The 57,671-nt window shown below is 65.1% G+C and carries 51 protein-coding genes and 1 tRNA gene (2 of these 52 only partly in view); 30 read left to right on the top strand and 22 right to left on the bottom strand.

Going from position 1 to position 57,671, the window contains the following annotated elements; genetic code table 11:
* Positions 1-634: the 5' end (the start) of a molybdopterin oxidoreductase family protein gene (locus C7401_RS01940; protein WP_112169790.1), read on the bottom strand. 2,222 nt of this gene lie to the left of the window's left edge; the window shows 634 of its 2,856 coding nt (coding positions 1-634); the start codon lies at positions 632-634; its stop codon lies beyond the left edge, outside the window.
* Between the two features lie 462 nt (positions 635-1,096).
* Here C7401_RS01940 and C7401_RS01945 point away from each other — a divergent pair, with 462 nt between their 5' ends.
* Positions 1,097-2,269, top strand: a complete 1,173-nt coding sequence (locus C7401_RS01945) for a porin (RefSeq protein ID WP_112169649.1) — start codon at positions 1,097-1,099, stop codon at positions 2,267-2,269.
* Positions 2,270-2,549: 280 nt separating this feature from the next.
* Complete coding sequence (locus tag C7401_RS01950) at positions 2,550-2,957, top strand: DUF3597 domain-containing protein (protein WP_112169650.1); 408 nt, start codon at positions 2,550-2,552, stop codon at positions 2,955-2,957.
* A 117-nt stretch (positions 2,958-3,074) separates the two neighbouring features.
* Here the strand turns inward: C7401_RS01950 and C7401_RS01955 are convergent, their stop codons facing one another.
* The gene (locus C7401_RS01955) at positions 3,075-3,935 is read right to left on the bottom strand and encodes a hypothetical protein (protein ID WP_258396798.1); all 861 of its coding nucleotides are present in this window, start codon (positions 3,933-3,935) and stop codon (positions 3,075-3,077) included.
* A 395-nt stretch (positions 3,936-4,330) separates the two neighbouring features.
* Here C7401_RS01955 and C7401_RS01960 point away from each other — a divergent pair, with 395 nt between their 5' ends.
* Positions 4,331-6,007 (top strand): purple acid phosphatase family protein, encoded by a 1,677-nt coding sequence (locus C7401_RS01960; protein ID WP_112169651.1) that lies wholly within the window; start codon positions 4,331-4,333, stop codon positions 6,005-6,007.
* 107 nt (positions 6,008-6,114) lie between these two features.
* Here the strand turns inward: C7401_RS01960 and shc are convergent, their stop codons facing one another.
* Positions 6,115-8,151 (bottom strand): squalene--hopene cyclase, encoded by a 2,037-nt coding sequence (gene shc, locus C7401_RS01965; protein WP_258396799.1) that lies wholly within the window; start codon positions 8,149-8,151, stop codon positions 6,115-6,117.
* Between the two features lie 64 nt (positions 8,152-8,215).
* On the opposite strand from shc, the gene C7401_RS01970 reads away from it, so the two are divergent.
* The 13 genes from C7401_RS01970 (at position 8,216) to C7401_RS02030 (ending at position 23,741) form a co-directional block, all read left to right on the top strand.
* A complete protein-coding gene (locus C7401_RS01970) occupies positions 8,216-9,001 on the top strand; it encodes a TetR/AcrR family transcriptional regulator (RefSeq protein WP_112169792.1) in 786 nt (261 codons plus the stop codon).
* 103 nt (positions 9,002-9,104) lie between these two features.
* Positions 9,105-10,064: a 4-hydroxyproline epimerase gene (locus C7401_RS01975; protein ID WP_112169793.1), complete on the top strand. Its 960-nt coding sequence runs from the start codon at positions 9,105-9,107 to the stop codon at positions 10,062-10,064.
* On the top strand, positions 10,061-11,221 hold the full coding sequence (locus C7401_RS01980; RefSeq protein ID WP_309251980.1) for an NAD(P)/FAD-dependent oxidoreductase: 1,161 nt from the start codon (positions 10,061-10,063) through the stop codon (positions 11,219-11,221). The genes C7401_RS01975 and C7401_RS01980 overlap by 4 nt, the downstream gene beginning before the upstream one ends.
* Complete coding sequence (locus C7401_RS01985; RefSeq protein ID WP_112169653.1) at positions 11,214-11,486, top strand: 2Fe-2S iron-sulfur cluster-binding protein; 273 nt, start codon at positions 11,214-11,216, stop codon at positions 11,484-11,486. The genes C7401_RS01980 and C7401_RS01985 overlap by 8 nt, the downstream gene beginning before the upstream one ends.
* A complete protein-coding gene (locus tag C7401_RS01990) occupies positions 11,483-12,751 on the top strand; it encodes an FAD-dependent oxidoreductase (RefSeq protein ID WP_112169654.1) in 1,269 nt (422 codons plus the stop codon). Before C7401_RS01985 ends, C7401_RS01990 begins: the two co-directional genes overlap by 4 nt.
* A gap of 88 nt (positions 12,752-12,839) precedes the next feature.
* The gene (locus tag C7401_RS01995) at positions 12,840-13,622 is read left to right on the top strand and encodes an AraC family transcriptional regulator (protein ID WP_224042789.1); all 783 of its coding nucleotides are present in this window, start codon (positions 12,840-12,842) and stop codon (positions 13,620-13,622) included.
* A gap of 169 nt (positions 13,623-13,791) precedes the next feature.
* Positions 13,792-14,706: a dihydrodipicolinate synthase family protein gene (locus tag C7401_RS02000; RefSeq protein WP_112169655.1), complete on the top strand. Its 915-nt coding sequence runs from the start codon at positions 13,792-13,794 to the stop codon at positions 14,704-14,706.
* Positions 14,707-14,791: 85 nt separating this feature from the next.
* Entirely contained in the window at positions 14,792-15,814 is a 1,023-nt protein-coding gene (locus C7401_RS02005; RefSeq protein ID WP_112169656.1) for an Ldh family oxidoreductase, read from the top strand.
* 200 nt (positions 15,815-16,014) lie between these two features.
* Positions 16,015-17,451, top strand: a complete 1,437-nt coding sequence (locus tag C7401_RS02010; protein WP_258396800.1) for a TolC family protein — start codon at positions 16,015-16,017, stop codon at positions 17,449-17,451.
* Positions 17,452-17,456: 5 nt separating this feature from the next.
* Positions 17,457-18,539, top strand: coding sequence for an efflux RND transporter periplasmic adaptor subunit (locus tag C7401_RS02015; protein ID WP_112169657.1), 1,083 nt, complete (start codon positions 17,457-17,459; stop codon positions 18,537-18,539).
* Positions 18,536-21,613: an efflux RND transporter permease subunit gene (locus tag C7401_RS02020; protein WP_112169658.1), complete on the top strand. Its 3,078-nt coding sequence runs from the start codon at positions 18,536-18,538 to the stop codon at positions 21,611-21,613. Before C7401_RS02015 ends, C7401_RS02020 begins: the two co-directional genes overlap by 4 nt.
* 62 nt (positions 21,614-21,675) lie before the next feature.
* The gene (locus C7401_RS02025) at positions 21,676-22,338 is read left to right on the top strand and encodes a response regulator (protein WP_112169659.1); all 663 of its coding nucleotides are present in this window, start codon (positions 21,676-21,678) and stop codon (positions 22,336-22,338) included.
* Positions 22,335-23,741: an ATP-binding protein gene (locus C7401_RS02030; RefSeq protein ID WP_112169660.1), complete on the top strand. Its 1,407-nt coding sequence runs from the start codon at positions 22,335-22,337 to the stop codon at positions 23,739-23,741. The genes C7401_RS02025 and C7401_RS02030 overlap by 4 nt, the downstream gene beginning before the upstream one ends.
* 33 nt (positions 23,742-23,774) lie before the next feature.
* Here C7401_RS02030 and ampC read toward each other — a convergent pair whose 3' ends face one another.
* The 6 genes from ampC to C7401_RS02060 all read right to left on the bottom strand — a co-directional run bounded on the left by ampC (position 23,775) and on the right by C7401_RS02060 (position 30,649).
* A complete protein-coding gene (ampC, locus tag C7401_RS02035) occupies positions 23,775-24,947 on the bottom strand; it encodes a class C beta-lactamase (protein WP_220092797.1) in 1,173 nt (390 codons plus the stop codon).
* A 78-nt stretch (positions 24,948-25,025) separates the two neighbouring features.
* Positions 25,026-26,024 (bottom strand): TraB/GumN family protein, encoded by a 999-nt coding sequence (locus C7401_RS02040; RefSeq protein WP_181565472.1) that lies wholly within the window; start codon positions 26,022-26,024, stop codon positions 25,026-25,028.
* A gap of 115 nt (positions 26,025-26,139) precedes the next feature.
* Positions 26,140-27,705, bottom strand: coding sequence for a purine-cytosine permease family protein (locus C7401_RS02045; protein ID WP_112169662.1), 1,566 nt, complete (start codon positions 27,703-27,705; stop codon positions 26,140-26,142).
* A 140-nt stretch (positions 27,706-27,845) separates the two neighbouring features.
* A complete protein-coding gene (locus tag C7401_RS02050) occupies positions 27,846-28,775 on the bottom strand; it encodes a LysR family transcriptional regulator (protein WP_112169663.1) in 930 nt (309 codons plus the stop codon).
* A gap of 5 nt (positions 28,776-28,780) precedes the next feature.
* On the bottom strand, positions 28,781-30,238 hold the full coding sequence (locus C7401_RS02055) for an NAD(P)/FAD-dependent oxidoreductase (RefSeq protein WP_258396801.1): 1,458 nt from the start codon (positions 30,236-30,238) through the stop codon (positions 28,781-28,783).
* 66 nt (positions 30,239-30,304) lie between these two features.
* Positions 30,305-30,649 (bottom strand): cupin domain-containing protein, encoded by a 345-nt coding sequence (locus tag C7401_RS02060; protein ID WP_112169665.1) that lies wholly within the window; start codon positions 30,647-30,649, stop codon positions 30,305-30,307.
* Between the two features lie 198 nt (positions 30,650-30,847).
* Here C7401_RS02060 and C7401_RS02065 point away from each other — a divergent pair, with 198 nt between their 5' ends.
* The 6 genes from C7401_RS02065 (at position 30,848) to C7401_RS02090 (ending at position 36,193) form a co-directional block, all read left to right on the top strand.
* Positions 30,848-31,678 carry a helix-turn-helix transcriptional regulator gene (locus C7401_RS02065; RefSeq protein WP_112169666.1) on the top strand — a complete coding sequence of 277 codons (831 nt, stop codon included), beginning with the start codon at positions 30,848-30,850 and terminating at the stop codon, positions 31,676-31,678.
* A gap of 129 nt (positions 31,679-31,807) precedes the next feature.
* Positions 31,808-32,758: an agmatinase gene (speB, locus tag C7401_RS02070; RefSeq protein ID WP_112169667.1), complete on the top strand. Its 951-nt coding sequence runs from the start codon at positions 31,808-31,810 to the stop codon at positions 32,756-32,758.
* Positions 32,759-32,776: 18 nt separating this feature from the next.
* Complete coding sequence (locus C7401_RS02075) at positions 32,777-34,258, top strand: aldehyde dehydrogenase family protein (RefSeq protein WP_112169668.1); 1,482 nt, start codon at positions 32,777-32,779, stop codon at positions 34,256-34,258.
* Between the two features lie 101 nt (positions 34,259-34,359).
* On the top strand, positions 34,360-34,749 hold the full coding sequence (locus C7401_RS02080; RefSeq protein WP_112169669.1) for a DUF2946 domain-containing protein: 390 nt from the start codon (positions 34,360-34,362) through the stop codon (positions 34,747-34,749).
* A gap of 108 nt (positions 34,750-34,857) precedes the next feature.
* Positions 34,858-35,802 (top strand): hypothetical protein, encoded by a 945-nt coding sequence (locus tag C7401_RS02085; protein WP_258396802.1) that lies wholly within the window; start codon positions 34,858-34,860, stop codon positions 35,800-35,802.
* A 28-nt stretch (positions 35,803-35,830) separates the two neighbouring features.
* Complete coding sequence (locus tag C7401_RS02090) at positions 35,831-36,193, top strand: copper resistance protein CopC (protein ID WP_112169670.1); 363 nt, start codon at positions 35,831-35,833, stop codon at positions 36,191-36,193.
* Positions 36,194-36,197: 4 nt separating this feature from the next.
* Here C7401_RS02090 and C7401_RS02095 read toward each other — a convergent pair whose 3' ends face one another.
* Together C7401_RS02095 and C7401_RS02100 are read right to left on the bottom strand one after the other, a co-directional pair.
* Positions 36,198-36,437 (bottom strand): hypothetical protein, encoded by a 240-nt coding sequence (locus tag C7401_RS02095; RefSeq protein WP_112169671.1) that lies wholly within the window; start codon positions 36,435-36,437, stop codon positions 36,198-36,200.
* Between the two features lie 163 nt (positions 36,438-36,600).
* On the bottom strand, positions 36,601-36,825 hold the full coding sequence (locus tag C7401_RS02100; RefSeq protein WP_112169672.1) for a hypothetical protein: 225 nt from the start codon (positions 36,823-36,825) through the stop codon (positions 36,601-36,603).
* A gap of 189 nt (positions 36,826-37,014) precedes the next feature.
* On the opposite strand from C7401_RS02100, the gene C7401_RS45450 reads away from it, so the two are divergent.
* Both C7401_RS45450 and C7401_RS02115 read left to right on the top strand, forming a co-directional pair.
* The gene (locus tag C7401_RS45450; RefSeq protein ID WP_112169799.1) at positions 37,015-37,281 is read left to right on the top strand and encodes a hypothetical protein; all 267 of its coding nucleotides are present in this window, start codon (positions 37,015-37,017) and stop codon (positions 37,279-37,281) included.
* A 1,008-nt stretch (positions 37,282-38,289) separates the two neighbouring features.
* Positions 38,290-39,201 (top strand): proline dehydrogenase family protein, encoded by a 912-nt coding sequence (locus C7401_RS02115; protein ID WP_112169674.1) that lies wholly within the window; start codon positions 38,290-38,292, stop codon positions 39,199-39,201.
* A gap of 397 nt (positions 39,202-39,598) precedes the next feature.
* Here C7401_RS02115 and C7401_RS44810 read toward each other — a convergent pair whose 3' ends face one another.
* Entirely contained in the window at positions 39,599-39,760 is a 162-nt protein-coding gene (locus C7401_RS44810; RefSeq protein ID WP_181565473.1) for a hypothetical protein, read from the bottom strand.
* An 875-nt stretch (positions 39,761-40,635) separates the two neighbouring features.
* Here C7401_RS44810 and C7401_RS44235 point away from each other — a divergent pair.
* From C7401_RS44235 to C7401_RS02135, 5 genes are all read left to right on the top strand, one after another.
* The gene (locus tag C7401_RS44235) at positions 40,636-40,824 is read left to right on the top strand and encodes a hypothetical protein (protein WP_133254413.1); all 189 of its coding nucleotides are present in this window, start codon (positions 40,636-40,638) and stop codon (positions 40,822-40,824) included.
* 174 nt (positions 40,825-40,998) lie between these two features.
* On the top strand, positions 40,999-41,247 hold the full coding sequence (locus tag C7401_RS44815; protein WP_220092803.1) for a hypothetical protein: 249 nt from the start codon (positions 40,999-41,001) through the stop codon (positions 41,245-41,247).
* 153 nt (positions 41,248-41,400) lie between these two features.
* On the top strand, positions 41,401-41,928 hold the full coding sequence (locus tag C7401_RS02125; protein WP_146757872.1) for a hypothetical protein: 528 nt from the start codon (positions 41,401-41,403) through the stop codon (positions 41,926-41,928).
* Between the two features lie 372 nt (positions 41,929-42,300).
* A complete protein-coding gene (locus tag C7401_RS02130; RefSeq protein ID WP_112169676.1) occupies positions 42,301-43,098 on the top strand; it encodes a DUF2092 domain-containing protein in 798 nt (265 codons plus the stop codon).
* A gap of 20 nt (positions 43,099-43,118) precedes the next feature.
* Positions 43,119-43,628 carry a hypothetical protein gene (locus tag C7401_RS02135; protein ID WP_112169677.1) on the top strand — a complete coding sequence of 170 codons (510 nt, stop codon included), beginning with the start codon at positions 43,119-43,121 and terminating at the stop codon, positions 43,626-43,628.
* A gap of 335 nt (positions 43,629-43,963) precedes the next feature.
* On the opposite strand, the gene C7401_RS02140 is transcribed toward C7401_RS02135, so the two are convergent.
* From C7401_RS02140 to C7401_RS02170, 7 genes are all read right to left on the bottom strand, one after another.
* A tRNA-Ile gene (locus C7401_RS02140) sits at positions 43,964-44,051 on the bottom strand.
* A 157-nt stretch (positions 44,052-44,208) separates the two neighbouring features.
* On the bottom strand, positions 44,209-46,623 hold the full coding sequence (gene rpoD / locus C7401_RS02145) for an RNA polymerase sigma factor RpoD (RefSeq protein ID WP_112169678.1): 2,415 nt from the start codon (positions 46,621-46,623) through the stop codon (positions 44,209-44,211).
* Between the two features lie 140 nt (positions 46,624-46,763).
* Positions 46,764-48,641 (bottom strand): DNA primase, encoded by a 1,878-nt coding sequence (dnaG, locus tag C7401_RS02150; RefSeq protein WP_112169679.1) that lies wholly within the window; start codon positions 48,639-48,641, stop codon positions 46,764-46,766.
* A 100-nt stretch (positions 48,642-48,741) separates the two neighbouring features.
* Entirely contained in the window at positions 48,742-49,188 is a 447-nt protein-coding gene (locus tag C7401_RS02155; protein ID WP_112169680.1) for a GatB/YqeY domain-containing protein, read from the bottom strand.
* A 269-nt stretch (positions 49,189-49,457) separates the two neighbouring features.
* Positions 49,458-49,670, bottom strand: coding sequence for a 30S ribosomal protein S21 (rpsU, locus tag C7401_RS02160; RefSeq protein ID WP_013434742.1), 213 nt, complete (start codon positions 49,668-49,670; stop codon positions 49,458-49,460).
* A 144-nt stretch (positions 49,671-49,814) separates the two neighbouring features.
* The gene (locus C7401_RS02165; protein WP_112169681.1) at positions 49,815-50,816 is read right to left on the bottom strand and encodes a universal stress protein; all 1,002 of its coding nucleotides are present in this window, start codon (positions 50,814-50,816) and stop codon (positions 49,815-49,817) included.
* A 111-nt stretch (positions 50,817-50,927) separates the two neighbouring features.
* Positions 50,928-52,148 (bottom strand): BaiN/RdsA family NAD(P)/FAD-dependent oxidoreductase, encoded by a 1,221-nt coding sequence (locus C7401_RS02170; RefSeq protein ID WP_112169800.1) that lies wholly within the window; start codon positions 52,146-52,148, stop codon positions 50,928-50,930.
* A gap of 171 nt (positions 52,149-52,319) precedes the next feature.
* Here C7401_RS02170 and tsaD point away from each other — a divergent pair, with 171 nt between their 5' ends.
* A complete protein-coding gene (gene tsaD, locus C7401_RS02175) occupies positions 52,320-53,354 on the top strand; it encodes a tRNA (adenosine(37)-N6)-threonylcarbamoyltransferase complex transferase subunit TsaD (protein WP_112169682.1) in 1,035 nt (344 codons plus the stop codon).
* Positions 53,355-53,367: 13 nt separating this feature from the next.
* Here the strand turns inward: tsaD and C7401_RS02180 are convergent, their stop codons facing one another.
* The 3 genes from C7401_RS02180 to dxs form a co-directional block, all read right to left on the bottom strand.
* Complete coding sequence (locus tag C7401_RS02180; RefSeq protein ID WP_112169683.1) at positions 53,368-54,483, bottom strand: porin; 1,116 nt, start codon at positions 54,481-54,483, stop codon at positions 53,368-53,370.
* Positions 54,484-54,798: 315 nt separating this feature from the next.
* Positions 54,799-55,608: a GTP cyclohydrolase FolE2 gene (folE2, locus tag C7401_RS02185; protein ID WP_112169801.1), complete on the bottom strand. Its 810-nt coding sequence runs from the start codon at positions 55,606-55,608 to the stop codon at positions 54,799-54,801.
* 183 nt (positions 55,609-55,791) lie between these two features.
* Positions 55,792-57,671, bottom strand: the 3' portion of a protein-coding gene (gene dxs / locus C7401_RS02190; RefSeq protein ID WP_112169684.1) for a 1-deoxy-D-xylulose-5-phosphate synthase. The gene runs 28 nt beyond the window's last position; the window shows 1,880 of its 1,908 coding nt (coding positions 29-1,908); its start codon lies off the right edge, out of view; its stop codon occupies positions 55,792-55,794.

Raw genomic sequence — 57,671 nt, forward strand, 5'->3', positions numbered from 1 at the left:
GCGCGCCGTCCGTGCCGGGGCGAATGGGCACCCACTCGTCGGCAATGGCCGCGTAACCGGTGCGCACGGGATTGATCGCGATGAAACGGCCGCCCGCGCGCTTGAACTTCGAAATCGCAATCTTCAGCGGATTCGAATGGTGGTCCTCCGCCGTGCCGATCATGAAAAACAGCTTCGCGCGGTCGAGGTCCGGGCCGCCGAACTCCCAGAACGAACCGCCGATCGTGTAGATCATGCCCGCCGCCATGTTCGCTGAACAGAAGCCGCCGTGCGCCGCGTAGTTCGGGGTGCCGAACTGCTTCGCGAAGAGGCCCGTGAGCGCCTGCATCTGGTCGCGGCCCGTGAACAGCGCGAATTTTTTGGGGTCGGTTGCGCGCAGGTGCGCGAGGCGCTTTTCCAGCGTGTCGAGCGCCACCTCCCACGAAACCGGCTCGAATTGCGCCTCGCCGCGCAGCGCGCCCTCTTTGCGCATGAGCGGTTGCGTGAGCCGCGCCGGCGAATACTGCTTCATGATCCCCGACGAGCCCTTTGCGCAGATCACCCCCTGATTGAGCGGGTGCTCCGGGTTGCCGTCGATATAGCGAACCTCGCCGTCGCGCAGGTGCACGCGAATACCGCAGCGGCACGCGCACATGTAGCAGGTCGTGGTCTTGATATCCAGCTTTTCGTCTTGCGTTCGGGTGCCGTGGTCCACGAGGGGCCTCCATTTCCGTCAGGTGCAGGCGCGGGCGCGTCCGGCGCACGCAGTCCATGCGGAAGAAATGGTATGCCCGCGTGCTTGTCTGCTCAACCTTGCATTTCGGATATCAGTCATCACGGTTTCCGATACTTTCCATCAGCTTGCGGTGCATCATGGCAAACCGCAGTTGGATGATTTGTCAACCACATGAGCGAGCATGGCACGCTGCGTTCATGAAGCGATTGCATCAGAAAGCTAAACGAAGTTTCATTTTTCGGGCCATTTTCGACACGTCCGCGTCATCGCCCTTGCCTAAATTCTCGGTTCCGCCACACAGCCTGAATCATCTTGAATCGGATTCCTGATCATGACCTTCGTCCGTGCCTGCGGTGATTCATCCTTTTCTACGGGACCGAAATGAAAAAAGCGTTGTTGAACATCCTTGCTCTCGCCGCCGCGGCAGTCTCCGCGGGCGCTCACGCGCAAAGCAGCGTCACGCTCTACGGCACGATCGACGCCGGCCTCGACTACGTGAGCAACCAGAAGTCGTCCACCGGCCATGGCCCAACGTGGGGCATGCAGTCCGGCAACGTGAGCACGAGCCGCTGGGGCCTGCGCGGCGCAGAAGATCTGGGCGGCGGCCTGAAGGCGGTGTTCGACCTCGAGAACGGCTTCTCGGTGGTCAACGGCAAGGGCTCGAACGGCGGCTATATTTTCGGCCGGCAAGCGTGGGTGGGTCTCTCCAGCGACCAGTACGGCACGCTCACGCTCGGCCGCCAGTACGACGCGCTGGTGGACATGATCGCACCGATGTCGGCCACGGGCTCGGGCTTCGGCGGCAACATCGCGATGCACCCGTTCGACAACGACAACCTGAATAACGACGTGCGCATGAACAACGCCGTCAAGTTCCGCAGCGCGATTTACGCGGGCTTCCAGGTGGAAGGCGCCTATGCGTTCAGCAACCAGGGCGGCGGCTTCTCGAACAACAACGCCTACACGATGGGCGCTTCGTGGAACGGCGGCCCGATCAATCTGGCCGTGGCGTACTTCCAGGGCAACGAGCCCGGCTCGACCACGAACGGCGCACTGAGCGCGGGCAGCGGCACCGACAACGACCCGATGTTCGTGGCCGCGCGCACGCGCACGCTCGGCGCGGGCGGCAGCTACACGATCGGACCGGCGAAGGTCGGCCTCGTGTTCACGCGCACGATGGTCGCCTCGCCCACGCAGATCGCCCAGGGCGGCTCGCTCAACGCCTTCAACGCCGACTACCTGACGTTCAATAACTTCGAAGTGAACGGCCGCTACTCGCTCACGCCGCAACTGAGCCTGGGCGGCGCGTACACCTACACGGACGGCTCGGTCAGCCGCTCGGAAGGCAACGCCTCGCCGCACTGGAACCAGTTCATGCTTCAGGCCGACTATGCGCTCAGCCGCCGCACCGATCTCTACCTGGAGGGCGTGTATCAGCGTGTTTCCGGCGCGCAGGGCATTCCGGTGCTCGGCAACGCGTCGATCTACAACCTCGCGGCATCGTCGAGCAATACGCAGGCGGTCGTCGCGGCGGGCATGCGCCTGAAGTTCTGAAACCGTGTTTGTGCTTTGCCGGCGTTAGCGCTGGTTTAGCGCGCCAGGAGCCGCGAGTCGATCGAGTCGCGGCTCCTGCTATTTTGGCGTTCTTTTTTCGGGTCCGACTGCATCAGCAATCCGCCGATATTCATTCGCCTGGCACCCGAGTCCCGCATTCTTGACCATTCCTGTACATTGCGGCACGCGAACTGCGTCATACTTGTCGCCCTGTTGCCGCGCGGTTCATCGTGGCGCCAGGTTTGCCAACAGGCCAACTTCTGTGACAAAGGATAGAGAAATGAGTATCTTTGGTGACATCGTCAACAAGCTGTTCCACAAAGCCAAGCCGGATGCCGCGCCGCCCGCCGTCGAACCGACGCCGGACCCCGCGGTCGCCCAGGCCGCCTCGCCCGACTCCGCTGCCGCACCGGCACCGGCGCCGCTGGCCGATGTGGACGTAGCCGCCGTGATGGACCAGTTGGTCTCGGAAAGCGGTCAGACGTTGAACTGGCGCACGTCCATTGTCGACACGATGAAGGCGCTGGGCGTCGACAGCAGCCTCGAGCACCGCAAGCAACTCGCGCAGGAACTCAAGTTCTCCGGCGACATGAACGACTCGGCTTCGATGAACGTCTGGCTGCACGGCCAGGTGATGACGGCGCTGGCCGCTAACGGCGGCAAGCTGCCCGCCGATCTGGCCGGCTAATCAGGCCGTCCCGACAGGGGTCCGCTTCACCCCGCCACATTCAACACGCATGAATGGGTGGCGCGGTCCCCGCCGCGCTGGCGCACGGGCCCGCAAACGCCCGGCGCAGCCAGGCGTTTATTCGTAACGCTGCTGCGCAGCGGACCATTTGAACGTGCGCCGCCATTTCCCGCCCCCTTTCGCCCGAAGCTGAAGATCGTGATAGCCGCCGGTCACGGTGGGAAGAACGGTGAGCGCGTTCGCCGCGTCCGATACGTCGTGGCTACGTGTGCCGTCTTTGTGCCAATCGCCCGCGAGCATCTTGTCGAACGCCATCGGCTGCGCGAAGACGACGCGCAGCGTCTTGCCGTCGATCGCGAAGAGATACAGCGCTTCGAAATCGGCGCCGCCGCCCGCGTAACCCTCGCTCCATCCTGCACGCACGCCAAACGCGTAGTCGCCCGTACGAAGCTGGTACGCCGCGAGATCGAAGCGGGACCAGGTGGACGGCATGGCTTCCTGTGCGCTCGCCGCGTCACCTGAGTCGAGCGCGACCGGCAGATCGATGTTCGTGTTGCTCCAGTCGGTTGGCGTGGCGACAGGCGATTCAGTTCGCGCCACGAGTCGCGGTGCGCCCGCGCCGGAGCTTTCAAACACGCCGAACCATACCCGCCGCGTGTCGTTGTCGTTGCCGCCGAGATCCTCGCACGAGCCCGGTGAAGACTTCAGCGCGGTTGCGGCAAGTTCCGGACTGTTCGCGAGACAAATCACGGCGACGTAGCTGTTCGGCCGCGCGGGCCAGGGCTTCGCGCCCGCGAGCACGACGCTGCGCACGTCCTGCCCCGGCGCCAGTTGCTCAACGAGCAATGCGGGGGTGAAGCCCGCGGGCAGCTTTGTGCCGAAGCCGTCGGGTTGCGGGGCGCCGCCCATCGACTGGTCGAACATTTTGCGGGCGTCCGTGGTGTGCATGGCGCCGCGCACGCCGGAAAGGGAATGCACCGTTGTGTCCGCGCAGGCGGTGGCGCCATATACCGCGAAAGTGAAAGCTGCGAGGGCGAAAGAGTGACGAAGCGGCGCGCGATGTGTCATGGCAATAGCATGAATTGAATTGCGCACCATTATCGCGGAGCGGATTGCAGTTTCATCCTGTTTTTACCCGGCCGCGCGCCTCGGCCATCACCGTTGCGACCCGTTCGGCATAACGCGTCGGCAGACGGTCCGCCTCGGCGCAAAACAGGACGCAATGAAGGGGGCGATAAAAGATGTCATCGCGAGGTCATGCAGGCGCGCCATCGTTGCGCCTACACTCACCCTGCGATGCTTGCGCCCGCGCGCATCAGTCATGCTCGGCCGCCGGAGCAGGCTTCGCCCTTCCGCTCGCGAGGCGAGACAAGATGACGAAAAAAGACATCCCCGAGAATACCGCCACCGAGGCCGCCGGCGTATCGCGCCGTGGCTTCCTCAAGCTCGCGGGCGCTTCCGGCTTCGCGAGCGCGGCCGGTGCTTTCGCGGGCGGCGCGAAAGCCGACGCCGCCACGCCCGACGGCACACCCGAGCAAGTCCACCTCACGTGGGGCGACGACCCCACGCACGAAGTCGTCGTTTCGTGGGCCTCGCTCGCCGCCTCCACGAATCCGCGCGTGATCTACAGCGCCGATCGCGGCCGCCGCGAGACGGTGCACGCCGTTCAGCGCACCTATACGGACGGTCTCACGGGCGTCGTCGTGTTTGCTTATCACGCGCGTTTGCGCGGCCTGGCGCCGGCCACGACCTACCGCTACGAAGTCACGGCCGACAACGACAGCCGTGCAGGCAGCCCCTTCAGTTCGAGTTTCGCCACTGCACCGCGCGGACGTGCACCGTTTCGCTTCACGAGCTACGGCGACCTCGCCACGCCGAACACCGGCTGGGTGCTCTCCTCGCCGCAAAGCCGTTTCGCCGTGGAAGCGGTGGAGCGCTTCCAGCCGCTCTTTCATCTGCTCAATGGCGACCTCTGCTACGCGAACCTGAATCCCGCGCACCAGACCGAGGTGTGGCGCGACTTCGCGAACAACAATCAGACCTCGTCGGCGAACCGGCCGTGGATGCCCTGCCCCGGCAATCACGAGATCGAGTTCTACAACGGCGCACAGGGCCTCGATTCTTATCTCACCCGCTACACGCTGCCCGATAACGGCACGCGCTTCGCGGGCCGCTGGTACAGCTTTCGCGTGAGCAACGTGCTGTTCGTCTCGCTCGACGCCGACGACGTGGTCTATCAGGACGCCGCCGCCTTCGTGGCCGGCCCCGCGCCGCTCACGCCCGCCGCGAGCACGGGCAACGCGCCCATCGCGCCGGGCACGTCGTTCTATGTGCGCGGCTACAGCAACGGCGAGCAGACGCACTGGCTCGAACGCACGCTCAAGCAGGCGAAGCACGACGACGACATCGACTGGATCGTGGTGCAGATGCACCAGGACGCGCTCAGTTCGTCGAAAACGGGGAATGGCTCGGACAAGGGCATACGCGAAGCATGGCTGCCGCTTTTCGACCGCTATGGCGTGGACCTCGTGGTGTGCGGCCACGATCACGACTACGAGCGCAGCTACCCGGTGCGCGGCTGCAACCATCACGCGGGCGTCGATGCGAAAACGGGCGTGAGCGTCGACACGCTCCAGCCGCGTCCCGTTACGCACGCCCAGGGCGCGGGCAACACGTTTGACACGAGCCACGGCACGATCCACCTGATCCTCGGCGGCGGCGGCACGAGCGCACCGCTCGACGTGTATGGCGTGGATGTGGGCAACGGCAATCCGCAGGCACAGGTGTTCACGAAGCCCAACCACCCGGTGCCGGGCACGACCGCAGGCGCCTTCGTGCGTCCCACGGCCGACGCGCTCGAAGACGCCATCTGGTCGGCGCAGCGCGATACGGGCACGGGCTACGGCATCGCGGTGTTCGACGTCGACCCCGGCACGCATGGCGGCAAGACGACGATCACGATGAACTACTATCACGCACCGGGCGCGGATCAAACGCCCACCGGCAACTACGAGTTGTTCGAAACGATCACGCTCGCGAAGTCGCGTTGAAGTTGCGGCGAAGCTGCGTTGAAGTTGCGTTGCAGTTGCGTCCAGTTTCGACGCGGCGTAGAAGCAAAAACGCGGGGCGCTTGCGCCCCGCGTTGCTATCCAACTGATCAAACTGCCGCGAGCGCTTCTTCCGGCTCACGCACCGGCAGCGCATTCCCCGCCAGCCGCCGATAACGCGAGAGCGCCCACAACGGGAAATACGCCGTATACCCGTGGTACTTGAGGTAGTAAATGCGTGGGAACCCCGGCGCGTTGTGCGAGCGATGCCACCAGAACCCATCGCCCCCCTGCACGCCGAGCAGATAGCTCACGCCGCGCCGAACCGATTCGGATTCCCAATCACCGAAGGCCATTTGCGCGAGCAGCGCCCACGCCGTGAAGTTCGACGCACTTTCGCCGCCGTTCGTACCCGCGAGCCGCGCATCGATATAGCTGTCGTTGGTCTCGCCCCAGCCGCCGTCCGCGTTTTGTTGCGTACGCAACCAGGCGAGCGCACGCGCGATATACGGTTGCCGCGGGTCTTCGCCCGCGAGCGCGAGGCCCGCCAGCACGCTCCACGTGCCGTAGATGTAGTTGGTGCCCCAACGGCCCCACCAACTGCCGTCGGGTTGCTGCGTGGCCTTCACGTACTCGATGGCGCGCGCGAGCGCCGGCTTGTCCTCGGCGCGGCCCGTCACGCCGAAGCACAGCAGCACGCGGCCCGAAACATCTTCGGTAGGCGGGTCGAGCAACGCGCCGTGGTCGGCGAACGGGATAGCGTTCAGATAGAGGCGATCGCAGTCGGCGTCGAAGGCCGCGAAGCCGCCGTTGCGCGATTGCAGGCCGCGCATCCAGTCGAGCGCAAGCGCCACGCGCCGCGCGTACGGGTCCACGCCGGTTTCGCGCGCCTGTGCGAGGCCGCGTCGATGGAGCATGGCCACGACCACGGCCGTATCGTCGATGTCGGGGTAGTACGGGTTCTCGTACTGGAAAGCCCAGCCGCCTGCCGGCGTGCCGGGCCGCGCGTTCTCGATCCAGTCGCCGCGCACGTCATCCACCTGGCGCTCCGCCAGCCACTCGTAAGCCCGCGTGATGCGTTGCTGCAACTCCCCATCGGAAATCGTCGCCGCGGCGGGTTCGGCAGGCGTGACGGTGCGGGCCTGCTCCAGCGCCATCGTGCTCCACGCGGTGTCCCATACCGGCGAAAGACAAGGCTGGCAGTAGACGCTGCCGTCGGGCCGCTCGATGAGCAGCTTTTCCAGCGCGTCTTCGCAATCGCGGCGCAGCGGGTGATCTTCAGGATACCCGAGCACCTGCATCATCTGGTAGCTGTAGACGATGGGCGGAAAGATGCCGCCCATGCCGTCCTCGCCGTTCATACGCTCGGCGCACCAGGCCTCGGCATGCTTGATGGCGCGCCGGCGCAGCCCGTTCGGCAGCAGCGGCTCGATACGGCGCAGCACGCGGTCGGCCGCGAGAAAGAACCGGCGGATGCCCTTGCCGCGCGGGAAATATTCGCTCTCCTCGTCGGGCGGCGTGACGAACAGTTCGGCGATCGAGACGTTGTGCGGGTTCGCCGCGCGCGCCTTCAGCGAGCACAGCGCGAGCAGCGGCACCATGGTCGTGCGCGCCCAGTAGGCGACCTTGTACATCGAGATCGGCACCCATTTGGGGAACAGCACGAACTCGATCGGCATGAACGGCGTGGCGCGCCACGGCACCTGGCCGAAGGTGGCGAGCAGGATGCGCGTGAACACGTTCGACTTCGCCGCGCCGCCGAGCTTCAGGATGGTTTCGCGCGCGCGCACCATGTGCGGCGCGTTGGCGGCGTCGCCCGCCGCCTTCAGCGCGAAGTACGCCTTCACGCTGCACGAGACATCGGGCGCGCCATCCACGTAAAGATCCCACGCGCCGTGCGTTTGCAAACGCTGAATGTCGCGCAGGTAGCGCGCCATCTTTTCCTGGCGGACCCCGTCGACCTTGCCCATGAAATGCATCATGAGGATGTATTCGGCGGTGATCGTGGCGTCCGATTCGAGTTCGAAGCACCAGCTTCCGTCGTCGTCCTGCATCCGGACGAGCGCTTCGCGGCCGCGAACGATGGAAGCGTCGAGCGCCGCCATGGACGCCGCCGAGGCGGAAAATGGCGAGTTGGAATTTTTCATCGGCGAATCATACCATCCGTACGGAATGTTTAGCCGCCACGCCCGCAATGGTATGATCGGCTCCATGAAAGACTCCTCCGTCAAGGCGCCGGCGCGCGCGACACGGCGCGGCGCGAAGGCGGCTGACGCGCCGCCCGCTGCGGCCACCCTCACCGCCGCGACTCCCGATTCGCCCAAGCTCTCCAAAGCCCCGAAGCCCTCGAAGGCAGTCAAATCCGCTTCCCCGCGCGACGACGCCACGCCGCCCACGCCGCCCACGAGCACGCCGGCCGCCGGCACGCGCCGCAAGAAGGCCCCGATCCAGGTGCGCGCCCAGCTCTTGCAGGCCGCCTCCGATATCGCCACCGACCAGGGCGTGCCGTCCGTCACGCTAGACGCCGTGGCCGAACGCGCGGGCGTGACCAAGGGCGCGCTGCAATATCACTTCGCCAACAAGCAGGGCTTGCTCGACGCCCTCTTCGAGCAGACGCTGGAGCGCTTCGAACAGCAGATGCACGCGCGCATCGAAGCGGGCGTGGCCACTGGCGCGCCGCAGCACGGCGCCGCCGCGCGCGCGTACCTGCACACCACCATCGACGAAACGAGCCCGGCGGCCAGCACCAACGTGCTGCGCGTGCTGGTGGCCGCGATGATGACCGACCCCGCGATTCGCGAGCGTTACGCCGCGCCCATGCGCAAGTGGACGCGCCCCGACCCGCTGCCGCTCGAAGCCGCCGCCCGCCTGATGATCTGCCGTCTCGCGGCGGACGGCCTGTGGATCTCCGATCTGCTCGGCTACCAGAGCATGCCGCCGCGCCTGCGCGACGAAGTCGTGCGCCAGCTTGAGCAGTTCGTGCTCGCCGGGAGCTAGGCGAACCCTGGCGCGCCGGTCCCCACGGCCGCCGCGCACTATGCCGAAATCGTCGTCGCCTGCGGGCCGTTCGAGCAAGACGCCCAAAATGGGGCGACCTACGATTGTCGGCATGAAAACCCTGACCGTTATCGACTCCCACACGGGCGGCGAGCCGACCCGCCTCGTGATCGCAGGCGGCCCCGAGCTTGGCCACGGCCCGCTCGCCGAACGCCTCGACCTGTTTCGCCGCGACTTCGACCACGTGCGCGCGGGCGTCGTCAACGAGCCGCGCGGCTCGGACGTGATGGTCGGCGCGCTGCTTTGCGAGCCGCACGATCCGTCCTGCTCGGCGGGCGTGATCTTCTTCAACAACGTCGGCTTTCTCGGCATGTGCGGCCACGGCACCATCGGCCTCGTCGCGTCGCTCGCTTATCTCGGCCGCATCGCGGCCGGGGTGCATCGCATCGAAACGCCGGTGGGCGTGGTCGAAGCCGAGTTGCACGACAATGGCGCCGTGACCGTGCGCAACGTGCCCGCCTATCGTTACCGTCAAGCCGTGCCGCTCGACGTGCCCGGCTACGGCCGCGTGCATGGCGACATCGCCTGGGGCGGCAACTGGTTCTTCCTCGTCGCCGACCACAATCTCCCGCTCGAAGCGGGCAACGTCGAAGCGCTCACCGAGGCCACGTGGGCCATGCGCCAGGCGCTCGAAGCGAACGGCATTACCGGCGCGGACGGCGCGTTGATCGACCACGTCGAGCTTTTCGCGCATCCCGATGTTGACGGCGTGGACAGCCGCAATTTCGTGCTGTGTCCCGGCAAGGCCTACGACCGCTCGCCTTGCGGCACCGGCACGAGCGCGAAGATCGCCTGCCTCGCCGCGAACGGCGAACTCGCGCCTGGCGCGCTGTGGCGGCAGGAAAGCATCATCGGCAGCGTGTTCGAGGCGAGCTACGAAGCCACGCCCGACCTCCCGGCAGGGTATGTGCGCCCGAGCATTCGCGGCAACGCGCATATTAGCGCGGAGTCCAAACTGATTTTCGCCGACGACGATCCGTTCGCCTGGGGCATTCGCACGTGATCGAGCGGTCGAGCGGACACCCCGATGTCGTCGTGATCGGCGCGGGCATCGTGGGCGCGGCGTGCGCCCACGAACTCGCCGCGCAAGGCCTCGACGTGCTCGTGATCGAGCGCGCGGGCGTGGGTGCGGGCGTAACGGCTGCGGGCATGGGTCATCTCGTCGTGATGGACGACACGCCCGAAGAATTCGCACTGAGCGCGTGGTCGCGCATGCTGTGGCACGAGCTTGCGCCGCGCCTCGATGCGCGCCATGCGTTCGTGCGTTGCGGCACGCTCTGGGTCGCCGCCGACGAGGAGGAGCAAACGCTCGCGCAAACACGACAGCAAGCGCTGCAACGCCAGGGCATCACCTGCTCGATGCTGGACACGCAACAACTGCGCGAAGCGGAGCCCGGCCTGCGCGAGGGACTGGTGGGCGGCATGATCGTCGACGACGACGCCGTGGTCTACGCGCCCGCCGTTTCTGCATGGCTGCTCGAACAACCGGTGAGCGGCCGCATCGTTTGCCGCACGCAAACGCAGGTCACGCAGATCGACCGCGCGGGCGTGCATCTCGCCAACGGCGAAACGATCGCCACGGGCGCGGTGCTGGTGGCGAACGGTCTTCAGGCGCTCGACCTCATGCCGCGCTTGCCGCTACAGGCAAAAAAAGGCCATTTGCTCATTACCGACCGCTACCCCGGCACGATCCGCCATCAGATTCTCGAACTCGGCTATATCAAGAGCGCGCACAACGCGAGCGGCACCTCGGTCGCGTTCAACGTGCAGCCGCGCCCGACCGGGCAATTGCTGATCGGCTCGTCGCGCCAGTTCGACAGCACCGATCCCGCAATCGAACCAGCCATTCTCGCGCGCATGCTGCAACGCGCCGCCGAATATCTGCCGCAACTGCCCGCGCTCAACGCCATTCGCGCGTGGACGGGCTTTCGCCCGGCATCGAGCGACGGCATGCCGCTGATCGGCCCCGCCGCTGCGTTCGCCGCGCCCCAGAGCCATCCGTCCACGTGGCTCGCCACCGGCCACGAAGGCCTGGGCGTGACCACCGCGCTCGGCACGGCGAAACTGATCGCCGCGCAAATGCTCGGCCACGCCGCCGCGATCGATGCGACGCCGTATCTCCCCGCCCGCTTTGCCGCTCAGGGAACCGCACATGGCTGAACTCGTAACGTTGAGCGTCGATGGACGCAGCGTGAGCGTTGCGGCGGGCACGTCGGTGGCGGCCGCCATCGCGGTCGCGGCGCTCGCGCAGCACGCGCCGCTCGTCACGCGCCGCTCCGTGAGCGGCGCGCTGCGCGGGCCGTTGTGCGGCATGGGTATTTGCCAGGAATGCCGCGTCACCATCGACGGCACGCCGTATCGGCTCGCGTGCCAGTCGGTCTGCGCCGAAGGCATGCACATCGTCACCGGAAATACGGCGCCATGAATTTCGACATCCTGATCATTGGCGCGGGGCCCGCCGGACTGAGCGCGGCGCACACCGCCGCGCAAGCCGGTGCGAGCGTTGGCGTCATCGACGACAATCCGCTGCCCGGCGGCCAGATCTGGCGTCAGGGGCCCGAGCATCGCGCGAGCGGCGCCGCGCGCGCCTTGCTCGACGCGCTAAAGGCGCGCCCCAACGTCACGCTGCTCAGCGGCACCCGTTTCGTGCAGGCGCTGCCGGGCCGCCAACTGCTCGCCGAAAGCGCCGACCGTGCGCTCGTGCTCGCGTATGGCAAGCTCATCGTCGCCTCGGGCGCGCGTGAGCGCTTCCTGCCCTACCCCGGCTGGACCTTGCCCGGCGTCACCGGCGCGGGCGGCTTGCAGGCGCTCATCAAAGGCGGCATGCCCGTGCGCGGCGAGCGCATCGTGATCGCGGGCAGCGGGCCGCTGCTATGGGCCGCCGCGCTCACGGCGCACCAGCACGGCGCGTCCATCGCCGCAATCGTCGAGCAGGCGCCGCCGCACGCCGTGCGCCGCTTCGCGACGGGCCTCGTGCACACGCCCGCGAAACTCGCGCAGGCGCTGCGCATGCGCTTCGACCTGCGCGCCACGCCTTACTGGTGCGGCGCGCACGTTGCCGAAGCGCTCGGCACATCGCGCATCACGCAGGTCCGCGTTCGGCGCGGCGAAGCGGAAATGCGCGTCGATTGCGACCGGCTCGCGTGCGCCTATGGTCTCGTACCGAATACGGGCATCGGCGCGGCGCTCGGTTGCGCACTGCAAACGCATGCGGGCTCGCCCGCCATCGCCGTGAACGAATGGCAGCGGACCTCCGTTGACGATATCCACGCGGCCGGCGAATGCACGGGCGTGGGCGGCATGGAACTCGCGGCTGTGGAGGGGCGCATTGCGGCACACGCCGCGCTCGGCGACGCCGACGGCGCGCGCCGGTTGTTCGCCGTGCGCGAACGTTACCGCCGCTTTGCGGCGCGCCTGCACGAAGCGTTCGAACTCGCGCCCGCGCTGCGCACGCTCGCGCGGGCCGACACCGTATTCTGCCGTTGCGAGGACGTCGCTTTCGGCGACGTCGCGCACCATGCCTCCTGGCGCGACGCCAAGCTGCAAACGCGCTGCGGCATGGGGCCCTGCCAGGGCAAGATTTGCGGCGAGGCGGCGGCTTTCTGCTTCGGCTGGCCGCAAAACGGCCAGCGCCCGCCGTTTTCGCCCGCGCGCATCGACACCTTGCTGCACGCCCAGACCGGGGCATAGCGCGGCACGGGTTATTGATCGCGGATGCGCCAGCGCGCGCGAGACGGCACAATAGCGGTTTCCCGTCTATCGCTCCGCGCGCTTCGCGATGCCCGAACTGGTCCTGCCCGCCACCCTCGAAAACGCCACGTTTGCGCAGATGGTCGCGCATTTCGCCATGCTCGAACCGCTGTTCGACGCCATGCCGGACGTGGTGTTCTTCGTGAAGGATCACGAAGCGCGCTACGTGATCGCGAACACCACGCTCGCCGCGCGCTGCGGTTTCAAGGACAAGCGCGCCCTCGTCGGCAAGACGGCCGAACAGGTGTTTCCCTCGCGCTTCGGGCACAGCTACACCGCACAGGACCAGGCCGTCGTGCGGCTCGACAGCCGCCTCATCGATCAACTCGAACTGCATCTATATCCCGGGCGGCATCCGGGCTGGTGCCTCACATCCAAGGTGCCGCTGCACGACACGCAGGGCCGCGTGCTGGGCGTGGCCGGCATTTCGCGCGACTTGCAGGCCGCCGAAGGCACGCATCCCGCCTATCAGCGGCTCGCGGTCGCGGCGAAGTACATCCAGGACAACTATGCGCAACCGCTCAAGCTCGCGCACCTGGCCAAACTCATCAACATGTCGGTCGCGCAGATCGAGCGTTACTTCCACAAGATCTTTCACCTCACGCCGCGCCAGATGCTGCTGAAAACACGGCTCGACGCGGCCTCCGTGCTGCTCGCGAGCGACCTGAGCATCACCGACATCGCCACGCAATGCGGCTATAACGATCACAGCGCGTTCACGCGGCAATTCAAGGCCACGGTGGGCATCACCCCGAGCCAGTACCGCGCGCTGCTGCAAGCGCCCGAGGGCGGCGCAACGCCGCGCGGCTGAGCTTTCCGGCGATTTTCCCAGGGTTCACCCTGGGCCGCGCGAGACTATGCAGATTTCGTCTCTTTGAGGTGCGAAAGCCCTCAAGCGCCGGACGATTTGGACAGCGATACTCCACTCATATTCAACAGGTACCGGCGCGAGCCGCTACGTATTCAAGGAGTGAGTCACAGTGAGCGCTATCCAGTGGAGCGGGGTGTTTCCCGCCGTCAGCACCCAGTTCAAGGCGGACTTCTCGGTTGATATCGACGCCACGCACCGGGTGGTGAGCAATCTCGTCAAGGACGGCGTGTCGGGCCTCGTGGTGTGCGGCACCGTCGGCGAGAACACTTCGCTCGCGACGAACGAAAAGCTTGCCGTGATCGAGGCCGCGCGCGACGCCGCCGGTGGCAAGGTGCCCGTGATCGCCGGTATTGCCGAATTCACCACCGAGTTCGCGCGTCAGACCGTGAAGGAAGCGGCGCGCGTGGGCGTGGACGGCGTGATGGTCATGCCCGCCCTCGTGTATTCGTCGAAGCCGCACGAAACGGCCGCGCATTTCCGCGCCGTGGCTTCGAGCACCGACGTGCCGGTGATGGTCTACAACAACCCGCCGATCTACAAGAACGACGTGACGCCCGATATCCTGATCGCTCTTCAGGATTGCGAAAATATCGTCTGCTTCAAGGACTCCTCGGGCGACACGCGCCGCTTCATCGACCTGCGCAACGCCGTGGGCGACCGCTTCGTGCTGTTCGCGGGCCTTGACGACGTGGTGGTCGAAAGCGTGGCCGTGGGCGCGCAGGGCTGGGTCTCGGGCATGTCGAACGTGTTCCCGAAGGAAGGCGAAACGCTCTTCCGCCTCGCGAAGCAAAAGCGTTTCGACGAAGCGCTCGCGCTGTATCGCTGGTTCATGCCGCTCCTGCACCTCGACGCGCGCCCCGACCTCGTGCAGTGCATCAAGCTGTGCGAGGAGCTCGTCGGCCGCGGCAGCGCGATCACGCGCCCGCCGCGCCTCGCGCTCGAAGGCGAAGCGCTCGCGCACGTGAAGGCCGTGGTCGAAAAGGCGCTCGCCACGCGCCCCGCGCTGCCGGACGTGGGCCTCTAAGCCCAACGCATTGCACCACGCGAAACCGGGCCGCCAGGGCCCGGTTTGTTTTTTTGCAGGCCACGCGATATCGACACCCACCACCATGACTGACACGTCCACGCACGTCGTTCTCACGCTCGACGAAGTCTTCGCGCTCGCGCGCAACGTGCTGCTGCGGCACGGCATGTCCGAAGCGCATGCCGCGGCCATCGCGCGCGTCATCACCCAGGGCCAGCGCGACGAATGCCACTCGCACGGCATCTACCGCCTGCTCGTTTGCGCGCGCTCGCTCAAGAGCGGCAAGGTCGACGCGCGCGCCGAACCCACGCTACGCGACATCGCGCCCGGCGTGCTGGCCGTCGACGCGCACTACGGCTTCTCCCTGCTCGCCTTCGAAACCGGCCTGCCCGTGCTCGCACAGAAGGCGCGCAGCCAGGGCATAGCGGCGATGGCGATCAACCGCTGCTTCCACTTCTCCGCGCTCTGGCCGGAAGTCGAAGCCATCGCCGCGCACGGACTCGTGGGCCTCGCGATGAACCCGAGCCATAGCTGGGTCGCGCCCGCGGGCGGCACGCGCGGCGTGTTCGGCACGAATCCGCTGGCGTTCGCGTGGCCGCGCGAAGGCGGCCTGCCGTTCGTGTTCGACTTCGCGACCAGCGCGATCGCGCGCGGCGACATCGAGCTGCACGCGCGCGAGGGCAAGTCCATTCCGCCGCACTGGGCGCTCGACAGCGAAGGCCAGCCGACCACCGACGCGCGCGCCGCGCTGGAAGGCGCGATGCAGACATTCGGCGGCCACAAGGGTTCGGCGCTCGCGGCCATGATCGAGTTGCTCGCGGGCGCGTTGATCGGCGACCTCACGAGCATGGAGTCGCAAACGTTCGACGGCGGCTCGGGCGCGAGCCCCTGTCACGGCGAACTCGTCATCGCCATCGACCCGCACCGCTTTGGCGGCGACGGTCATGCGGCCGGTCAGGCGCGCGCCGAGCAACTGTTCGACGCCATCACGGCGCAAGGCGCGCGCCTGCCGTCGCAGCGCCGCTTCGAGGCACGCGAGCGCAGCGAACGCGAAGGCGTGAAGGTGCCGCGCGCGCTCTACGACGACGTGCTGAAATTGCTCGACTGAAGCCGGTGCGACGTCGCCACATTACGCTCGCGCAGCGCACTGACCCCGCGCAAATGCGAAGTCAATGCCCAACACGCGCGAGCGTGACTTAAGCGTTACCTAAGGGTTACCCCTGCACAATCCGCGGCATTCAACCTGGCGTATGCATACCCTGCGCCGTGTGTTTCCGCCACGCTTTTTGCCTTGTGCCAGGAGTCCCCTTGCCCCGCCTGCTGCCCTGCCCGCCGGCGCGCGCGCGCGGCGTTGCGCTGGCCGCCGCCTGCGCCGTCTGTTTCGCCGCGACGCTCACCGGCTGCACCACGTATCGCGCGCAACCGTTGGCCTCGCACGCATCGTTGATCGACGCGAATGCGCTCGCGCGCGTGCAGATCGATCCCGCGACCATGCCGCTGCCCGAGCTGGCCGCGCACCGCTTCGACCCGGCAAACGGCTTCGACATCGAAGACGTCGCCATGCTCGCGGTCGCGAACAATCCCGACCTCAGGCTCGCACGCGACGATCTCGGCATCGCGCAGGCCCAGGCCTATTCGGCGGGCTTGCTGCCGGACCCGCAGGTCGCCATTTCCAGCGACTATCCGGGCCAGCTCGGCCTGTCTCGCGCATTCAGCTACGGCTTGAGCATGGACGTGATGGCGCTCGTCACGCGCAGCGCCAACTTGCATTCGGCCGAAGCCACCGTGCACAAAACCGATCTCGGCCTGCTCTGGCAAGAGTGGCAGGTCGTGGCGCAAGCGCGCCAGTTGTTCGTCAAGGCGCGCTATCAGGACGCCGTGCTGCCGCTGCTTGCGCAGCAGGAAGAACTGGCGCGCATGCGCCATGAGCGTACCGAGCGTGCCGCACAAGCCCACAACGTGACCGCGGATGTCGTTGCAGGCACACTCGTCTCGCTGCAAGACGCGCGCAAGCAATACGCGGACATGCAACTGGCGCGCGAGCAAACCCGCCACGACCTGAACGCGCTGCTCGGCCTCGCGCCCGATGTCGAACTGCCGCTCGTGGGACCGGATGCGCTTGATGCACTCGATACGATCGCACCGACGCCCGATGCGACCGTCGATGCGGCCATGGCCGCGCTGCCCGCGCGCCGCCCCGACCTGCTCGCGCTGAAGGCGGGTTACGAAGCGCAGGAAGCGAAGTATCGCGCGGCGATCCTCAACCAGTTTCCCAGTCTTTCCGTGGGCTTCGTGCGTGCGCGCGATACTTCGGAGATCTACACGAGCGGCTTCCAGATCAGCCTGAGCCTGCCCATCTTCAATCGCAATCGCGGCAACATCGCGATCGAGCAGGCCACGCGCACGCGCCTCGCGGACGAATACCAGACGCGTCTGAACGCCGCCGTGGCCGACACGGCGCACCTGCGCGCAAACGGCGCGATCATCGCCCGCCAGCTTGCCGACGCCGAGGCCTCGCTGCCGCCCTTGCAGCGCAGCGCGGAGCGTGCCCACGACGCCTACACGGCGCGCAGCATCACGCTCGGCCAGTACACGGACGCGCAGTCTGCCGCGCTCGCGCGCGCAATCGACGTCGCCACGCTGCGCGAGTCGCTTGCGGAACAGCGTGTCGGGCTGCAAGCCCTGCTCGGCAGCGCGATTCCGGACCCTGCCTCCGCCCCGACGCTCCCCATCGCCAACCGTTGACCTCCATGCCAAGACGACCGCTCCTTCTTCGCGCCGCCGCGCTCCTCGCCGCCGTGGCCACGACGCTTTCGCCCGCGCTCGCTGACGAGCCCGTCTCCGTCTCCGTCGCCGTCGTCGTCGCGCCCGTGGCGCGCAAGCCCATCGCACAGCAAATCGAGGCCTATGGCGTGGTGAGCGCCGCTGCCGCGAATATCACCACGTTGAGCCTGCCCTACACGGCGCGCGTGATGCGCGTGCTCGCGCAACCGGGGCAAAGCGTTGCGCGCGGCGCGCCGCTTTTCGTGGTCGAGGCCGACGCCGGCGCCGTCATTGCATTGAGCCAGGCGCAAAGCGAGGCGACCTTCGCGCGCGGCGAACTGGATCGCACCGAGGCGCTCTACCGCGACGGTCTCGCCACGCAATCGCAGTTGGCGACGGCGCGCAAGGCACTCGACGATGCGCGCGCGGCGCTTGCCGCGCAAACCCGCTCGGGCGTGACGCAGGGAAGCAAAACACTTGTTGCGCCCTCGGCCGGCGTGGTTTCGCAGATCTCCGCCGCCCAGGGCGACCAGGTGCAGGCCGGCGCCGCGCTCGCGCAATTCGTGCCCGCGAACGCCGGTGCGGGACGCGCGGCGAACGTCTCGCTCGGCGTGGAACCCGCGGACGCGCTGACGATACACGCAGGCGACCGCGTCGTGCTGCACGCCCTTTCCGCATCGCTCGGCAACGCGGGCGCGGCCGGCCAGATCGTGCTGGTCGGCGCCGCGATCGATGCGCAAAGCCAGCTCGTCAATGTCGGCGCGAGCGTGCCGTTCACGGGCGCGCCCTTCATGCCCGGCATGCACGTGCGCGCCGATATCGAAACGCGCCCCGGCAACTGGTGGAACGTGCCGCGCGCCGCCGTTCTACAGGACTCCAAAGGACACTATGTTTTCCAGGTGACGCCCGCAGGCAAGGCACACCGCGTGGCCGTGCAGATGGAAGTCGAACGCGACGGCTGGTACGGCGTGGACGGCGCGCTCGACGCCTCGCGCCCGCTCGTGGTGAGTGGCAACTATGAGCTCGAAGAAGGCATGGCGGTGCGCATGACCAAAGGCGGCGCACAATGAATTTCGGCCTCTGGATGCAGCGCCACCGGCGCTCGCTGCTGTTCGTGATCGCGCTCGCCGCGATCGCCGGCGCGCTTACCGCGCTGCGCCTGCCCATCTCGCTCTTTCCCAACGTGTCGTTTCCGCGCGCCGTGGTCTCGCTCGACGCGGGCGACCGCCCCGCCGAACAGATGGCGACGCTCGTCACAATGCCCGTCGAAGAAGCCCTGCGGCGCGTGCCGAACGTGCGCGACGTGGAGTCGCGCACGAGCCGGGGCAGCGCCGAGATTTCGCTGAACTTCGACTGGGGCACCGACATGGCGCAGGCCACGCTGCAAGCGCAGTCGGCCATTGCCGAGATCCTCGCGAGCCTGCCGCCGGGCACGACCATGCAGGTGCGCCGCATGGACCCGACGGTGTTCCCGGTGCTCGCGTACAGCCTCACCTCGCAGCGGCAAAGCCTCGCACAACTTTACGATCTCGCACAGTTCCAGTTGCGCCCGCTGCTTTCCTCGGTCGAGGGCGTGGCGCGCGTGGAGGTGGCGGGCGGTGCGCGCGACGAACTCGAAGTCGCGGTCGATCCCGCCCGGCTCGCCGCGCACAAGCTCTCGGTCGCCGATATTTCGCGCGCCATCGGCGCGGGCAACGTGCTGATGGCGACGGGCCGGCTCGAAGACCACGACAAGCTCTATCTCGTCGTCGCCGACACCGCCATCGACGGCCTCGAAGCGCTAGGGAACGTGGTGGTGGCCGCGCCGGCGGGCGGCGGCCAGGTGCGTCTGCGCGACGTCGCCACGGTGGCGCGCGGCGTCGTGCCGCAATGGATACGCGTGACGGCTGACGGCCAGGATGCGGTGCTCGTCAACATCTATCAGCAGCCCGGCGCGAACAGCGTGGCGATGGCGAAGGCCATTCGCGCGCGCCTCGCCGACTTCGGCCAGCACATGCCCGCAGGCGTGCATCTCGCCAACTGGTACGACCAGAGCGAGCTCGTCATTGCCTCCGCCACGAGCGTGCGCGACGCGATCATGATCGGCGTGGTGCTCGCGGCGCTCACACTATTCGTATTCCTGCGCAATATGAAAGTCACGCTGATTGCCGTCGCGCTGGTGCCCGTGGTGATGGCGGCGACCATCCTGCTGCTCGACGTGTTCGGCATGGGCTTCAACATCATGACGCTGGGCGGCATGGCGGCGGCGGTGGGCCTCGTGATCGACGACGCCATTGTGATGATCGAGCATATCTCGCGGCGCATGCGCGAGGCGGGCGAGCACGCCTTCCACGGCCGCGTGATGAGCGCCGCGCTCGAATTCACGCGGCCGCTCGCGGGCTCCTCGGCGGCCACGCTCGTGATCTTCGTGCCGCTCGCGTTTCTTTCGGGCGTGACGGGTGCGTTTTTCAAGGCGCTTTCCGTGACGATGGCGAGCGCCCTGTTTATTTCGTTCATCGTCACCTGGCTTGCCATTCCGATTCTCTGCGATCGCTGGCTCACGTCCACGGACGCGCAGGAGCACACGGAAACGCGCTTCGCGGCGTGGCTCAATCGCGGCTATGCGAAGCTCGTTGCACGCGTGAGCGCGCGGCCCGCATGGGTGCTCGCAGGGCTCGTTCCGCTCGCGCTGCTCGCCGCGCTCGCCTTCACGCGCGTGGGCAGCGGCTTCATGCCTTCGATGGACGAAGGCGGCTTCGTGCTCGACTATCACACGCGCCCCGGCACTTCGATCACCGAAACCGACCGGCTCATGCGCCAGATCGAAGCCATCCTGCGTGCGAACCCGAACGTGCAGACGTGGTCGCGGCGCACGGGTGCGGGGCTCGGCGGCGACCTCAACGAGCCGAACAAGGGCGACTTTTTCGTGCGCCTGAAATCCGGCGCGCGCGAACCCATCGACACCGTGATGGAGGAAGTCCGCTCGCGCATCGAAAGCCAGGTGCCCGGCGTGAGCGTGGAACTCGCGCAGTTGATGGAGGACCTGATCGGCGACCTGACCGCCGTGCCGCAGCCCGTGCAGATCAAGATCTATTCCGACGACCAGAACGTGCTGGACGGCACCGCCCGGCACGTGGCCGCGCGCATCGCGAAGATCAACGGCATCGTGGATGTGAACGACGGCATCAATCCCGCGGGCGACGCGATCGACCTGCATATCCGCCCCGACGCGGCCGCCGCCGAGGGCATGGACCCGCAAGCCATCGCGCAGCAGGTCAACGACCTGCTCGACGGCAACGTGGCCACGCAATTCCAGAGCGGCCCGAAAACCATCGGCGTGCGCGTGCGCGCGCAGAACGCGGCGCACCTCACCGACACGGCACTGAGCCGCCTGCCGATCCGCGCGCCCGATGGCCACATCTTCGCGCTTGCGCGCGTGGCGGATCGCGTCGCCGTGTCGGGGCAGCCCGAAATCAGCCGCGACAATCTCAAACGCATGGCGGCCGTGACCGCGCGCATCGAAGGGCGCGACCTCGGCTCGACCATCGCGGACGTGCAGCGCGTGCTCGGCGAGCCGGGCCTGCTGCCCGCAGGCGTCTACTACGAGCTGGGCGGTCTTTACCAGCAGCAGCAAATCGCGTTCAAGGGGCTGCTCGCGGTGTTCGGCGCGGCTGTCGCGCTCGTGTTCGGCTTGCTGCTCTTTCTCTACGAACGCTTTCGCGTGGCGCTCGCGGTCATGGCCATGCCGCTGCTCGCCACGGGTGCGGTGTTCATCGGACTGTGGATCACGGGAATCGAGCTCAACATCTCCGCGATGATGGGCATGACGATGATCGTGGGGATCGTGACCGAAGTGGCGATCTTCTATGTTTCGGAGTTCCAGGGACTCGTGCGCGACGAAGGCCATACGGTCGATGACGCCCTGCTCGCCGCGGGCCGCAACCGCCTGCGGCCGATCGCGATGACCACCATCGCCGCGATTCTCGCGCTGCTGCCGCTCGCCTTCGCGCTCGGCCAGGGTTCCGCCATGCAGCAGCCGCTCGCCGTGGCAATCATCTCGGGGCTGATCGTGCAGATGCCGCTCGTGCTGCTCGTGCTTCCCGCCCTGCTGCGCGTGCTGCTCGTACGCGGGGCCGGAACGCCCAGGCCGGCGACTGGCGAGTGACTTAAGCACCGGTTAAGCCGGGATGAGCGACAATGAGAGGTTGAAAAATCGGGGAGCGAGCGATGCGCCTGTTGCTGGTGGAAGACGACGAGATGATTGCCGAAACGGTGCTCGATTCGATGCGCCGCGAAGGCCATGCCGTCGACTGGGCGCGCGACGGGCGGGAGGCGGAGCTTTCGCTCGACAACGACGTGTACGACCTCGTGCTGCTCGATCTCGGACTGCCGAAAAAGGACGGCATCGAGGTGCTCAACGGCTACCGCCGCAAGGGCGGCGAGGCGACCGTGCTGATCCTGACCGCGCGCGACTCGGTGACGGACCGCATCGCCGGGCTCGACGCCGGCGCCGACGACTACCTCATCAAGCCTTTCGACCTCGACGAACTGGCCGCCCGCGCCCGCGCGCTGCTGCGCCGGCGCACGGGCCAGAAGCAGCCCGTCTATGCGCACGGCGACCTCGCGCTCGACCCCGCCGCGCATGAAGTGACGAAGGAAGGTCTGCCGGTTGCGCTCGTGCCACGCGAATTCGCTCTGTTGCATGTGCTGATCGAGCAGCCCGCGCGCGTGTTCACGAAGGCCGAGCTCGAAGAGCGCATGTATGGCTGGGGCGAGGAAGTGGGCAGCAACGCGATCGAAGTGCACGTGCACAGCCTGCGCCGCAAGATCGGCGCCGACCAGATCGTGACCGTGCGCGGCGTGGGCTACCGGCTCAAGAGGTCCGAATGAACTCGATCCGCCGGCGCCTGCTCGGCTGGCTCATCTGCGGCTTCGCTGCCGCCTCGGTGGTGGCGGGCATCGGCATTTTCCACACGGCGCGCGAAGAAGCCGGTGAGCTGTTCGATTACGAACTGCACGCCGTCGCGCTTTCCATGCCCGCGAACGTCGCGACGGCACGTGAGGTGGAACAGTCCGGTCCCGGCTTCGACGAAATTGCCGACGACCGCATTCTCATTGCGATCTGGGACCGCGACGGCAAGCTCATCTACCACTCGCAGGAAACGCCCACGCTGCCGCGCCAGGCCACGGGCTTTCGCACGATCGAGCACGACGAGGTGCATTGGCGCGTGTTCGGCCTCGCGCAGCCCGAGCGCTTCGTGCAGGTCGCGCAACCCATTTCCGTGCGCGATACGCTGGCGCTGCATCTCGCGCTGCACACCTTGTGGCCGCTCGCGCTGCTCGTGCCCGTGGCGATCGTGCTCGTGCTGTTCGTCGTGACGCGCGGACTCGCGCCGGTGCGCGGGCTTTCGACGCTGCTCGCCGCGCGCTCGGTCCATGCGCTCGAACCGCTGCGCCTGGACGGCTCGGTGCCCGTGGAGTTGCGTCCGCTCGTCGAGGCGCTCAACGATCTGCTGGATCGCCTGAACGCGGCCTCGCAGGCGCAGCGCACCTTTATCGCCGACGCGGCGCACGAGCTGCGCTCGCCGCTCGCCGCGCTCAAGCTGCAATGGCAGGCGGCGCTGCACGACGGCACGCTCAGCGGCGAGCCGCGCACGCTCGAACGCATGCAAACGCGCCTGAACCGCACGATCCGCCTCGTGCAGCAGTTGCTCACGCTCGCCCGCGAAGACGCGCAGGCAAGCGCCCCCTCGGCGATCGTGAGCCTGCGGCGGCTGGGCGAACAGGCGATCGGCGACTTCTCGCTGCTCGCCGAGGAAAAAGGCATCGACCTCGGTCTGGAATCGCGCCCGCCCGTCACGCCCGAGGACATCTGCAACGTGAGCGCCGACCCGCACGGGCTCAACACCTTGCTGAACAATCTGCTCGACAACGCGATCCGCCACACGCCCTCGGGCGGCAAGATCGACCTCGTGCTCACGCGCGCGCAGGACACGTTCGGCTTCGAGGTGGTGGACAACGGCCCCGGCATTCCCGAGGCCGATCTCGAACGCGTGCTCGACCGCTTCTTTCGCGGCGATCATGCGCAGGGCACCGGCAGCGGGCTGGGGCTTTCGATCGTCGCGCGCATTGCGCAACGCCAGGGCCTGACGTTCAAGTTGCGCAACAACCCCGGCGGGCGCGGGCTCACGGCTGCGGTGAGCGGGCTACAGCGGCGCACGGGCGAAGGCGGCAATGCGGAGATCACGCCCGCCGCGAAGCGCAACACGCGCGCGACGAGCGATTCGGCGTAACCGCGCTTCAATGGGCCTCAATTTCGGTGGGCCTCAATGCGCCGCCGCGCCCTGCACCAGTTCCAGCAGACGATAAGCGAACCTTACGCGCGGCTCGGTCGGATGATTGCGGTTCGCGAGAATGACGATCGCGGTCTTGCGCGCAGGCGCGAACACGAGATAGCCGCCAAAGCCATTGGTCGCGCCCGTCTTGTTGAGTAGCGCCTCGCTCTGCGGCGGCAAAGGCGGTTTCAACGCCGTGGCCGGGTTGTCCTCCAGCACCATGACATTGGCGTTGCCCTTCACGAGATCGTTCAGGGCGACCGGCTCCGCATACTGCTCCCACACCAGATCCTGAATGAACGGCCCCGCGCGGAAATAGCCTGTGTGCGTCGCTTCGAGCGCGCGCTGCATCTCCGGTTCGAGCGCCACCTGCCCCAGGTTCGCTTCGAGAAAGCGCAACATGTCGCGCGTATCCGATTTCACGCCATAGGCTTCGTCGGCGAGCACACCAGGGCTCAGACGCACCGGCATGTCCTTGCTGTCATAGCCCTGCGCATAGGCCGCGCGCTCGCCGGGCGGCACCCGGATATACGTGTGCGCGAGCCCGAGCTTGGGAAAAAGCGTCTTCTCCACCGCATCGGCATAGCTCATGCCCAGTTGCTTCGCCGTGATGCGCCCGAGCATGCCGATGCTCGGGTTCGCGTAGGTGCGCTGCGTGCCTGCGGGATAGCGCGGACGCCATGCCTTGAGCCACGCTGTGAGTTGTTCGTCGTTCGTCACTTCGTCGGGCACCTGCAACGGGAAGCCGCCGCCCGTGTGCGTGCCGAGATTCACGAGCGTGAGCGCGCCGAACGGCGTGCCGCGCATCTCGGGCAGATAGTCGCTCACCGGGGCGTCGAGCGAGAGCTTGCCGTTCACCTGCGCCCACGCGGCGAGCGTGGCGAGCAAGGTCTTGCTCATCGAGCCGAGTTCGAAGAGCGTGGTGTTCGTGACAGGCTCGCCCGTTTCCTTCGAAGCCACGCCGAAGTTGTAGAAGCGCTCCTTGCCGTTCACGGCCACCGCAATCGCGAGACCGGGAATGCCGTTCTCGTTCATGAAGGCGAGCGCCGCGTCGCGTATCTGCTCATCGGCGGCGCCCGGCTGTTCGGCGGCGACGGCGGACATGCTTGCGGCCGCAACGATCAGCAGCGCGCCGGCACACAGTCTCACGAGTGAACGAAGCAAGATCGACTCCTTACGCGGTGCGGAAAAGCCGTGATCTTACACGCGTCGCTTTACCGGCCACACGAGCGGCCTGCGCACTTACCGGCTGCTCACAATGGCGGAGTGCTGCGGCGGCGTCACCGTATAGCCCGCTCGGCGAAGGCGATCGATCAGCGACTCCTCGCCGAAGTAGTGGCTCGCGCCGACCGCGACGAGAATTGCGCCCTTGCCGTGGAAATAGTCGTCGCGCGCGAGCGTGGCCGCGAAAATGCGCGTGCCCTCCAGCATGACGTAGCGCGTCGCCTCGAAATGCGCGTCGCTCTCGCCCGGCGCCTGCTGCGTGGAGATGCGCTCGAATACGCTGCCGTCGGCATCGATCCACGCACGTTCCAGCACTTCGGACGACACGCTGCCCGGCGGCGTGCCGTGAAAGGCCGCGCACGACGATACCAGCAAGGCCTCCTGGGCGCGCGCGGGAATACCGTCGAGCAGATGCAGTTCCGCGTCGAAGCCGGCCAGATAGATGAGCGGAATATGCTGCTTCAACGCGATCGTCTCGAGGCGCGTGTCGATGCCGGGACGTTGGGCGGTTGGCGCCCCGGCGTCACGCCGCCCGCCCGGTACGGTGTTCGTGCGCCACGCGTCGATAGCGGCGGCCGCCACCCACGGCTTGAGCTGAAGAAACTTCACGATGTCGAAGTGGCTGTCGCGCGCGCACTGCGCGAGCGCGGCGGGACTCATCGTCTTCATGTGATTCGTGAGGTTGTCGTCGGGCGGCAACGCGGCATCCTGCCGGATCATCGCGACGCGTTGCGCATTCAGGGCCATCGGCGCTTCGAGCGCGATGGCGCGCACGCTGCCGGCGAGCGAGGCAAGCGTCGCGTCGATGCGCGGGTCTTCGTGTGCGAGGTTATGGATGGTGGGCAGCAGCAGCAAGGTGGGATGGCCGGGCAACGTCGCCGTCCAGATCATGCCGACGTTTGCAGACGTTTGCGCGAGTGCCGGGGTGCTCGCGCAAACGGCCAACGCAGCCGCCGCGAGCAGCAACCCCTTGAGCCAGCCGAAGCTTCGGTGCCGCACGTCGTCAACGGGTCTCATCGCGCGCCGCTCGGGAGAGTCGAAGGATCGCGACATCGTGCGCCAATGCGATCGCACGCAGTGTGCGGTGCCGCACATGCGCGCTCGCCTCGTGCGAGGCGAGCGCCCTTGCCGCTTATTCGGCGTATTCCGGCTCGCGTTGCAGGTCCTGCACGGCGCCCACATGGTGCGCCGTGTGCATGCGTGGCGCATGATCCGCGGCCACGACTTGCCCGCGCGTGGCGCGCACGAAGCGACGTCCTTCTCGACCGTACACCGCATCCGGTTCCGGGAACATCGTGAGCAGTACGATATAGATCGCACCGCCCACCAGCAAGGAAACGGGAACGCTCAAGTCGAGGCCACCCGCCAGCGAACCCAGCGGACCGACGAACTGCCCCGGCAGATTCACGAACGCGAGGCCGAGAAACGCCGCCGGCAGCCACGCGCCCATCGCCCGCAGGTTCCAGCCGTGCGTGAACCAGTAGTGCCCGCCCCGGCCGCCGCGATTGAAGACCTGGAGGTCGTCGGCGAGGTAGTGGCCGCGCCGCGTGACGAAGCCAATCACCATGATCGCCATCCAAGGGCAACTGAACGTGCAGATCAGCGTGGAGAACGTGGACACGCTCTCGACGAGATTGAACGCGAAGCGGCCAATAAAGATGAAGCCGATAGCGAGTGTGCCGATCAGTATGGTCGCGCGCACGCGGTTGAGCAGCTTCGGGAACATGCTCGACATGTCGAGGCCGGTGCCGTACAGCGCGGTCGTGCCCGTGGACATGCCGCCGATGATCGCGATGAGGCACGTGGGCAGCAGGAACCAGCGGGGCGACACGGCCAGCAAGCCGCCCACATAGTCGTTAGAGGCGATGTAGTTCGGCGCTTTCGTCGCGATGATCGTGGCCGTGACGAGGCCGAAGAAGAACGGCACGAAGGTCGCGATCTGCGCGGCGAACACGGCGCCCATCACGCGGTGGCGCGGCGTGTTGCGCGGGATGTAGCGCGCCCAGTCGCCAAGCGTCGAGGCGAACGATACGGGGTTGCTCAACGCCACCAGCACGGCGCTCACGAAGGCCACCCAGAAACCCGCGCCGCCGGGATGCAGCGTGCCCGCGTAGCCGGGATCGAACGCACCGGCGAACGCGAATGCGCCCACCACGAACATGACGCTCGCGGCCCATACGGCGATCTTGTTCACCCACAGCATGAAGCGAAAGCCGTAGATGCACACCACCACCACGAGCACGGCGAACACCATGTAGGCGCTGCCGAGCGTCCAGGTGTTGACGGGCACGCCGACCATATCGTGCGCGCCGCCCACGAGCGCGTCGCCGGAACTCCACACGGCGAGCGCGAAAAACGCGATCGACGTGAGCAGCGCGAGAAACGATCCCACGATCCGCCCGTGTATGCCGAAGTGCGCGCCCGACGATACGGGGTCGCTCGTGCCGTTGCGCGGGCCGAACAGGCTCATGGGCGCGAGAATGCAGGTGCCCGCGAGCACACCGAGCAAGATGGACCATACGCCTGCCTTGAACGAGAGGCCGACGAGCACGGGAAAGCTGCCCAGCACCGAAGTCGAAAAGGTATTGCAGCCGCCGAACAGCAGCCGGAAGAGATCGATGGGACGCGCATAGCGCGACGCATCGGGAATGCGTTCGAAACCGAAGGTCTCGATCTGGGTAATGCTGTTGTCGCTCATTGTCTCACTCCATTGCGCGCCGTTGCGGTCAGCGCATTTTCAACATCTCATGTCCACTTTAATCGATCATGGTCGATTAATTATTCTGGATTCCCTACGTTTACATCGCGCGCAGCCAATGTATGGCGCGCGCCGCGCCGCTATTGCGCCAGCGCTTCGGACGCCGCCGCATGCTGCCCGTAGACGTTGAGCAGATCGTCGCAAAACGCACGTACGATGGGCTTTTCAGTGGCGCTGCGCTTGACGGCCAGATGCATCGGCACATCGAAGCCGAAGGTCGTGCGCCCGAGCGCGCGGATCAGGCCGCGCTGCTCGAACGGTTCGGCGTGATGCGCCGGCAGATAGCCGATATGACTGCCCGAGAGGATCAGGACCGTGGCCGCGTCGATGCTGTCGGCGATCGCGGTGACCTGACGCTCGCCAATGCCCGCAAGCTCCTCGGGAATCGGATAGCTGCGCCAAACCCAGTCGTGCTCGCGCAGGTTGCCGGTGTTGACGTGCGGCGCGTCGTGGAAAAGCGCATGCCCGCGCCCGCAGCACAGCACCTGACGCTCGCTGAACAACTCCGTGTAGTCGAGGCCGGCCACGCGGTGCCAGAAATAGCCGATCGCAATGTCGAGCTGGTTGTTGACGAGACTTTCTTCGAGTTCCTGGGGCGCGGCCACCTTCATCGTGAAACGCACCGCCTGATCGCGCTTGCGAAACGCGCCGATGGCCTCCGCGAGTCGCACATTCTCCACGTGCGAAGCCTGCCCGATCAGGCCGATGCCGAGCGTGCCGACCAGCTTGCGGTCGATGTCGCGCACCCGCGCGACAAATTCGGTTGTGGCCGCAACGAGTGCGCGCGCCGAAGGCACGAAGCGCTCGCCCTTCGAAGTCAGGCGAAAGCCGCCGCGCCCGCGCTCGCACAGCTTGAAGCCCACGCGGGCCTCCAGCGCGGAAAGCTGCGTGCTGATGGTGGACTGCCGCACGCCCAGTGTCGCTTCGGCGGCCGTGATGCCGCGCGCGTCCACCACGGCGAGAAAAACGCGGATGAGCCGCAGATCGAGATCGGAAGTATTGGAGAACATGCTGCTCACATTGGAAAGCCCATCGCCTTGATGCCCTTGATCCACGCGCGTTTCCAGCCGCCTTCGGCGTCCGCGCCGTCGAAGGCGTGGAACGTGACCTTCGCGGCCAGCCAGCGCACCGGCTCCGGCGGGATATAGGTCGGGCTGAGGCTGGCGATATCGAGCGCGCGCTCGGGGCTCTTGCGGTCGAAGAGAATGTTCAGGCCCATGTAGGCGCCAAAGCGGCTCGCGGCCACGCCGAAGCCCGTATAACCGGCCACGAAAACGGCTTTGCCGTTCAGGTAGCGTTTCGCGAACACGGAGCCGCGCGAGCAGTAGTCGATCGGGCCGCCCCAGGCGTGCGAGAAGCGCACGTCGCCAAGCTGCGGGAAGGTGCGGTAGAAAGCCTGCGCCAGCCGATAATAGGTTTCGGCCTTCTCGTCCTGCGGCGGGTTGGGGTCGCCGTCGAAGTGGTAGCTCACCAGACCGCCGAAGATGATGTTGTTGTTCTTCGTCAGGCGGAAATAGTTGAGCTGTGTGCGCGTGTCGTAAATGCCCTGGCGGTTCTTCCAGCCGATGCGCGCCAACTGTTCGTCGGTGAGCGGTTCGGTGGCGAGCACGTGGTCGCGCACCTGCAACACCCGCCGGTTGATATCAGGAATGCCAACCTTCGCCGTGCCGCTGCCAAACAGCACACGCGGCGCGCGCACGCTGCCGTGGGGCGTTTTCACGTGGACGCTCGCGCCCTCGTCGGCAACCTCGATAAGCGGCGTGTGCTCGTAAATCTTCACGCCGAGTGAAAGCGCCGCGCGCTTGAGGCCCCAGGCGAGCTTGGCCGGATGCACGATGCCGCTGCGGTTGCGCGACCACAGCGCGCCCGCGAACAAGGGCGAATCGAGTTGCTCGCGCGTCGCCTCGCGCCCGAGCAGCACGACGTCGTGCCCGTAACGCTTGTGCAGTTCGTAGTCGCCGCGCAGGTGCTCGATATGGTCCGGGTCGACGGCCACGGTCATTTCACCGTTCCATTCGATGTCGGCGTCGATACCGTAGCGCGCGAGCGTTTCCTCGAAGCCGTCGAGATTGCGCTGGCCGAACTCCTCCAGTTGCTCGATGTCGTTCGGAAACACGCGCACCGCGTTGGGCAGGCCGTGCATCACCGAAGTCGAAATAATGCCGCCCGCGCGGCCCGACGCGCCGTGCGCGACCTGGCCCGCCTCGATCACCACCACGTTCAGATGCGGCATCTGCTCCTTCGCCTGCACGGCCGCCCACAGCCCCGTGAAGCCGCCACCCACGATCAGCAGGTCGGCTTCCACGTCGGTGGAGAGCTTCGGCTCGGTGGGCGGCTCGGCGGGATTGTCGAGCCAGTACGGAAAGAAGCGCGTGCGCGCCAGCGCCTCTTGCACACCAAGCGCAACGGGCGGGCGCTGCGCAGCGGGTTTCAGTCGGGGCGGTTCGACTTCGATATCTACAGGGGTACTCATCATTTTCTTCACGGCATGAAACGGGGGAGACCGGTCCGCCCCCGTCCGTGGAGGGGGCGGCTCGCGTTAGGCCTGTTCGAGCACGACGTAGAACTTCTTCGCGTCCTCTATGGTTTCCCAGCGGCCGGCGAAGCCCGCGGGCAGCAGATAGCCTTCGCCCGCCGTGAATTCCTTGCGTCCGCCTTGCGCGTCGGTCAAGGCGACCTTGCCTTCGACAAGCCACACCGCTTCGTCGGCCGTGGTGGCCGGAAAGTCCACCGCGCCGATCTTGCCTTCCCACCAGCCGATCACGTAGTTGCCGTTCTTGCCCTCGGCGGCGCGCCAGTCGCTTTCGTCCATGCCGAACTCCAGCTTCGTGAATTCGCCGATGCCTGCGCCCAGCGGCACGATGTCCTGAATCAGTTTGCTCATTTGCGTCGCTTCCAGTTGATTGGGTGACGCCAAAGTTACCGACTGGCGTGCCCGCGGTATGCCCTCCCGCGGGGGGGGCAAGCTGCGTTTCGCCGTGTTCCGTCCACCCGCGCGCCACCCTTCCGGCCGCCTTTTCCGGCTTTTTGGCGGCCGGAATCCGTGGGCTATAATGGGCCGGCTCATACGAAGGGGCGCGCCATGCTGCTCAACGTACCCCCGCCCAATCGCGATCAACCCAACTTTCCGCTCTCGTTCAAGACCCTCGGCAATGTGATCGAGGCCGTTGGCACGCCCGATTTCGTGCCTCGCCTCACGCTGCTGCTCAACGAGGTCGTGCCCGTGAACGTCGTGCATATCGAGCGCTCGCGCGCGGACAACACGATGCCCACGGGCTTTCGCTGCGAATGGATCGGCAGCGGCGGGGTCGGAATGGATTCGGACGCGATCTCGGACGTGATGACGCTCTACTACGACCGCTTCTACGAAAGCGATCCGCTCTTTGCCGGCATACGCGGCAAGATCGGCACGATGCTCGTGGTGCGCGACATCGGCGCGATTCCGCCCGGCGAGTTCCGCCAGCGCCTGTTCGACGAGGCGCGCATTGCCCACGAGTGCGTGCTCGCACGCGGCACGCGGCATGCCCAGCACTCCATCGCCCTGGAACGCGCACTGCGCGAACCAGCGTTTTCGCTCGTGGAAATGCACCGTTTTCGCAGCGTGAGCGAGTTTCTGTTTCCCCTGCTCGAATTGCACGCCTCCACGAGCGCGGCGCGGCGCATTGCCCATGCGGCGCCGTTCATGCATCCACTCGCGCAGTTCGACGCGCGTATCGCCGCAGACGGCATACGCCTGTCCAAACGCGAATACGAAACCTGTGCGCACCTCATCACCGGCAAGACCGTGCCCGAGGCCGCGCAGATCCTGGGCGTGCAGGCGGCCACGGCGGAGTCGTACGTGAAGCGTGCCTTCGCGAAGCTCGGCGTGCGCACCAAGCGCGAGCTCGTCGCCTGGGGCTACGCCGCGGTTTGAACGCGCGTTTAAGGACGCGCTTACATCGCCCCCCTTCGATGTAAACATCTCAACTTCCATATTTGGCCGCGCGGGATCTCCCCTACCATCGCCCGATCGATTTGACTCTAACGATCGGAGACTCGCCAGATGGAGCGCCAGTTCAACCAGCCGCTAGGCGGCAACGAGATGCCACGCTTTGGCGGCATCGCCACGATGATGCGCCTGCCGCAGGCCGAAACCACCGAAGGTCTCGACGTCTGCTTCGTGGGCGTGCCGCTCGACATCGGCACCTCGAACCGTTCCGGCACGCGTTTCGGGCCGCGCCAGATCCGCTCGGAATCGGTGCTGCTGCGACCCTACAACATGGCCACGCGCGCCGCGCCGTTCGACTCGTTGCAGGTGGCCGATATCGGTGACGTCGCAACGAATCCGTATGACCTGAAGGACTCAATCCGCCTCATCGAGGCCGCGTACGATCGCATTGTCGCGAACGGCTGCCGCCCCATCACGCTCGGCGGCGACCACACGATCGCATGGCCGATCCTGCGCGCGCTGCACAAGCAGTACGGCAAGGTCGCGGTCGTGCATATCGACGCGCATGCCGACGTGAACGACACCATGTTCGGCGAAAAGATCGCGCACGGCACGCCGTTTCGCCGCGCGGTGGAAGACGGCCTCCTGCAATGCGACAAGGTCACGCAAATCGGCCTGCGCGGCACCGGCTATCACGCCGAGGACTTCGACTGGTGCCGTAAGCAGGGCTTCACGGTCGTGCAGGCCGAGGCTTGCTGGCACCGCTCGCTCGCACCGCTCATGGCAGAGGTGCGCGAGCGCGTGGGCGACACGCCGGTGTACCTGAGCTTCGACATCGACGGGCTCGATCCCGCCTTCGCGCCCGGCACCGGCACGCCCGAAGTGGGCGGCCTGACCGTGCAGCAGGGCCTGGAAATCGTGCGCGGCATGAAAGGGCTCAACGTGGTGGGCGCCGATCTCGTGGAAGTGTCGCCGCCCTACGACCAGAGTGGCACGACCGCGCTCGTGGGCGCGAATCTCGCTTTTGAAATGCTCTGCGTCATGCCGGGCGTGGCTTACCGCTAGAGCGCAAGGAGATACACCATGGCTACGAATCCCGAGCGCCAGATCGACGGCGATGCCTTCGTGCTGCCCGCCGCAACGATTGCGGGCGCAACCTTTTCCGTTGCCGATAGCGAAGTGTGCTCGCGCATCTGCAATGCCTCTACCGGCGACACCGTCGGCTGGCAGGAGCACGCGAACGCCGAACTGGTCGATCGCGCCGTGCATGCCGCGCATGACGCGCTCATTGCGTGGCGGCACACCACGCCGGCCGCGCGCGGCAGACTGCTGCGCAAGATCGCCGAATTGCTCGAAGCCGACCGCGCGCGCCTTGCGGCCATGCAGATGCAGGTGAGCGGCAAGCCCCCGTTCGAAGCCGACCTCGACGTGAGCGACGCGGCCGCGACCTTCAACTATTACGCGAGCCTGTGCGAGGACGCCGCGGTATTCGCCACCGAGTCCGTCGCGGTGCCCGACGACACATTGCTCGCCGAACGCGTGCACGAGCCGGTGGGCGTCGCCGCGCTGATCGTGCCGTGGAATTTCCCGATGGTCACGACCGCGTGGAAGCTCGCCCCTGCCCTCGCGGCGGGCTGCGCCGTGGTCATCAAGCCCTCGGAGCTCACCTCGCCCGTCGAGCACATGCTTGCGGAAATCGTCAGCGAAGCCGGCGTGCCGGACGGCGTGGTGAATGTGGTCAACGGCGGCGGTGAAGTGGGCGCGTGGCTCACGGCGCATCCGCTCGTCGACAAGATCTCGTTTACCGGCAGCACGGCGTCGGGCCGCAAGGTCATGCAGGCCGCCGCGCAGGACATGAAGCGCATCACGCTCGAACTGGGCGGCAAGTCCGCGCTGATCGTGCGCGAGGACGCCGACGTGACGCAGGCCGTCTCGCTCGCCGTCAGCGGCGCGTTTGCGAATGCGGGGCAAATGTGTTCGGCGACGGCGCGCATTCTCGTGCACGACAACGTGTACCGCCGCTTCATGGCCGCGTTCGAAACAGCGGTGCGCGCGCTCGTCGTCGCACCGCCCGCCGATCAAGCGGCGATGGGTCCGCTCATCAGCGCCGCGCAACATGCGCGCGTGGCGGCGCTCGTTGCCCAGGGCGTGGAAGCGGGCGCGCAGATTGCATTTGCGGGCAAGCTCGACCCCGCCTGTCACGCAGGCTACTTCATGGCGCCCGTCGTCATTGCGGAGCCTGCCGCAGACAACGTGCTCTGGACCGATGAAATCTTCGGGCCGGTGGCATGCGTGAAATCATTCCGTTCGGATGACGAATCAATTGCTCTTGCCAACGACACGCGCTATGGCCTGGTGGCCACCGTGGTGACGAACGACGCGAAGGCCGCGCGCCGCTACAAGGCGCAACTGCGCGCCGGGCTCGTGTGGGTCAACACGCCGCAGTTGATCTTTCCGCAAGTCTGCTGGGGCGGCTTCGGGCTGAGCGGCATTGGCCGCGAGCTTGGCGTGGCGGGCCTGCGCAGCTATCAGGAGTTGCGCCACACGGTTGGCTTGCGCGCATGATCGACCGGTTTGTGCGGTAACGCGTGGCACGGCAGCATCCGGGGAACATGGCGCGCGTGGCATAATCTCCGAATCCTTTCCGCCTTATCACGCTTCGCGTCGTGCGCCGATTCCATCTCACGTTAGGCAGTCTATTGGGGACGCTTGCGCTCCTCATGGCGACGCTCGCGCCCGTGGTTTCGCATGTGCTGGCCGCTCAAGCAGCACAAACGACGCAGGGCGAGACGGAACGCGCGCCCTGCGGCATGCCTTCGATGCAGCAGCACGCGCACGGCGCACACAGCGACACAGGCATGCACGCCGCGCCCGGCGACATGCAGGACTGCGGCTATTGCAGCCTCTTTGCGCACCTGCCGGTCATGCCCGGCGTGCCCGCCGCCATGGTGCTCGTCGGGCGGCTCGTGCAGGCTCGCATCGCCGCGCGCTTCGACAGCGTGCGCCTCGTCGAGCCCGTAAGCCACGTTCACGCGCGCGCCCCACCCCTGTCCTGACTGGATTCCCCTGACCCACCCCGGACGATACGCCGCGCGTGTCGCCGGGCCCGCACGCGCTCGCCGCCATCGCGCCCGCGCGTGCCTCGCTCCAGGACAGGACAACGCATGTCTGACCCAACACCGTCCGGCCGCCAGGCGCCGGGCGCGCTTGCACACATTCGCACGCACGTTCATACGCAAATTCGCAGACAAATTCGCACCTTGAGCGGCGTGCTGGGCTGCGCACTGCTGCTCGGCCCGTGCGCGGCACACGCGCACGCCATCGCGGGCGACCGCGTATTTCCCTCGACGCTCTCCGTGGACGACCCCGGCGTGGGCGACGAAGCCAACCTCGAATTCGGGCACCAACGCGTGCCCGGCGACGCGGGCGACCAGAGCGTCAATACCTTCGACTTCGAGTACGACAAGCTCATCACGCCAAGGCTCGCGTTCTCCGTGGACGGCAGCTACGTCATGCAGAACAACCCCACGGCGCACGGCTTCGACAACTTCGGCGTGGGCCTGAAGTATCTGCTTTACGTGAACGACGCGCACGAGTTCATGACCTCGGTGGGCGTGGACGCGGAACTCGGCGGCACGGGCAGCCGCGCCATTGCGGACAACTTTTCGACGATCTCGCCCACGATCTTCGCAGGCAAGGGCATGGGCGACCTGCCCGACTCGCTCGCATGGCTGCGCCCGATCGCCATCACCGGCGAGGCGGGGCCGTCGTTCACCACCGGCGGCGGCCAGCCGAACTCGTTCGACTACGGCTTCACGTTCCAGTACAGCCTGCCCTACCTCCAGCAGCACGTACACGATCTGGGCTTGCCGCAGCCGTTCTCCAATCTGATCCCGCTAGTCGAAGTGCCCCTGTCGCGTAGCCAGGGACAAACGACCGGCACCGTCAACCCCGGCTTCATCTGGATGAACCGCTACGGCCAGCTTGGCATCGAGGCGCAGATCCCGATCAATCGCGCGAGCGGCTCGCACGTCGGCATCCTCGCGCAGGTGCACATCTTCTTCGACGATGTCGCGCCGCGCACGCTCGGCAAGCCGCTTTTCCAGTAAGCCCGCCCATTTACAGAGGAATTTCGCCATGAAACTCGCTACTTTGCGCACGGCCGTCGCCTCGTTCGCGCTCCTCGCCGCGCAACTCGCCTGGGCGCACGCCTACCCGACCCACCAGGAACCGCCGGCCGGCGCCACGGCCCCGGCCACGCTCAATGCTGTCGTGATCGATTTCGACGACGGGCTCGAAGCCGCGTTCAGCTCCATCGACGTCATGGACGCGCAGGGCAAGTCAGTGATTCGCGAGAAGGCCAGGGTGGATGCCGGCAACGACAAGCGCATGTCGGTTACGCTCAATGCGTTGACGCCGGGGAAGTATTCGGTGGTGTGGGTGGCGGTGGCCGCCGACGGGCATCGAACGACCGGTCACTATACGTTCAACGTGAAGTGACCGGCTAGAGCGTTCTGCCTTCCACGAGCTTGCCCTCGGCAAGCAGCGTATCGATGGCCGCCTGGACGCGCCGATCGGCTTCGTCCAGGGCTTCGTCGTCCGTCGTCCGGGGAATCGCCCCGAGATCGAGCTTGTATGAAGGCTCGTCGCCGGCTCCGCACACGACGGCATGCAGCTTCACCCCGGATTCATCGGGGTTTTCGACGATCCAGCGAAAGTACGACACGCAGCGATAGGTCCGCACCGGGTTTGTCTCCTGAAAATCCCGAAGAAGAAGGGACGTTCGTGGAATCCTTGAAGCGCACCCTGCGGACAAACTATCGCGCCAATTCGCGGGCCATCGTGACGGCCGTCACACCGGAATGGCGATTATGCGGGCCAGCGGACGCTTACTGCGCCTGGTATGCTTAGTGCGTCGTGACCGTGGCGAACGCCTCGGGCGAACCGTTCAAGGCGTCGTACAGCTCGGCGACCGGCAAGTCGCCGATCTCGCCGTGAAGGTAGGCCGTGAACGCGCGATCGTACAAGGCGCGTCCGGCGTCGGTTTCCATCGTCAGGTCGAAACCGTCGAGAACCAGTCCGGCGATTTCGTCGGCATCGATCAAGATGAGCTCAGCTTTTTTTCGTTCCATGTTCGTACTCCGGTACAGCGGATCCTTGGAATTCTAGAGGGAACGCGATGAAAATGGTGCAGAAAATAAACAGGGGCGAGTCGGCCTCAGGTCAACGTCGAACCGAGGTTGGCCGCGTCGCGCTGTTCGGCCATGGTACGGTGGCGGCTCCTCTTGAGTCTTTCTGGTGGCTTTCCGGAGTCCGTCCACATGCGCCGATATTGTCCTGCTTCTTTTGTGAGCGCCGCCGTAGCGGCGAGTTTGCTTTGTGCTTGCGCCAGTGTGTCGACCGGGGCGGCTGCCACCGCCACCGCCGTTGGCAGCGATCGCGACGCGCACGGTTGTATCGGCTCCGCGGGCTACGTGTGGTGTGAGGCGACGCAGCGTTGTGAGCGACCCTGGGAGCTTGCGAAGCTGAAGGGGTTTGCTGCGTCGCAGGAGGGGTTTGCGCGCTACTGCTCGGGGGCGGCGCAGTAGCGCCGGCGATTATTGATATGTCGGAGTACCAGGTTTTTTCGATGGCTGATCGTGGTACTGCATGACGACCGACTCGAATTCGGCGCACGCGCACTCGCCAAACACAAGCGCCTCGACTTTGCGACGGCCTCCTCATAACTTCATCCACGCCATCTTCAACCCCGACCATCGCGAAGCTGCATACCACACGAGCTTTCGCTTTGCGGCAAAGCACCAGACCGGTTTGTACATCGCCGCCACGCAACCGGTGGAAATCTGGTGGCCCGCTGGCGAAGGACTCATCAAACTGCTCTGATTCATAGGCCATCGTGGACGACTTGCCTGTCGTCGTTCGGGTCGCACCGGGTTGCAGGCGCCGCCCGGTGCACGCGATCGTTCCGTCAACGCACGTCACCAAGCGGAACGCCGCCCGTCGGGTACGTGCGACAGAAATTCGCTGACGGAAATCGGAAGTCGCAGCAGTAATTATTAGAAATTGAGCCCTACGATAGTCATTCGGTCTATCGCACCTTACATTTCCACCCCGCATTGCGGACGCCAGTCCTGACAACCGCACGTCTACGGTTGCGCCACATCACGAAGGTCGATACAGCCGATCTGCCTCAGCAAACGGGTTGATATTTAATTTCGGATGCCGAAATACATAGACGCGCCCCCTTCTGGTTTATCTTCACCGTCCCCCTTCGATGCCGGCATCGAGACCAACGTTGATCTGGTGGCACGATGCGGATTACCGCCCATGCTATGATGAACGCGTTCGCCATGCATGATGGCGAAACGCCTATCTCGCGGCGTCATCCATCCAACTTCATGGCATTATCCGGGCTCATCCCGCAATGTACGCAGCCACCTGGCCTCCGTTGAAATCGCACTGAACAGCCTTCGTCACAGCATCTCAATGCACTGACGAAGCTATTCGCTCCGGACTCGCGTCAAGCGATCCGGTGATGTCGTTCGAGCCGACCTGACTTGTCAGGAATCGAACGACGGCTTTTTCGTGAGACCAACATGCGTATTCTCAATACGATGGCAGCACGCGCCATCCCATTTGTACCTCGTTCGCTAATCCGTAAAATCTCGCGCCGCTATATCGCAGGCGCGACGCTCGCCGACGCGCTCGACTGCGTGCGCGCTTTGCATTCGGACGGCTACCACACCACACTCGATGTACTCGGTGAAACGGCTTCATCGCCAACAGAGGTCGAAACCGTGGCCCGCGAGTATCGAGCCCTGATCGACGCTTTGTCCGCCGACGGCTTGCGTACCGAACTGTCGATCAAGCCTTCCGCACTGGGTCTGCTGTTCGACGCCGGCGGCTGCAAGCGGCAGGTTCTGCAAATCCTCGAGGCAGCAACGCGGCAAGGTGTGAGCGCTTGTATCGACATGGAGAATGTCACCTGCACGCAAAGGACACTCGATCTCTTCGCTGAGGCCGAGGCAGCTGGCGCGGATATAGGTATTGCACTTCAGGCATATCTGAGACGCACATACGACGACATCGTGCCGCTTCAGCGTCGAACGAGCCGGCTACGAATCTGCAAAGGCATTTACGCTGAAGCAGATGAGCATCTCGTACCGGGCGCATCGCTAAACCGTTACGCAATCAACGAGCATTTCACGCGGCATGTATCAAGCGCGTTACGGGCTGGATCGTTCGTCGGCATTGCGACGCACGACGAAGCATTGATCGATTCGTTGATTTCCTGGATCCGGCGCGAACAGATTGAGCCGACTCGGTTCGAATTTCAAATGCTGCTCGGAGTGTGTGAGCCACTGCGTGAACGCCTGCGTGCAATGGGGTTTCAGGTGCGCGTGTATGTTCCTTACGGTCACGATTGGTATGGATATAGCACGCGACGCATCAAGGAAAATCCACGCATCGCGGGCTATGTTCTACGCGCATTGCTGAACGGCGGTTGAGCCGCCCTCGTGAATCGTTGCGCTGATCAGGACCATGCGGCTATCGTCGACGTATCTCGACGATAGCCGCACGGATCATCAGGCTGAACGTCCATGTCTGCTGGCACCAGGACTGCACACGCTACGCCTGGTCGAAAACATTCGGCATGGTCTGCTCCAGATTTAGACTCCGCTAATGGCACACACAGCGAACATGACGTACCTCGTCAATGGTTGCCGGAAACCGATGTCTGCGAAAGTGGCGCCGACTCGTTGCAGCCCCATGCAACCGACAATCATCGCGCGGTCAACAGTTCCGCTCCGCACTTGCCGGGTCATCTCCGGATCGAGGTCCAGGCTTCGGGGCGAAGTGTTGCCTGGTGTTGCCCCGGTGCGTCCCTTCGAACAACAAGCCGCGTTATTTAGGTGATTCGAGTGCGGAGAGTGCTTTTTTGGCGAACGTGTTGTACAGGTAAGCCATTCTTCCTTCGCCCGCCACGCCGACTATGCCATCGGCAGCATAGGCAGCCGACACGTCCAGTTTTTCAACCGGTTGGCCGCTTGCGTCGAGGACGGTCACATTGCCGGTAATGTGGTCGTCCCCCGACAGGAATCCCCAAAACAGCGCGGTGCCTGTAACCCGTACCCGTATAGTTGCATTGCTGCGCTGCTCGTCGGCGTCGCGAGCAACTGCCGCGTATTGAGTTCACTCTCAAATGCCGACTGCAACTTCTGCGCGCTAAAACCTGCGTTGTCCGCTTCCACCTTCGGGCTCAACGTCACCCGAACAGCGACAGGCTGGGTGCCGAACTGCGCCTGTGCATTGGCCGAAGTGCGATCGCTCTGGACAACAGGCTCTCTGGTTACACTGCTTGAACAGCTTGACAGGATACTGACTACAAGAGCCGTTAATGCAGCGTGACGACAACGCGAACTCATGCATAAGTTCCTGAAGCAAGAAATTGATATTCGACAAATGCGCTAGAGAGGGCCGCTCAGGAACGTTTTCTCGTTAGCATTGCGAATCATGCGCGTTCGATGTGAGTGCGAACAATAGGCAAGCCTGCATAAACCATCAATGACAGTTGCCAGCCGTCCGCCAAACAATGAGGTACGACAAACGGGCCCAGCATATCGCCGAGCACTGTCACTCCGGCCCACTCGCCTGACAGCGTGTGAATGGCAACGACTTCGTCGCGCAAAAATCGCAGACCCGAGCGCCAACGCGCCCCGCCTCAATGCGCACGAATCACATCGCCAAGTTCCAGACACCCGGGTACGGACCGACACTGTCATGCAACGACAGCCGTAATTTGATCGACGGCAAACCAGGCTACCAGAAACATTCAAATAACTTTAAATGCGGCGAAATTCGTCAACGCAGTGGAATGACCACCCGTTAGCCCGGACGGACGCGTAGAGCGTTCCATCCCCAATCTGACAGAGATCTTGACCATGAAACTTAAAGCAGTCTTCCTTGCAGCGCTTGCCATGACACTTGCCGGTACGGCAATGGCCAACGAGTACGATCACCACCACCACCATCATCAGGAGCACGAACGTCATGATTCGCGTGACATGAATCATCACGACGGCGCGCCACGCATGAACGATGGTCACTACACCAATACGGATCATCGCTAAGCAGCGCAGCAAGCCGGCGACAACAGCCCGTCACCGTCTCGTAACGGCGGGCTTGTTGTCCTGCCTCGTGAAGTGTGCCTCTTGACTGTCGTCACGAGCTACGGCGGCAATGTGGTCGCTGGGCACGAACCCGGCACCCATCGTGGACCGGGGGCTCAGGACCTGAAAGGAAGAGTGGTGATCGGCACTGGCGGGACCATCAGCAACTCGGCCGCCGTGGACGAAGACAATGACATCTACGTCGCGACCTGCCAGATGCTGCACAAGCTGGTCTGGACCGGAAGCACGTTGTCCCAGGTCGCGGCCGGCGACGCGTGGTGCACCGCCTATCCCACGATCAATACGTACTACACACTGTTTTTGTCTAGCTCGGGCAGCGCACCCGCGCTCATGGGTTTCGGCCGCAACAATGACGCGCAATGACCTGAACAACGTCATGCTCGGGGACACCACGATGCACAGCCTCGTGATCGCAGGCAAGGCCAAGATCGACGGGACAGCCAGAAGCTCGGCGAATTCGTGACCTGGCTCGACAGCTTCGACTTCTTCTTCAACATCGTAACGCCCTGATAAGCCATGTGCGCAATCTGCAATTTCCGGATCGAGTTCGGGGTCGGGCACCCACAGGCGTTGAGCGTTGCGACCGCCACCCGTAGCGCGATCGAAAGCGGGCTTCTCGCCGAAGACAAGGCGGGGGGCGTGCTGGCCGCGGCGCGGCAGCGACTTGCCGCGATCGAGACGCTCAAGGTGTTCCAGAACACTCTCGAGTCGACCATTCCGAACGACGCACTGCTCGCACTGCCCGACTTCTATGTCTTGCTGATCGAAAGTGAAACGCGGGAATTCTTTCATGCCACGCCCGACGGCTTCGATCCCGATGTGGTGCCGGACATACCCGATATCGGTACGCAAGAGATGAACAACCGCAGCAACGTGCTGGTGACGGCTGATCTGACGCTACGTGCTATGCTCGCGGGCCGTATCGATATGGATCAGGCGCTCGACAGGCGGATAGCCCTGATCGATGCGCCGGCGGCGCAAAGCGAAAAGCTGCGCATGGCGATCAGGGAGGCACTGGCCATTGGCTTGCCTTATCCGGGATAAACATCGCAGGTAACGCGCATCAGCGTGACAACCCACGCAGAGCACCGTAAATACGCATCTTAATTGATAAGGGATGCGATATATATTTACTAAAAAGAGTTTTTATCCCGTTGGCACAGAACTATTGCCCGCACGCAAGCGTGACGAAGGACAACATTAGAGATTCGTCTGAATGCTACGCTTGCCGCCCGTTCCCTCCGGGTTGGGACTCAATGAATTTTCCCCTCGCCATTCGGAAACCACGGGTTTGCTGTTTGGCACCAACCGGTCGCATGGCCCCCGCTCATGAAATTCATGCAGCAGGGATCCACACGCAGGGCGGAATGGCAGCGTCGTGAAACCGGCTGATGAAGCCAATGATAGGAGAGGAAGATGACAGAACGTCTGACGCGACTGGCACTTTGCGCCGCGGTTGCCGGTGCAATATGTGCGACAGGCAGCGTTGCGATGGCGGCGGATAAGGCGACGGCACACGCCGCCGCTCACAAACCGGATCCAGCGGCCATCGATGCGCTGGCGAAAATGAGCAGCTACCTGCAAACGGTCAAGCAGTTTGATCTTGACGTTGATTCAACGACGGACCAGATCATGGTGGATGGTGCAACCACGCAGTTGATCCAGTTGTCTCACAACACAAAGCTGACCGTAAGCCGACCCGGTGCCCTGAAGGCGGATATCGTCGGCGGAGAACCCGGCAGCAGCAGCCATGTGTATTTCGATGGAAAGACCTTCACGTTATATACGGAACCGGGCAAGTACTATGCGACTGTCCCGGCGCCCGCAACCATCAAGGAACTCGACAGCGACCTTGAAACGAAATACGGCATCGCCTTGCCACTGAATGATATTTTCACGCTCGGTTCGAATCCCGAAGACATGAAACGTTTGACGTCGGCGGTTTATATCGGCGACGAGGTTGTGGGCGGCAATACTTGCTCCCACTATGCCTACCAGGAAAAGAACATCGACTGGCAGATCTGGATCCAGAAAGGCAGCCAGCCGCTGCCCTGCAAGATCAACATCGTGACGACGGCGGACAAGACACGCCCGCAGTACACCGCCGTGTACCACTGGAATCTCACCCCCGGGATCACCGCGAAAACATTCGAATTCACGCCTCCTGAAAATGCACATCAGATCCGGCTTGTGCAAACCAACGAGTCCCGATAGTGCCTGACATGGAGAACACAATGAATCCGACAAGAATCCTGACGATAGCGGGCGCGCTCCTGATGGCAAGTGTGATCGCCGCACCCGCGAGCGCGTTCCAGGTTCACGGTGGCGCCCGGACATCCGTGAACAGCGGTAACTGGCAAAACGCGCATGAAACCAATGTCGCGACGCGGCAGGAAAATCGTACGACGCGCGAGTCGAATCGCCAGAACACGGTTCAGCAGGTGAGCAACAACCGAACCAATGCTGCGGAAAACATCAGCAACAACCGGACGAACGCGGTCAACAATTACAACGACAACCACGGCGGCTGGTACAACGATCATCCGGTCGCAACCGCCGCTGCCGTGACGGGCGCCGTGGTCGCAACGGCGGCTGTGGTGGGCTCCATTGTCCATAGCCTGCCGCCCAGTTGCTCCGCCATGAGCGTCAACGGCATGACGTACCAACAATGCGGCTCGACGTGGTATCAGCCGCAATATGCAGGCACGGCCGTGCAATACGTGGCGGTCAACCCTCCCCGCTAGAAGTTTTCATGACGCGTTTCTGAGTCATGACTCGTCTCTGAGGCGTGTGCGCAGTGGCGCCGGATGAGGCTGTGCCGGCCGGCAACCGGCTGGCACCACTCACCGGCTCACGCGCAGACTACGCGCCGCCACGGCACATTCCCGCCCTTTAGCGGTTGCGGACCTCGCGCCTGGCTGGGGGAAAAGAAAAAGCCCCGACTGTTGCCAGTGCGGGGCTCTATGGGAGCTGAAGATGGGCTATACGATGGACACGCTTTTAGCCACGGTCTTCCACTTGTGAATCTCCCGAATCTTCTTGATTGTTGTCGCCAAGTGTCTGATCTGATTGGCTCGAATGGTGGGCCGGGTCGGGTTCGAACCGACGACGGGATCTCTCCGGCGGATTATGAGTCCGCTGCCTGCAACCAACACGGCGTCCGGCCCACGAAGCTACCAAGCGTAGCGAAAACAACAGCACAACAACAAAAAAGCCCGGTCTACCCAAAGGCCGGGCTTTTCGACGACAGGCCGACATACTACACGAAACACGACCGGCCTGGCCATCTTGCACGTGACTTCCGTGCATTAAAACTAACCGGGCTCAATTCCCTTCAAGGAAAGACTTGAGCTTGTCCGAGCGACTCGGGTGGCGCAGCTTGCGCAGCGCCTTCGCTTCGATCTGGCGAATCCGCTCGCGCGTCACGTCGAACTGCTTGCCCACTTCTTCGAGCGTGTGGTCGGTGCTCATCTCGATGCCGAAACGCATGCGCAGCACCTTCGCCTCACGCGGCGTGAGCGAGTCGAGCACGTCCTTCACCACATCGCGCATCGAAGCGTGCAACGCGGCGTCGGCAGGCGCCACCGTGTTGTTGTCCTCGATGAAGTCGCCCAGATGCGAATCGTCGTCGTCACCGATCGGCGTTTCCATGGAGATCGGCTCCTTCGCGATCTTCATGATCTTGCGGATCTTGTCCTCCGGCATTTCCATCTTCTCGGCAAGCGTTGCCGGGTCCGGCTCGAGACCGGTTTCCTGCAAGATCTGCCGCGAAATGCGGTTCATCTTGTTGATCGTCTCGATCATGTGAACCGGAATGCGGATCGTGCGCGCCTGGTCCGCGATCGAGCGCGTGATGGCCTGACGGATCCACCACGTCGCGTAGGTCGAGAACTTATAGCCGCGGCGATATTCGAACTTGTCCACCGCCTTCATCAGGCCGATGTTGCCTTCCTGGATCAGGTCGAGGAACTGCAAGCCGCGATTCGTGTACTTCTTCGCAATCGAGATCACGAGACGCAGGTTCGCCTCGGTCATTTCGCGCTTGGCCTGACGCGCCTTCAGTTCGCCGGCCGCCATCTGGCGGTTGGTTTCCTTCAGGTCCTTCAGCGGCAGCACCACGCGCGCCTGCAAGTCGAGCAGGCGTTGCTGCTGTTCGCGAATCGCCGGAATGTTGCGCGAGAGGATGCCGCTATACGCATGGCTCTCGCCGACGATCTTCTCCGACCATTCGAGGTCGGTTTCATTGCCCGGGAAACGCGTGATGAACTCCGAGCGCGGCATGCCGCACTTGTCCACGACCGTATGAAGAATCTGACGTTCGACCTGGCGCACTTCGTCCACCTGCGCGCGCAGCGTGTCGCACAGGCGCTCGACGGTACGCGCCGTGAAGCGGATCGACATCAGCTCGTTCTGGATGGTTTCCTGCGCCTTGAGGTAGGACTTCGACTTGTAGCCCTCCTTCTCGAAGGCGCGTCGCATCTTGTCGAACCATTCGCTGATGAGGGCGAACTTCTCGAGCGAGGCACGCTTGAGGGCTTCGAGCTGCGCCGCGTTGGCCGTCGCCTGGGCCGCGCCGTCGTCCTCTTCCTCCTCCTCTTCCTCTTCCTCTTCCTCGGCCTCTTCTTCCTCTTCGTCCTCGTTCTCGATCTCTTCCGCTTCCTTGGCGTTGAAGCCATCGGTGTCTTCGGCGTTCGGATCGATCAGGCCGTCGACGAGTTCGTCCACGCGAATCTCGTCGTTCGCCACGCGCTCGGCCATGGCGAGGATATCGGCAATCGTGGTCGGGCAAGCGGAGATTGCCATGACCATGTGCTTCAAGCCGTCTTCAATGCGCTTGGCGATTTCGATTTCGCCTTCGCGCGTGAGGAGTTCGACCGTGCCCATTTCGCGCATGTACATACGCACCGGGTCGGTCGTGCGGCCAAATTCGGAGTCGACGGTCGAGAGCGCGACTTCCGCTTCTTCTTCCACTTCGTCGTCCGAAGAAGCGTTGGGTGCGTTGTCGTTGAGCAGCAGCGTTTCGGCGTCGGGCGCCTGCTCGTAGACGGCCACGCCCATGTCGTTGAACGTGCTGATGATGCCTTCGATCGCCTCGGTTTCCGTGAAATTGTCCGGGAGGTGATCGTTGATTTCCGCATACGTGAGGAAGCCGCGCTCCTTGCCGAGCTTGATGAGCGCACGCAGCTTCGTGCGGCGCTCCTCGAGCTCCTCGACGGTGCCGGGCTGCGACGACGCGAACGCGTCCTTCAGCAGCGCCTTTTCCTTCGCTCGCCGGTCGCGCGCGCGGGTGGTCTTTTCGACCTTGCCCGCGGCGGGGGTGCTGTCTTCGCTCTGGTTTGCGTCGTCATCGACGGGTACTTCATTCAGCTTTTTCGTCATGGAGTTCGCCGTACCGGCTATAGTCTCGACTCGCGGCTGCTGGACAACAGCCTCTTGAACCGTGGATGCTTGAGCCTCGCGCTCTGCCGCATCGTCCGCGACGGCAGGCACTTCCCTTGCACTTCTCGAACCGGACCGCTTCGTCGCCGGCTGGGTGGCGGCTTTCGCCGCACGCGCAGGCGCTGCTCGCGCAGCCGAAGCAGCCATTGACCTCTTCCGGGCTGCCGGTTCAGAACGGTTGGTGGACTCACTGCCCGACGACCGGGCGGAAGAACTGGCAACTGTGGCCTTGGTGACCTTGCTGGCCGGCTCCGTCGAGCCCTTGCCTGTTGCCTTTTTTCCGCCGGTAGTCTTTGCCATTGCCATTCCGCCCTTGCTGGAAACTGAACATGCGCGGATTACCCCAACCCGTCATGTTCACCCGGAAAAAACAAAAACAAACCGCTGAAAACCTGTTATTTTACCACGCAGAGTAATAATCCCTCCGTGCGGTCCTTCCCCTACAAACCGAGCTGACGCTTCATGTCGGCCCGTGTCTGATTCAGTGACATCAATTCGGCAAGCTCCTCCGGCGTGTGTCGCGACTGCCGCGAAAGCGCGTCCAGCCGCTCGCAACAGGCGTCGTACCGCATCTTCTGGATCGCCGCCTTCAACTCCTCGGTCACGAGTCGCTCCTGCTCGCGACGCTCCTCCACCGCGGAGCCATCCTCCGGGTTTTTCATCAGCAAATCCCGAACGTTTTCATCATAGTCCAGAATTTCGCGAAAAATCTCCTCGAAGGTTGGAGCATTGGCCCCATTTCTCAGCAGGTCGGAAAGCAGCTGAAACTCCGCGGCTTCGCCGAGCGCGCGTGCGTGCGTGGTCACTTCCTCGAACAGCTCGCCGTGCCGGGTCAGCCCGATCAGCGCCTTTTCGGCCTCCTCGTCGAGCTGCGACGCGATGCGCGGGTGCATGACGAGGTTGCGCAGCGCCTTGCGTTCGATACCGGTCACAAGGTGCCGGTCCTTGCGCGCCGGGGCCTGGCGCGCCGCCTGCGCAATGCGCGCGTCCACTTCGCACAGCGCGGCCACTTCCTCGAACGGCACGTCCAGGCGGTCCGCGAACATATGCATGATCTGCGCGCGCAGCGCGTTCGCGGGCAGCGCCTGCAACAGCGGCTTGGCGTCGAACAGCGCCCGGGCGCGCCCTTCGGGCTGATCCAGCTCCTTGTCGGCCAGCACTTCGTTGAGCATGAACTGGGACAGCGGCATGGCCCGCTCCACCTGCTCCGAGAACGCCTCGGTGCCGAATTCGCGCACGTAGCTGTCCGGGTCGTGCTCCGCGGGCAGGAACAGGAAGCGGATCGTGCGGTTGTCGGCCGCGTGCGGCAGGCACGCGTCGAGCGCACGCCGCGCCGCACGGCGGCCCGCCGAGTCACCGTCGAAGCTGAAGATCACGGTGTCGGTCTGACGCATGAGCTTCTGCACGTGGATCGGCGTGCACGCGGTGCCGAGCGTCGCCACGGCGTTCTGGAACCCCAGCTGCGCGAGCGCGACGACGTCCATATACCCCTCGACCACCAGAACATAGCGCTGTTCCCGGATCGCGAGGCGCGCCTCGAACAACCCGTACAGTTCGCTGCCCTTGTTAAATAGCGGCGTTTCCGGGGAATTCAAATACTTGGGTTCGCCGCCGTCCAGCACGCGCCCGCCAAAGCCGATCACCTGACCCTTCACATTGCGGATCGGGAACATCACGCGGTCGCGAAAGCGGTCGTAGCGGCGCGACTGGCCCTGTGCGTCCTGCTTTTCGCTGACGATGACGAGGCCCGACTCGACCAATGCGTCGTCGCGATAATTGGTAAACGCGGATTCGAGGTTCTGCCATCCATCCGGCGCGTAGCCCAGGCCGAAGCGGGCGGCGATTTCGCCCGTGAGGCCACGCTTCTTGAGGTACTGGATGGCGTTGGTTGCGCTGCGCAACTGCTTGCGGTAGTAGTCGCAGGCAATCTGCATCACGTCGGACAGCGCCGTGGTGACAGCCTTCGACGCGGCCGGGGCGTAACCGCCGCCAGCGCCCGCGCCGCCGCCGCCGCGCATGGGCGAAGGCTCCTGCGGCACGGTCAGGCCGACCGACTGCGCAAGCTCGTTCACCGCCTCGGGGAACGTGAGCCCGGCGTGCTCCATGAGAAAGCCGATGGCGGTGCCGTGCGCGCCACAGCCGAAGCAGTGATAGAACTGTTTCGTTGGACTAACGGTAAAGGAAGGGCTCTTCTCGTTGTGAAACGGGCAGAGCCCCATGAAGTTCGCGCCGCCCTTTTTGAGCTGCACGAAACGACCCACCACGTCGACGATATCGACGCGGTTCAGCAGGTCTTGCAGAAACGAATGCGGAATCATCGAAACGAATGCGCTCGGGCAGCCGTGGCTCGCGCGGCCCGAGGTCGGGCCTCGCGACGCCGCCCGGTCCGGGCGGGCGCCGCGTGCGAGCCTGCCGCGCTTACTTCGTGAGTGCGGCTTTGACGAGCCCGGAGACGGCCGTCATGTCGGCGCGCCCGGCGAGCTTCGGCTTGAGCACGCCCATGACCTTGCCCATGTCCTGCGGGCCGGCGGCGCCCACCTGGGCCACGGCTGCCTGGACTTCGGCGGCGATCTCGGCATCCGAGAGCTGCGCGGGCATGTAAGCGGCAAGCACGGTCAGCTCGGCGGCTTCCTTCTCGACGAGGTCGGTGCGGCCCGCAGCCTCGAACTGGCTGATCGAGTCCTTGCGCTGCTTGATCATCTTGTCGATGACGGCCGTAATGGCGGCGTCGTCGAGCGTCACGCGGTCATCGACTTCGCGTTGCTTGATGGCGGCGAGCAGCAGACGAATCGTGGCGAGCCGTTCGCTTTCGCGCGCGCGCATCGCGGCCTTCATGTCGTCGTTGATCTGGTCTTTGAGACTCATCACTCACCTGAAATGCGTTGGGGTTGCAGGAATTGCGGTGGACGGCGTGGGCCGTCCTGGACGGCATGGCCAACCGCGCGACGCGCCGGGCATTGCAGGAATGCAAAAACCCGCCTGGAAACGCTTCCAGGCGGGTCGGCGCAAATTCGACATGGTTGCGACCACACCAGAGAGCAGCGGCCGCCGCGCTGCGACGAAGAGCCGGCTGCCCACGTCGCCGCTCGATACACGCGAAACCTTGCGGGTCACGCGCCGCGGCGACGCCAGACTCAGTACAGCTTCTTTGGAAGCATCTGGCTGCGCAGGCGCTTGAAGTGGCGCTTCACCGCCGCCGCCTTTTTGCGCTTACGTTCAGCCGTGGGCTTCTCGTAAAACTCACGCGCGCGAAGCTCGGTCAGCAGACCGTTCTTCTCGATCGTGCGCTTGAAGCGCCGCATGGCGACTTCAAAGGGTTCATTTTCTTTTACACGGATGGTCGTCATTTTCCAATAACGGATCGAGGGTAAAGAAAGTTGAGTATAGCAAATCCGCGCTCGCGCATCGGGTGGCTGTTCGGGGGGAAACCCGTATCCCGACAGGCCTTCCGGACGCGCGCAGCAAGGGTTTGCGTGGTTGCAGGCGCCCCTTCAGGCGGCGCCCGGACCGACCAGCAACAACGGCAAATGCGTGATCTCGATGGCCCGCTGAGCCACGCTGCCGAGCAGCCAGCGCGCGACGCCGCGCCGTCCCTGCGTACCCAGCACAACGAGGTCGGCGTTCCAGCTTTGGGCGTCGCGCAGCACGGCATGGGCGATGTCATCGTGCATGAGCCCAGTGGCCACGAGCGCCGTTTCAGCGGCGCAGCCTGACGGCTCGAGTTCCTCGCGCGCCGCGGCCAGCGCCTTGCGCCCGAGATCGGCAAGCGCATCTTCCAGTACCGAGCCCGGCACCGGGTCGGCGGACACGCTGCTGCGGTCCACGACATACACGGCACGCAACGCCGTTTGCGGCCCGGCGAGCCGCGCGGCGGCCCGCATGGCCTGCGCCGAGGCCGGGCTGCCGTCCGCCGCCATCAGGATGCGGGCGAGGTGCACTTCGCCGTTCGCCGCTTGCGCACCCTGCGCCGCTTCACCGTGCTGCTCGTACTCGACGGGCACGACCAGCAGCGGACAAGGCGCGCAAACCGCGAGCGCGCCCGAAACCGAACCGTCGACCCAACGCTTCATGCGCCCCTGATGCCGGGCGCCGACCAGCAGCATGTCGGCGCGCCAGTCGCGCGCCGTCTCGGTCAGCACCTGCACGACGGCGCCGGCCTCGCCGGAAATGCCGACCACCTGCCCCTCCACCGAAGCGGCTCGCCCGGTGAACGCCTTCATCGCCAGTTCGAGCGTGCGCTCGGCGTCGCGGCGAAACTCGCTGCGGGCGTCGGCGATCGCGTCCGTCATCCAGGCGGAGCCGGCGGAATAGGCGCCGCCGGTCATCCAGGCGCGCGGCTCACCGGCGGCGCACACGATGCGCACTTCGGCGTCGCGCGGCGTGACCCGCCCCGCGAAGCGCACGGCCTGCATCGAAGCCGTGGAATCGTCCACGGCGATCATGATCCGCCGCAGCGGCGTGGTGTACTGTGCCTGATCTTCCTCTCGGCTCACGTTTCGTACCTCTCCTTGTTGGCCAGGTCTTCCAGCGTGAACCTCGGGCGTCGGGTCAACAATGACGAGCGTCAAGCCCAGGGGTTTCGGCAGTCCCTACAGATCAGGAAGTCAGCCTGCAAGCCCCGTGTACTCCGCCGCAGCCTCGCCGGCCGCCACGCCCGAGGCCCACGCCCACTGGAAGTTGTAACCGCCGAGCCACCCGGTCACATCAACGGCTTCGCCCACGAAGTACAGGCCCGGCACGCGCTGGCTCATCAGCGTCGCCGAGGAAAGCTCGCGCGTGTCCACCCCGCCGCGCGTGACTTCGGCCTTCTTGTAGCCTTCGGTGCCCGTGGGCGTGAGCGTCCACTGCGCGAGTCCGTCGCCGATCTTGCGCAGCGTTTTGTCCGGCAGATCGGCGAGGCGCGCATCGGCCTTCACCTGGTGTGCCTCCAGCCACACGTGCGCAAGGCGCGCGGGCACCCATTCGGCGAGCAGGTTGCCGATCTGGCGTTTCGTCGCGCTCTTGGCCTCGATCAGCGCCGCCGTGGGGTCACGCTCGGGCAGCAGGTTCACGCGGATCGGCTGGCCCGGCTGCCAGAAGCTCGAAATCTGCAAGACGCCCGGGCCGGAGAGGCCGCGGTGCGTGAAGAGCAGATCCTCGTCGAAGGCGCCGCCCGTCTTGCGCTCGCCCGTCGCCACATGAACTTCGAGCGAGACGCCCGCGAGCGGAACGTAGGGCGACCATTCGTCCTGCGCGAACGTGAGCGGCACGAGCGCCGGGCGCGTGTCGACGAGCTTGTGGCCGAACTGCTTCGCAACGCGATACGCGAAATCGGTTGCGCCGATCTTCGGGATCGACAGGCCGCCCGTTGCGATCACGAGGGCCTTCGCGTGTATCTGGCCCTGTGGCGTGCCGAGCGTGAAGCCCGCGCCGTCGGCGTGGCTCACGGCCTCGACGGGCAACGGCCGGCGCCAGGCCACGCGGCCGGCGTCGCACTCCGCGCGCAGGACCTCGATAATCGCCTCGCTCGACTGGTCGCAAAACAGCTGGCCCTTGTGCTTTTCGTGCCAGGTCACGCGATGCTGACGCAGCAGCGCGAGAAAATCGCGCGGCGTGTAGCGCGCGAGCGCCGAACGGCAAAAATGCGGATTGTTCGAGAGATAGTTGGCGGGGCTCGCGTGCAGGTTCGTGAAGTTGCAGCGGCCGCCGCCCGAGATGCGGATTTTTTCCGCGAGGCGCGGCGCGTGGTCGATCAGCGCCACGCGGCGGCCCTGCTGGCCCGCCACCGCCGCGCACATCATGCCGGCCGCCCCTGCGCCGATCACGGCGATGTCGAAAGATTCCATGGCGCGCATTCTACCTGCGCGGCGGCAGGGCTTGCCCGCGCCTGACGCGGCTCGCCGCCCTCAGCCGTCTTTTGCGCGCGCTGCTATACTTTCAGGCTCCCTTGATTCTTGATTTAGCGGCGGTTTTTGCCCGCGCCTGTGCGCGGCAATGCCGTTGCCCCGCCCCACACCATGCTCGTTCTCGGCATCGAAAGCTCCTGCGACGAAACCGGCCTCGCGCTCTACGACAGCGAGCGCGGCCTGCTCGCGCACGCGCTGCACTCGCAGATCGCCATGCACCGCGAGTACGGCGGCGTCGTGCCCGAACTCGCCTCGCGCGACCATATCCGCCGCGCGCTGCCGCTGCTCGAGGAAGTGCTCAACAAGAGCGGCGCGGCCAAAAGCGACATCGACGCCATCGCGTTCACGCAGGGCCCCGGCCTCGCGGGCGCGCTGCTCGTTGGCGCGAGCATCGCCAATGCGCTCGCCATGGCGTGGAACCGGCCGACGGTGGGCATTCACCACCTCGAAGGGCATCTGCTTTCGCCGCTGCTGGTCGATGCGCCGCCGCCGTTTCCGTTCGTCGCGCTGCTCGTGTCGGGCGGCCATACGCAGTTGATGCGCGTGACCGACGTGGGCGTCTACGAAACCCTGGGCGAAACGCTCGATGACGCCGCCGGCGAAGCCTTCGACAAAACCGCCAAGCTGCTCGGTCTGGGCTATCCCGGCGGCCCGGAAGTCTCGCGGCTCGCGGAATTCGGCACGCCTGGCGCGATTGAGCTGCCGCGCCCCATGCTGCACTCGGGCGACCTCGACTTCAGCTTCAGCGGCCTGAAAACAGCTGTGCTCACGCAGGTGAAGAAGCTCGGCACGAACATCTGCGAACAGGGCAAGGCCGATATCGCGCGCGGTTTCGTCGATGCGGCCGTCGAAGTGCTGGCCGCGAAATCGCTCGCCGCGCTCAAGCGCACGAGGATGAAGCGCCTCGTGGTAGCGGGCGGCGTGGGCGCGAACAAGCAGTTGCGCGAAACGCTTTCGGCCGCGGCGCAAAAGCGCGGCTTCGAGGTGCACTACCCCGACCTCTCGCTATGCACCGACAACGGCGCAATGATCGCGCTCGCGGGTGCGTTGCGTCTGCAACGCTGGCCCGAGCAGGCCACGCGCGACTACGCGTTCACGGTGAAGCCGCGCTGGGATTTGACCTCGCTGGCAGGCGGCGCGCAATAGCCGCCAGCCGGCATCAGAAACGCTGCGTCATGCCGACCACCGCGAGCGTTTGCTTCGTACCGGGGGCAGTCACGCTCACCCCGGTCCAGCTCATCGTGGACAAGCCGTTGTTCTTCATGTAGCCCGCGCGCGCATACACGGACGTCCGCTTCGAGAGACTGTGGTCGACGCCCAGTTGCAGCCCCCACATATTGTCATGCACGCCGCGCACGACGCGTTGCAGCGCCGCGATTTCGACTGCGTCCGCCGGCGTGGCCTGAATCGTGGCACCCGCTTGCATCAGGTTGTACGAATGCACGGCCCCGAGCCGCATTGCGAGCGGACTCGAATCGTCGTTCTTCGGGCGGTGATATCCGTAGATGAACTGAAGATTGACAATTCCCAGTTGATAGGCGAGCGAACTATTGAAATGCTCGGTGCCGACGGTATTGAGGATGGATGGCAAGCTGGCCAGCGTCTTCGTGCCCGGATGCTGATACTGATACGCAAGTCCGGCAGAAAGGCCGTAACCCGACCAGATTGCGGCGATGTCGATGATGTTGCCGTTCGTCTGCGGCGCCGGCTGCGTCACACTGGACTGGAACGCGTACATGGCCAGCAACTGGAACCCCTTGAGGTTCGGAGACCGGTACACGATCGAATTGCTGGAGCGCCCGCCGCTCGCCTGCATGCCGATCGTATTGCGGTCGACCACATTGCCCGCCGCTGCCAGCATTGAGAGCACTTCATTGGCGAAGAACGGGTCGCCCGGATAAAGCACCCAGAAGGTCGGCTGATACTGGCGGCCGAGCGAGAGCGTGCCGTATTTCTCGTGTGTGAGGCCCACCCACGCCTGGCGGTAGAACATCACGCTCGAATCGCTGAAGGCGGTGCCATTGTTGACGTTGAAACCGTTTTCGAGCGTGAATGCGGCCTTCAACCCGCCGCCGAGATCCTCCGAACCCTTGATGCCGAAGCGCGACGGCACGCTCCCGCCGCTGCGCTCCGACCAGGATTGCTTGCCGCCGTTGTTGAGAAACTGCACGAACACGTCGGCGATGCCATAGAGCGTGACGCTCGATTGAGCTTGCGCGACACCCGCCGCCAGAAGCAACGCCGCACCGCAAATGCTCTTTCTGCCAAAGCGCATGATGTCTCCTCCACTGTCTTTTTCTCATTGATGAGTCGGCCATCGCGCGAGGCACGCATGCCGGTGCGCGATGACGTCGAGTGGAGTTATAACGACGGAGACAGGCCGTGGCATTGCCACACCTCAAGGAAGCGCGCGTCTATGCGAAACGGCGTTTGCTGCGGTGGCGAAAGCGCGACAGTCGTCGCACTTTGTCAGACATGGGCCTGACAGGATGTGCAGCAGATGCACAAGAAAATAATGTCAGGATAACCAGGCAATGCTGGTCTACCGCGATCCGCGTGAATATCGGATCGGGGCAGTTCGGTTCGGGTGTCAGCCCGCCACGCGCTTGTCGTGGTCGATTACGGCATAGGCGCTGTGATTGTGAATCGACTCGAAGTTCTCGGCTTCGAGCGTATAGGCGATCACGCGAGCGTCCGCGTTCAGACGCACGGCCACGTCGCGCACGAGGTCTTCCACGAACTTCGGATTCTCATACGCGCGCTCGGTCACGAACTTCTCGTCCGGACGCTTGAGCAGGCCCCACAGTTCGCACGACGCCTCTTCCTCGGCAATGCGAATGAGGTGCTCCACCGGCAGATCGCCTTCGAACTCGACGTCCATCGTCACATGCGAACGCTGGTTGTGCGCGCCGTACTGCGAGATCTTCTTCGAGCACGGGCACAGGCTCGTCACCGGCACGAGCACCTTGAGGAACAGGCGCGTCTGGCCGTTACGCACGTCGCCCTTGAGCGTCACTTCGTAGTCCAGCAGACTCTCCACGCCCGACACTGGTGCGACCTTCTTCACGAAGTACGGGAACGTCACCTCGATACGGCCCGCCTGCGACTCGAGCTTCGCGAGCATCGCGGCCAGCATGGCGCGGAACGTGGCGGGCTCGAGCGGCGCCTTGTTCTCTTCGAGCAGCGCGACGAAGCGCGACATGTGCGTGCCCTTCTGGTCGGCCGGCAGATGAACGTCGAGGTTCCACATGCCGACGCTCGGCTGGACGTCGCCCGCGCCCGTCTTCACCGTGAGCGGATGGCGCACGGCCTTCACGCCCACGCGCTGGATCACGATCTGACGGGTATCGACGGAGCTCTGGACGTCCGGCATCACGAAGGCCGGGTTCATCTGATTCATGTTCTTATCCTCAAGCCGCGCCGAATGCGGCGCGCAAATGGCAAACGCCGGCATGAGCCGGCGCTTGCAAACGGCAAGCCGGGTACGAAACCCGCCCGCCGGTTCAAATGTGAAGTGGGCAGTCGCGGCTCGCCTGCGGGCACCTGGGCCCCGGCCAGCCGTACCGCGATGCGCTGGTCCGCGTTAAGCGACGCGCATCACCGACTTGCCGGATGCGTTCGCCGTGCGTTCGAGGAAGCGCTCGCGAATGGACTTCGCAATCCCTGCCGCATCGAGACCCACGCCCGCCAGCAGCTTTGCCGGGTCGCCGTGGTCGATGAAACGGTCGGGAAGGCCCAATTGTAGTACGGGCTTGATAACCCCACTTTCAAGCAGGGTTTCCACGCAGGCCGAACCCGCGCCGCCCATGATGCAGCCTTCCTCGACGGTCACGAGATAGTCGTGGGTTTCGGCGAGCTGCCTCACGAGTTCGGCGTCTATCGGCTTCACGAAGCGCATGTTCGCCACGGTGGCGTCCAGTTCCTCGGCGGCCTTGAGCGACGGCGCAACCATCGTGCCGAACGCGAGAATCGCGATGCGGCTGCCTGCCGGCGCATTGCTTTCGCGACGCACTTCGCCCTTGCCCACCGGCAGCGCGGCCATCTGCTTGACGGTCGCCACGCCCGTGCCCGCGCCGCGCGGGTAGCGCACGGCCGTCGGGCAGTCCTGCTGGAGCGCCGTGTAGAGCATCTGGCGGCATTCGTTTTCGTCGGACGCCGCCATCACCATCATGTTCGGGATGCAGCGCATGAACGCGAGGTCGTAGGCGCCCGCGTGCGTCGCGCCGTCCGCGCCGACGAGGCCCGCGCGGTCGATCGCGAACACGACCGGCAGGTTCTGCAACGCCACGTCGTGGATCAGCTGGTCATACGCACGTTGCAGGAAGGTCGAGTAGATCGCGACCACGGGCTTCAAGCCCTCGGCCGCAATACCGCCCGCGAACGTCACCGCGTGCTGCTCGGCAATGCCGACGTCGTAGTAGCGGTCCGGGAAGCGCTTTTCGAACTCCACCATGCCCGAGCCTTCGCGCATGGCCGGCGTGATGCCGATCACACGCGAGTCGAGTTCGGCGGCGTCGCACAGCCATTCGCCGAACACTTGCGTGTAGGTCTTCTTGGCGGGCGTGGCCGACGGCTTGATGCCTTCGGCCGGGTTGAACTTGCCGGGACCGTGGTACAGGACCGGGTCGGCTTCGGCGAGCTTGTAGCCCTGGCCTTTCTTCGTCACGACGTGCAGGAATTGCGGACCGCGCAGTTCCTTGATGTTTTGCAGCGTCGGGATGAGCGAATCCAGATCGTGGCCGTCGATCGGCCCGATGTAGTTGAAGCCGAATTCCTCGAACAACGTGGCCGGCACGATCATGCCCTTCGCGTGTTCTTCGAGCTTGCGCGCGAGGTCGAGCACCGGCGGTGCATGGCGCAGCACGCGCTCCACGCCCGCACGGGCGGCGGCGTAGAAGCGGCCCGACATGAGGCGCGCGAGATGGCGATTGAGCGCGCCAACCGGCGGCGAAATCGACATGTCGTTGTCGTTGAGGATCACGAGCAGCGGCACGTCGTCTTCGACGCCGCCGTTGTTCAGCGCTTCGAAGGCCATGCCGGCCGTCATCGCACCGTCGCCGATCACGGCGATGCCCATGGCGTTGTCGCCCTTGAGCTTGCTCGCGACGGCCATGCCGAGCGCCGCCGAGATCGACGTGCTCGAGTGGGCGGTGCCGAACGTGTCGTACGGCGACTCGTCGCGTTTCGGGAAGCCCGAGATGCCGCCGAGCTGACGCAGCGTCGGCATCTGGTCGCGGCGGCCCGTCAGGATCTTGTGCGGATAGGTCTGATGACCCACGTCCCAGACGATGCGATCGCGCGGCGTGTCGAACACGTAGTGCAGCGCGATCGTCAGTTCGACCGTACCGAGGTTGGACGACAAGTGGCCGCCCGTTTGCGAGACGCTTTCGAGAACGAAGGCACGCAGTTCGTCGGCAAGCGGTTGCAACTGGCGGCGATCGAGGCGGCGCAAATCCGCCGGGT

This window comes from Paraburkholderia unamae, from assembly GCF_003268775.1.
In the GTDB taxonomy this organism is placed as follows: Bacteria; Pseudomonadota; Gammaproteobacteria; order Burkholderiales; family Burkholderiaceae; genus Paraburkholderia; species Paraburkholderia unamae.

Coding starts and splice junctions, on each gene's coding strand:
- C7401_RS01945 (WP_112169649.1), top strand. CDS start 1,097: ATGAAAAAAGCGTTGTTGAACATCCTTGCTCTCGCCGCCGCGGCAGTC.
- C7401_RS01950 (WP_112169650.1), top strand. CDS start 2,550: ATGAGTATCTTTGGTGACATCGTCAACAAGCTGTTCCACAAAGCCAAG.
- C7401_RS01960 (WP_112169651.1), top strand. CDS start 4,331: ATGACGAAAAAAGACATCCCCGAGAATACCGCCACCGAGGCCGCCGGC.
- shc (WP_258396799.1), bottom strand. CDS start 8,151: ATGAAAAATTCCAACTCGCCATTTTCCGCCTCGGCGGCGTCCATGGCG.
- C7401_RS01970 (WP_112169792.1), top strand. CDS start 8,216: ATGAAAGACTCCTCCGTCAAGGCGCCGGCGCGCGCGACACGGCGCGGC.
- C7401_RS01985 (WP_112169653.1), top strand. CDS start 11,214: ATGGCTGAACTCGTAACGTTGAGCGTCGATGGACGCAGCGTGAGCGTT.
- C7401_RS01990 (WP_112169654.1), top strand. CDS start 11,483: ATGAATTTCGACATCCTGATCATTGGCGCGGGGCCCGCCGGACTGAGC.
- C7401_RS01995 (WP_224042789.1), top strand. CDS start 12,840: ATGCCCGAACTGGTCCTGCCCGCCACCCTCGAAAACGCCACGTTTGCG.
- C7401_RS02005 (WP_112169656.1), top strand. CDS start 14,792: ATGACTGACACGTCCACGCACGTCGTTCTCACGCTCGACGAAGTCTTC.
- C7401_RS02015 (WP_112169657.1), top strand. CDS start 17,457: ATGCCAAGACGACCGCTCCTTCTTCGCGCCGCCGCGCTCCTCGCCGCC.
- C7401_RS02020 (WP_112169658.1), top strand. CDS start 18,536: ATGAATTTCGGCCTCTGGATGCAGCGCCACCGGCGCTCGCTGCTGTTC.
- C7401_RS02025 (WP_112169659.1), top strand. CDS start 21,676: ATGCGCCTGTTGCTGGTGGAAGACGACGAGATGATTGCCGAAACGGTG.
- C7401_RS02030 (WP_112169660.1), top strand. CDS start 22,335: ATGAACTCGATCCGCCGGCGCCTGCTCGGCTGGCTCATCTGCGGCTTC.
- C7401_RS02040 (WP_181565472.1), bottom strand. CDS start 26,024: ATGAGACCCGTTGACGACGTGCGGCACCGAAGCTTCGGCTGGCTCAAG.
- C7401_RS02045 (WP_112169662.1), bottom strand. CDS start 27,705: ATGAGCGACAACAGCATTACCCAGATCGAGACCTTCGGTTTCGAACGC.
- C7401_RS02050 (WP_112169663.1), bottom strand. CDS start 28,775: ATGTTCTCCAATACTTCCGATCTCGATCTGCGGCTCATCCGCGTTTTT.
- C7401_RS02055 (WP_258396801.1), bottom strand. CDS start 30,238: ATGAGTACCCCTGTAGATATCGAAGTCGAACCGCCCCGACTGAAACCC.
- C7401_RS02060 (WP_112169665.1), bottom strand. CDS start 30,649: ATGAGCAAACTGATTCAGGACATCGTGCCGCTGGGCGCAGGCATCGGC.
- C7401_RS02065 (WP_112169666.1), top strand. CDS start 30,848: ATGCTGCTCAACGTACCCCCGCCCAATCGCGATCAACCCAACTTTCCG.
- speB (WP_112169667.1), top strand. CDS start 31,808: ATGGAGCGCCAGTTCAACCAGCCGCTAGGCGGCAACGAGATGCCACGC.
- C7401_RS02075 (WP_112169668.1), top strand. CDS start 32,777: ATGGCTACGAATCCCGAGCGCCAGATCGACGGCGATGCCTTCGTGCTG.
- C7401_RS02085 (WP_258396802.1), top strand. CDS start 34,858: ATGTCTGACCCAACACCGTCCGGCCGCCAGGCGCCGGGCGCGCTTGCA.
- C7401_RS02090 (WP_112169670.1), top strand. CDS start 35,831: ATGAAACTCGCTACTTTGCGCACGGCCGTCGCCTCGTTCGCGCTCCTC.
- C7401_RS02100 (WP_112169672.1), bottom strand. CDS start 36,825: ATGGAACGAAAAAAAGCTGAGCTCATCTTGATCGATGCCGACGAAATC.
- C7401_RS45450 (WP_112169799.1), top strand. CDS start 37,015: ATGCGCCGATATTGTCCTGCTTCTTTTGTGAGCGCCGCCGTAGCGGCG.
- C7401_RS02115 (WP_112169674.1), top strand. CDS start 38,290: ATGCGTATTCTCAATACGATGGCAGCACGCGCCATCCCATTTGTACCT.
- C7401_RS44235 (WP_133254413.1), top strand. CDS start 40,636: ATGAAACTTAAAGCAGTCTTCCTTGCAGCGCTTGCCATGACACTTGCC.
- C7401_RS02125 (WP_146757872.1), top strand. CDS start 41,401: ATGTGCGCAATCTGCAATTTCCGGATCGAGTTCGGGGTCGGGCACCCA.
- C7401_RS02130 (WP_112169676.1), top strand. CDS start 42,301: ATGACAGAACGTCTGACGCGACTGGCACTTTGCGCCGCGGTTGCCGGT.
- C7401_RS02135 (WP_112169677.1), top strand. CDS start 43,119: ATGAATCCGACAAGAATCCTGACGATAGCGGGCGCGCTCCTGATGGCA.
- rpoD (WP_112169678.1), bottom strand. CDS start 46,623: ATGGCAAAGACTACCGGCGGAAAAAAGGCAACAGGCAAGGGCTCGACG.
- dnaG (WP_112169679.1), bottom strand. CDS start 48,641: ATGATTCCGCATTCGTTTCTGCAAGACCTGCTGAACCGCGTCGATATC.
- C7401_RS02155 (WP_112169680.1), bottom strand. CDS start 49,188: ATGAGTCTCAAAGACCAGATCAACGACGACATGAAGGCCGCGATGCGC.
- rpsU (WP_013434742.1), bottom strand. CDS start 49,670: ATGACGACCATCCGTGTAAAAGAAAATGAACCCTTTGAAGTCGCCATG.
- C7401_RS02170 (WP_112169800.1), bottom strand. CDS start 52,148: ATGGAATCTTTCGACATCGCCGTGATCGGCGCAGGGGCGGCCGGCATG.
- tsaD (WP_112169682.1), top strand. CDS start 52,320: ATGCTCGTTCTCGGCATCGAAAGCTCCTGCGACGAAACCGGCCTCGCG.
- C7401_RS02180 (WP_112169683.1), bottom strand. CDS start 54,483: ATGCGCTTTGGCAGAAAGAGCATTTGCGGTGCGGCGTTGCTTCTGGCG.
- folE2 (WP_112169801.1), bottom strand. CDS start 55,608: ATGAATCAGATGAACCCGGCCTTCGTGATGCCGGACGTCCAGAGCTCC.